Origin of the sequence: Frankia sp. Mgl5 (genome assembly GCF_023242985.1) — a bacterium.
GTDB classification, from domain to species: Bacteria; Actinomycetota; Actinomycetes; order Frankiales; family Frankiaceae; genus Parafrankia; species Parafrankia soli.
This window is the reverse complement of the sequence record NZ_JALKFY010000611.1, coordinates 1-57,671: the sequence shown is the minus strand read 5'-3', so window position 1 is coordinate 57,671 and position 57,671 is coordinate 1. Positions and strand designations below refer to the sequence as shown.

General features: G+C 73.9%; 44 protein-coding genes (1 of these 44 running past the window's edge). 21 read left to right on the top strand and 23 right to left on the bottom strand.

From position 1 onward, the window contains the following. The 6 genes from glgX to MXD62_RS13705 all read left to right on the top strand — a co-directional run. Positions 1 to 32 carry the 3' end of a glycogen debranching protein GlgX gene (glgX, locus tag MXD62_RS13730; RefSeq protein ID WP_248829666.1) on the top strand. It extends 2,176 nt beyond the left edge of the window, so the window shows 32 of its 2,208 coding nt (coding positions 2,177–2,208); its start codon lies off the left edge, out of view; it ends in the stop codon at positions 30 to 32. Beyond that, positions 22 to 2,598, top strand: a complete 2,577-nt coding sequence (gene treY, locus MXD62_RS13725; RefSeq protein WP_308301255.1) for a malto-oligosyltrehalose synthase — start codon at positions 22 to 24, stop codon at positions 2,596 to 2,598. Before glgX ends, treY begins: the two co-directional genes overlap by 11 nt. A gap of 102 nt (positions 2,599 to 2,700) precedes the next feature. Then, positions 2,701 to 4,533 carry a malto-oligosyltrehalose trehalohydrolase gene (treZ, locus tag MXD62_RS13720; protein WP_248829651.1) on the top strand — a complete coding sequence of 611 codons (1,833 nt, stop codon included), beginning with the start codon at positions 2,701 to 2,703 and terminating at the stop codon, positions 4,531 to 4,533. Between the two features lie 199 nt (positions 4,534 to 4,732). Continuing rightward, positions 4,733 to 5,545 carry a pyrimidine reductase family protein gene (locus MXD62_RS13715; protein ID WP_248829650.1) on the top strand — a complete coding sequence of 271 codons (813 nt, stop codon included), beginning with the start codon at positions 4,733 to 4,735 and terminating at the stop codon, positions 5,543 to 5,545. A gap of 243 nt (positions 5,546 to 5,788) precedes the next feature. Then, positions 5,789 to 6,124: a hypothetical protein gene (locus MXD62_RS13710; protein WP_248829649.1), complete on the top strand. Its 336-nt coding sequence runs from the start codon at positions 5,789 to 5,791 to the stop codon at positions 6,122 to 6,124. A 12-nt stretch (positions 6,125 to 6,136) separates the two neighbouring features. After that, entirely contained in the window at positions 6,137 to 8,248 is a 2,112-nt protein-coding gene (locus MXD62_RS13705; protein WP_248829648.1) for a hypothetical protein, read from the top strand. A gap of 65 nt (positions 8,249 to 8,313) precedes the next feature. Here MXD62_RS13705 and MXD62_RS13700 read toward each other — a convergent pair whose 3' ends face one another. Both MXD62_RS13700 and MXD62_RS13695 read right to left on the bottom strand, forming a co-directional pair. Then, positions 8,314 to 9,522, bottom strand: a complete 1,209-nt coding sequence (locus MXD62_RS13700) for an ATP-dependent DNA ligase (protein ID WP_248829647.1) — start codon at positions 9,520 to 9,522, stop codon at positions 8,314 to 8,316. Positions 9,523 to 9,572: 50 nt separating this feature from the next. Beyond that, the gene (locus MXD62_RS13695) at positions 9,573 to 10,466 is read right to left on the bottom strand and encodes a 3'(2'),5'-bisphosphate nucleotidase CysQ (protein WP_248829646.1); all 894 of its coding nucleotides are present in this window, start codon (positions 10,464 to 10,466) and stop codon (positions 9,573 to 9,575) included. A gap of 35 nt (positions 10,467 to 10,501) precedes the next feature. Between MXD62_RS13695 and cysC the strand changes: the two genes are divergently transcribed. Next, positions 10,502 to 12,322, top strand: coding sequence for an adenylyl-sulfate kinase (cysC, locus tag MXD62_RS13690; protein WP_248829645.1), 1,821 nt, complete (start codon positions 10,502 to 10,504; stop codon positions 12,320 to 12,322). Between the two features lie 49 nt (positions 12,323 to 12,371). Here the strand turns inward: cysC and MXD62_RS13685 are convergent, their stop codons facing one another. The 4 genes from MXD62_RS13685 to hemE form a co-directional block, all read right to left on the bottom strand. Beyond that, the gene (locus MXD62_RS13685) at positions 12,372 to 13,880 is read right to left on the bottom strand and encodes a sugar transferase (RefSeq protein WP_248829664.1); all 1,509 of its coding nucleotides are present in this window, start codon (positions 13,878 to 13,880) and stop codon (positions 12,372 to 12,374) included. Between the two features lie 1,363 nt (positions 13,881 to 15,243). After that, entirely contained in the window at positions 15,244 to 16,092 is an 849-nt protein-coding gene (hemQ, locus tag MXD62_RS13680) for a hydrogen peroxide-dependent heme synthase (protein WP_248829644.1), read from the bottom strand. Between the two features lie 125 nt (positions 16,093 to 16,217). After that, entirely contained in the window at positions 16,218 to 17,630 is a 1,413-nt protein-coding gene (gene hemG, locus MXD62_RS13675; protein ID WP_248829643.1) for a protoporphyrinogen oxidase, read from the bottom strand. Between the two features lie 225 nt (positions 17,631 to 17,855). Further along, complete coding sequence (hemE, locus tag MXD62_RS13670; RefSeq protein ID WP_020462647.1) at positions 17,856 to 18,938, bottom strand: uroporphyrinogen decarboxylase; 1,083 nt, start codon at positions 18,936 to 18,938, stop codon at positions 17,856 to 17,858. Between the two features lie 150 nt (positions 18,939 to 19,088). Here hemE and MXD62_RS13665 point away from each other — a divergent pair, with 150 nt between their 5' ends. From MXD62_RS13665 to MXD62_RS13635, 7 genes are all read left to right on the top strand, one after another. Then, positions 19,089 to 19,511 carry a DUF3817 domain-containing protein gene (locus tag MXD62_RS13665; RefSeq protein WP_248829642.1) on the top strand — a complete coding sequence of 141 codons (423 nt, stop codon included), beginning with the start codon at positions 19,089 to 19,091 and terminating at the stop codon, positions 19,509 to 19,511. 913 nt (positions 19,512 to 20,424) lie between these two features. Then, positions 20,425 to 21,087 (top strand): DUF3000 domain-containing protein, encoded by a 663-nt coding sequence (locus tag MXD62_RS13660; RefSeq protein ID WP_248829641.1) that lies wholly within the window; start codon positions 20,425 to 20,427, stop codon positions 21,085 to 21,087. Between the two features lie 111 nt (positions 21,088 to 21,198). Then, the gene (locus MXD62_RS13655; protein WP_248829663.1) at positions 21,199 to 22,692 is read left to right on the top strand and encodes a ribonuclease D; all 1,494 of its coding nucleotides are present in this window, start codon (positions 21,199 to 21,201) and stop codon (positions 22,690 to 22,692) included. A gap of 165 nt (positions 22,693 to 22,857) precedes the next feature. Continuing rightward, positions 22,858 to 24,075, top strand: a complete 1,218-nt coding sequence (locus tag MXD62_RS13650) for an acetyl-CoA C-acyltransferase (RefSeq protein WP_248829662.1) — start codon at positions 22,858 to 22,860, stop codon at positions 24,073 to 24,075. Continuing rightward, positions 24,072 to 26,240 carry a 3-hydroxyacyl-CoA dehydrogenase NAD-binding domain-containing protein gene (locus MXD62_RS13645; protein WP_248829640.1) on the top strand — a complete coding sequence of 723 codons (2,169 nt, stop codon included), beginning with the start codon at positions 24,072 to 24,074 and terminating at the stop codon, positions 26,238 to 26,240. The genes MXD62_RS13650 and MXD62_RS13645 overlap by 4 nt, the downstream gene beginning before the upstream one ends. A gap of 141 nt (positions 26,241 to 26,381) precedes the next feature. Continuing rightward, the gene (locus tag MXD62_RS13640) at positions 26,382 to 26,930 is read left to right on the top strand and encodes a TetR/AcrR family transcriptional regulator (RefSeq protein WP_241831397.1); all 549 of its coding nucleotides are present in this window, start codon (positions 26,382 to 26,384) and stop codon (positions 26,928 to 26,930) included. 211 nt (positions 26,931 to 27,141) lie between these two features. Continuing rightward, entirely contained in the window at positions 27,142 to 28,566 is a 1,425-nt protein-coding gene (locus MXD62_RS13635; RefSeq protein ID WP_251081648.1) for a DHA2 family efflux MFS transporter permease subunit, read from the top strand. A gap of 392 nt (positions 28,567 to 28,958) precedes the next feature. Here MXD62_RS13635 and MXD62_RS13630 read toward each other — a convergent pair whose 3' ends face one another. From MXD62_RS13630 to MXD62_RS13595, 8 genes are all read right to left on the bottom strand, one after another. Continuing rightward, a complete protein-coding gene (locus MXD62_RS13630; protein ID WP_248829661.1) occupies positions 28,959 to 30,041 on the bottom strand; it encodes a lysylphosphatidylglycerol synthase domain-containing protein in 1,083 nt (360 codons plus the stop codon). Positions 30,042 to 30,240: 199 nt separating this feature from the next. Continuing rightward, positions 30,241 to 32,193 (bottom strand): 1-deoxy-D-xylulose-5-phosphate synthase, encoded by a 1,953-nt coding sequence (dxs, locus tag MXD62_RS13625; RefSeq protein ID WP_248829638.1) that lies wholly within the window; start codon positions 32,191 to 32,193, stop codon positions 30,241 to 30,243. A gap of 429 nt (positions 32,194 to 32,622) precedes the next feature. Then, positions 32,623 to 33,915: a sugar ABC transporter permease gene (locus tag MXD62_RS13620; RefSeq protein ID WP_248829637.1), complete on the bottom strand. Its 1,293-nt coding sequence runs from the start codon at positions 33,913 to 33,915 to the stop codon at positions 32,623 to 32,625. Beyond that, positions 33,912 to 34,694: an ATP-binding cassette domain-containing protein gene (locus tag MXD62_RS13615; protein ID WP_248829636.1), complete on the bottom strand. Its 783-nt coding sequence runs from the start codon at positions 34,692 to 34,694 to the stop codon at positions 33,912 to 33,914. Before MXD62_RS13615 ends, MXD62_RS13620 begins: the two co-directional genes overlap by 4 nt. 96 nt (positions 34,695 to 34,790) lie before the next feature. Next, positions 34,791 to 35,948, bottom strand: a complete 1,158-nt coding sequence (locus tag MXD62_RS13610) for a sugar ABC transporter substrate-binding protein (RefSeq protein ID WP_248829635.1) — start codon at positions 35,946 to 35,948, stop codon at positions 34,791 to 34,793. Between the two features lie 304 nt (positions 35,949 to 36,252). Then, the gene (locus MXD62_RS13605) at positions 36,253 to 37,458 is read right to left on the bottom strand and encodes an ROK family transcriptional regulator (protein WP_248829634.1); all 1,206 of its coding nucleotides are present in this window, start codon (positions 37,456 to 37,458) and stop codon (positions 36,253 to 36,255) included. Then, positions 37,455 to 38,921, bottom strand: a complete 1,467-nt coding sequence (locus MXD62_RS13600; RefSeq protein WP_248829660.1) for a class I SAM-dependent RNA methyltransferase — start codon at positions 38,919 to 38,921, stop codon at positions 37,455 to 37,457. Before MXD62_RS13600 ends, MXD62_RS13605 begins: the two co-directional genes overlap by 4 nt. 185 nt (positions 38,922 to 39,106) lie before the next feature. Continuing rightward, positions 39,107 to 41,302: an APC family permease gene (locus MXD62_RS13595; protein WP_248829633.1), complete on the bottom strand. Its 2,196-nt coding sequence runs from the start codon at positions 41,300 to 41,302 to the stop codon at positions 39,107 to 39,109. Between the two features lie 155 nt (positions 41,303 to 41,457). Here MXD62_RS13595 and MXD62_RS13590 point away from each other — a divergent pair, with 155 nt between their 5' ends. Both MXD62_RS13590 and MXD62_RS13585 read left to right on the top strand, forming a co-directional pair. Continuing rightward, the gene (locus MXD62_RS13590; RefSeq protein WP_071061635.1) at positions 41,458 to 42,120 is read left to right on the top strand and encodes a TrkA family potassium uptake protein; all 663 of its coding nucleotides are present in this window, start codon (positions 41,458 to 41,460) and stop codon (positions 42,118 to 42,120) included. 58 nt (positions 42,121 to 42,178) lie between these two features. Further along, positions 42,179 to 42,958, top strand: a complete 780-nt coding sequence (locus tag MXD62_RS13585) for a TrkA family potassium uptake protein (RefSeq protein ID WP_020462664.1) — start codon at positions 42,179 to 42,181, stop codon at positions 42,956 to 42,958. 39 nt (positions 42,959 to 42,997) lie between these two features. Here MXD62_RS13585 and MXD62_RS13580 read toward each other — a convergent pair whose 3' ends face one another. The 4 genes from MXD62_RS13580 to dut all read right to left on the bottom strand — a co-directional run bounded on the left by MXD62_RS13580 (position 42,998) and on the right by dut (position 45,952). Beyond that, positions 42,998 to 43,813 carry a DUF3159 domain-containing protein gene (locus tag MXD62_RS13580; protein WP_248829632.1) on the bottom strand — a complete coding sequence of 272 codons (816 nt, stop codon included), beginning with the start codon at positions 43,811 to 43,813 and terminating at the stop codon, positions 42,998 to 43,000. A gap of 105 nt (positions 43,814 to 43,918) precedes the next feature. Continuing rightward, the gene (locus MXD62_RS13575; RefSeq protein WP_071061631.1) at positions 43,919 to 44,305 is read right to left on the bottom strand and encodes an OB-fold nucleic acid binding domain-containing protein; all 387 of its coding nucleotides are present in this window, start codon (positions 44,303 to 44,305) and stop codon (positions 43,919 to 43,921) included. 281 nt (positions 44,306 to 44,586) lie between these two features. Next, a complete protein-coding gene (locus MXD62_RS13570; protein WP_248829631.1) occupies positions 44,587 to 45,243 on the bottom strand; it encodes a DUF3710 domain-containing protein in 657 nt (218 codons plus the stop codon). 13 nt (positions 45,244 to 45,256) lie between these two features. Then, entirely contained in the window at positions 45,257 to 45,952 is a 696-nt protein-coding gene (dut, locus tag MXD62_RS13565; protein ID WP_248829630.1) for a dUTP diphosphatase, read from the bottom strand. Positions 45,953 to 46,156: 204 nt separating this feature from the next. Between dut and MXD62_RS13560 the strand changes: the two genes are divergently transcribed. Then, complete coding sequence (locus MXD62_RS13560) at positions 46,157 to 46,465, top strand: DUF4235 domain-containing protein (RefSeq protein ID WP_248829629.1); 309 nt, start codon at positions 46,157 to 46,159, stop codon at positions 46,463 to 46,465. A 105-nt stretch (positions 46,466 to 46,570) separates the two neighbouring features. Here MXD62_RS13560 and MXD62_RS13555 read toward each other — a convergent pair whose 3' ends face one another. From MXD62_RS13555 to valS, 3 genes are all read right to left on the bottom strand, one after another. Further along, positions 46,571 to 47,089, bottom strand: a complete 519-nt coding sequence (locus tag MXD62_RS13555) for a gamma carbonic anhydrase family protein (protein WP_157473579.1) — start codon at positions 47,087 to 47,089, stop codon at positions 46,571 to 46,573. A gap of 88 nt (positions 47,090 to 47,177) precedes the next feature. Further along, on the bottom strand, positions 47,178 to 48,239 hold the full coding sequence (locus MXD62_RS13550) for a sigma-70 family RNA polymerase sigma factor (protein ID WP_308301254.1): 1,062 nt from the start codon (positions 48,237 to 48,239) through the stop codon (positions 47,178 to 47,180). A 28-nt stretch (positions 48,240 to 48,267) separates the two neighbouring features. Next, positions 48,268 to 50,898 (bottom strand): valine--tRNA ligase, encoded by a 2,631-nt coding sequence (gene valS / locus MXD62_RS13545; protein ID WP_248829628.1) that lies wholly within the window; start codon positions 50,896 to 50,898, stop codon positions 48,268 to 48,270. A 96-nt stretch (positions 50,899 to 50,994) separates the two neighbouring features. Between valS and MXD62_RS13540 the strand changes: the two genes are divergently transcribed. Next, a complete protein-coding gene (locus tag MXD62_RS13540; protein ID WP_248829627.1) occupies positions 50,995 to 51,897 on the top strand; it encodes an inositol monophosphatase family protein in 903 nt (300 codons plus the stop codon). 111 nt (positions 51,898 to 52,008) lie between these two features. Here MXD62_RS13540 and wecB read toward each other — a convergent pair whose 3' ends face one another. Continuing rightward, complete coding sequence (wecB, locus tag MXD62_RS13535; protein ID WP_308301253.1) at positions 52,009 to 54,078, bottom strand: non-hydrolyzing UDP-N-acetylglucosamine 2-epimerase; 2,070 nt, start codon at positions 54,076 to 54,078, stop codon at positions 52,009 to 52,011. A 95-nt stretch (positions 54,079 to 54,173) separates the two neighbouring features. Further along, positions 54,174 to 54,560: a hypothetical protein gene (locus MXD62_RS13530; protein ID WP_248829626.1), complete on the bottom strand. Its 387-nt coding sequence runs from the start codon at positions 54,558 to 54,560 to the stop codon at positions 54,174 to 54,176. Positions 54,561 to 54,616: 56 nt separating this feature from the next. Here MXD62_RS13530 and MXD62_RS13525 point away from each other — a divergent pair, with 56 nt between their 5' ends. The 3 genes from MXD62_RS13525 to MXD62_RS13515 form a co-directional block, all read left to right on the top strand. Then, on the top strand, positions 54,617 to 54,790 hold the full coding sequence (locus tag MXD62_RS13525; RefSeq protein WP_248829625.1) for a hypothetical protein: 174 nt from the start codon (positions 54,617 to 54,619) through the stop codon (positions 54,788 to 54,790). A gap of 257 nt (positions 54,791 to 55,047) precedes the next feature. Continuing rightward, the gene (locus tag MXD62_RS13520) at positions 55,048 to 55,956 is read left to right on the top strand and encodes a class I SAM-dependent methyltransferase (RefSeq protein WP_248829624.1); all 909 of its coding nucleotides are present in this window, start codon (positions 55,048 to 55,050) and stop codon (positions 55,954 to 55,956) included. 236 nt (positions 55,957 to 56,192) lie between these two features. Continuing rightward, on the top strand, positions 56,193 to 57,671 hold a 1,479-nt coding region (locus MXD62_RS13515; protein WP_248829623.1), incomplete at its 3' end, for an LCP family protein.

The window sequence follows — 57,671 nt, the reverse complement described above, 5'->3', positions numbered from 1 at the left end:
GCGCCACGCTTGTGCTCCGCCGTGTCAACTGACCGGCCCGGCGGACCCGACCGGCACGGGCCCGCCGATCGGCACTCCGCGTCCGACCGCCGCCGCGAGGGCGCCGGAGCGCGGGAGAACCAGCGCGGGGAGGGCGAGGGCCGCGTCGTCCCGACCGGTACCTACCGGCTGCAACTGCACATGGAGTTCTCGTTCACCGACGCCGCGGTGATCATTCCTTATCTCGCCGGGCTCGGGGTCTCGCACCTGTACCTGTCACCGGTCCTGGAGGCCGCGCCGGGGTCGACCCACGGCTACGACGTGGTCGACCACAGCCAGATCAGCCCCGAGCTCGGCGGGCTCGGCGGGCTGCGCCGGCTGGTCGCCGCCGCGCGCCGCGCGGGGCTCGGCATCATCGCGGACGTCGTGCCCAACCACATGGCGGTGCTCACGCCCGGCACCACGAACACGGCGTGGTGGTCAGTGCTGCGCGAGGGCCCGGACTCCCCCTACGCCTCGTGGTTCGACATCGACTGGGACTCCCCCGACAACCCCGGCCGGGTCCTGCTGCCGCTGCTCGGCCAGTCGCTGGCGGACAGCCTCGCCGCCGACGAGATCGCCGTCGAGCAGGACGAGGACGGCGAGTGGATCGTCGTCTACTACGACCACGTGCTGCCGGTCGCCGCCGGCACCGCCGACCCCTCCGACGTCGCCGCCACCCTGGACGCCCAGTACTACCGCCTGTGCTGGTGGCGGGTCGGCGGGACGGAGCTGAACTACCGGCGCTTCTTCGACATCCCCTCGCTGGCCGGTCTGCGCCAGGAGGAGCCGGACGTCTTCGCCGCCACCCACCGGCTGCTGATCGAGCAGGTGCGCTCGGGCAACCTGGAGGGCCTGCGGATCGACCACCCCGACGGCCTGGCCGACCCCGAGGACTACCTGCGCCAGCTCGCCGAGGCCACCGGCGGGGTCTGGACGGTCGTCGAGAAGATCGTCGAGCGGGACGAGGCGCTGCCCGAGGGCTGGGCCTGCGACGGGACCACCGGGTACGAGACGCTCAACCGGCTCACCAGGCTGTTCCTCGACCCGGTGTCCGCGCGCGCGATGTCCACGCTGTACACGGAGATCACCGGGAGGTCACCGGACTTCGCGCCGGTGGCGCGCGAGGCGAAGATGGACGTGCTGACGTCCGTCCTGCGGCCGGAGGTCGACCGGCTCACCGGGCTCGCCCTGGCCGAGGCCCGCCGCGACCGCGCCGACCTCACCCGGGCCGGCCTGCGCGAGGCGCTGCGCGAGGTGCTCGCCGCGTTCGAGGTGTACCGCGCCTACATCCGCCCCGACGGCACGCCCAGCCTGGAGGCCCGCGGCCACATCGTGCGGGCCTGCGAGCAGGCGCGGCTGGCGCTGCCCGGCCGGGCCAGCGAGATCGACCTCATCGAGGACCTCGCGCTCGGCGGGCCGAGCGAGTTCGTGGTGCGCTTCCAGCAGACCTGCGGCCCGGTGATGGCCAAGGGGATCGAGGACACCGCCTTCTACCGGTACGTCCCGATGGTCGCGCTCAACGAGGTGGGTGGGGCGCCCGGGGATCTCCCGGCCTACCCGACGGGGCATCCGCGCAGCGCCGTCAACGAGTTCCACGAGGCGAACATCACCACGCAGCGGACGTGGCCGCTGACGATGACCACGCTCTCCACGCACGACACCAAGCGGTCCGAGGACGTCCGCGCCCGGCTCGCCGTGCTCTCGGAGGACCCCCGAGGCTGGGCCGACATCGTGCGGCGGCTGACCCGCCTCGGCGAGCGGCACGCCGACCCGGAGGCCGGCTGGCCCGATCCGGTGACGATGTACCTGCTGGTACAGACGCTCGTCGGCGCCTGGCCGATCTCGGCCGACCGGGTCACCCAGTACATGGTCAAGGCGGTGCGCGAGGCCAAGCTGTTCACGACGTGGACGGACACCGACCCGTCGTACGAGGCCGCGCTGACGAACTACGTCGAGGCCGCCCTCGAGGACGAGGAGTTCGTCGCCGCGCTGGACACCTACGTCTCCACCCTGGTCGAGCTCGGCCGGCAGAACAGCCTGGCGCAGAAGCTGCTCCAGCTCACGATGCCCGGCGTCCCGGACGTCTACCAGGGCCAGGAGCTGTGGGACCACTCGTTGGTGGACCCGGACAACCGCCGTCCGGTCAACTTCGGCGAGCGGACGAAGATGCTCACCGAGCTGGGCGTCGAACCGGGCTCGGAGCTCGCGGCGCCGCGGCGCCCGCCCGTGCTCGACGACTCCGGGGCGGCGAAGCTGCTGGTGGTGGCGCGCTCGCTGCGCATCCGCCGGGAGCACCCCGAGTGGTTCGGGGAGGAGGGGACGTACCGGCCGCTGTGGGCGTCGGGGTCCGCGGCGGAGCACGTGGTCGCGTTCAGCCGCTCCGAGTCGGTGGTGACCGTGGTCCCCCGCCTCGTGCTCGGGCTGCGCCGCGGGGGCGGGTGGCGCGACACCACCGTGACCCTGCCCGAGGGCCGCTGGGCGGACGTCCTCACCGGCCGGCGGCACGACGGTGGCACGGCCTACGTGCTGCGCCTGCTGCGCGACTTCCCGGTCAGCCTGCTGATCCGCACGCCCTGAAGTGCGGCCCGGCGCGGCCCGGGTCGCGCCGGATCCACGGCTCGGCGGATCCCGCCCCCCGGAACCGCCACCGAGGGGACGCCGGACCGGTAGACAGGACTCATGAGTTCCTTCCGGGTGTGGGCACCTGACGCGAAGACGGTCAGTCTGGTCATCGCGGACGGCGACGGCGCGGACGGCGACGCCGCGGCCGAGGCGGGCGGCACGAGCGGCGGCGCCGGCGGCCGGCGGGACACCGTGCACGAGATGTCCGGCGCCGCCGGCGGCTGGTGGACCGTCGACGTTCCCTCCGCCCACCACGGAGCGGACTACGCCTACCTCCTCGACGGCGGTGAGCAGGAACTGCCCGACCCGCGGTCGGCCTGGCAGCCGCACGGCGTGCACGGCCGCTCCAGGCTCGTCGACCACGCCCGCTTCCCGTGGACGGACGGCCACTGGCACGGGGTGCCGCTCTCCGGCAGCGTGGTCTACGAGCTTCATGTCGGCACGTTCACGCCGGGGGGCACCTTCGACGCGGCGATCGAGCGCCTCGACCACCTGGTGGACCTCGGCGTCGACCTCGTCGAACTGCTGCCCGTGAACGCGTTCCCCGGCCGGCACGGCTGGGGGTACGACGGCGTCGGGCTGTTCGCCGTGCACGAGCCGTACGGGGGGCCGGAGGGCCTCAAGCGCTTCGTCGACGCCGCGCACCACCGCGGGCTCGGCGTGATCATGGACGTGGTCTACAACCACCTGGGACCGGACGGGAACTACCTGAGCCGGTTCGGGCCCTACTTCACCGACCGCTACAGCACCCCGTGGGGCCCGGCGGTGAACCTGGACACCCCCGGCTCGGACGAGGTCCGCGCGTTCGTCATCGACAGCGCGCTGGCCTGGCTGCGGGACTACCACTGCGATGGTCTGCGCCTGGACGCCGTCCACGCGTTCGCCGACAACCGGGCGCGCCACCTGCTGGAGGAGATCGCCGACGAGGTGCACCGGCTCGGCACCCAGCAGCGCCGCCCACTGTTCGCGGTCGCCGAATCCGACCTGAACGACCCGCGGATGGTCGTTGCCCCCGAGGCGGGCGGGCACGGACTGGACGGCCAGTGGTGCGACGACGTCCACCACGCGCTCTGGGCCGCGCTGTCCGGCGAGCGGCAGGGCTACTACGGCGACTTCGGCTCGTTCGAGACGCTGGAGAAGGCGCTGGGCTCCGCCTTCGTGCACGACGGCGGCTACTCGGCGTTCCGCGGCCGCTCCCACGGGCGGCCGGTGCCGCCGCGGACGCCGGCCTACCGGTTCGTCACGTTCCTGCAGAACCATGACCAGATCGGCAACCGGGCGACCGGCGACCGGGCGTCGGCCACGCTCAGCGACGGCCGGCTGCGGATCGGGGCCGCGCTGCTGCTGACCGCCCCGTTCACGCCGATGCTGTTCATGGGCGAGGAATGGGGCGCCACCACGCCCTGGCAGTACTTCACCGACCACACCGACCCGCGGCTGGCGGACGCCGTCCGCGAGGGCCGCCGCGGTGAGTTCACCGCGCACGGCTGGGGCCCCGAGGAGGTCCCGGACCCGCAGGACCCGGCGACGTTCGAGCGCTCCCGGCTGGACTGGCGCGAGCCCGAACGCCCGGAGCACGCCGCCCTGCTCGACTGGCACCGCCGGCTGATCTCGCTGCGCCGCCGGCTGCCGCAGCTCAGTGACCCGTCGCTGGCGTCGGTGCGCTGCTCCTACGACGCCGCGGCGAACTGGTTCGTGCTGCGCCGGCTCTCCCGGGCGGGTGACGTGGCGGTCGTGTGCAACCTCTCGCCCGAGCGGCAGGCCGTCCCGGTCGAGGGGGTGCCGTTCGACGCGCCGGCCGCGTCCCGCCCCGGGTTCACCTACATGCCGGGCCGCGTCGAGCTCGCCGGCGAGTCGGTCGTCATCGTGCGGCTGCTGCCGGCTCGCTGACCGCCGGCTCGCGGGTCGGCGGCCCCCGGCCCGCTCACCGCCGGCGGGCCGCCGAGCGGGAGAGCGCGTAGTAGAGCAGGCCGAGCCCGGCCAGGCTCACGATCAGTACACCGATCAACAGGACCACGTACGTGTTCACGTTTCCATCCTGGCAGCAGCGGCACCACCGCTCGCGGCGGCGCCGGTTACAGTCGGGCCGATGCGCATTCTTCTGTCCGGTGGCGCCCCAGTTCCTCTCGACGGTGCGGCTCCCCAGGACGGCCCGGAGGCTGCGCGTGCCGCGGGCGAACCGGACGATGCCGACCACGACGTCGACGTCGATCTCGATCTCGCCTACGCGCTGCCGGAGCCGACTCCGGGAGTCCCGCACGTCCGCTCCAACTTCGTGGCATCCGCGGACGGCGCCATCGAGCTCGACGGGCGCTCCGCGGACCTGGGCGGTCCCGCCGACCTGCGGGTGTTCCGGACGCTGCGCTGGCTCAGCGACGTGGTCCTGGTCGGCGCCGGCACCGCACGGACCGAGGACTACGGCCCGGTCCTCGTGCCGGCCGAGCGGCGGGAGCGGCGGGCCGCCGCCGGGCTCGCGCCCGTCCCCCCCATCGCGGTCGTCAGCGGGCGGCTCGAGCTCGACCCGGACGCCCGCCTGTTCACCGCGGCCGTCCGGCCGCTGCTGCTGACCTGTGACGCCGCCCCACCGCAGCGGCGCCGTGCGCTCGAGCCTGTGGCGGAGATCGTGGTCTGCGGGGATGAGACCGTCGAGCCGCGAGCCGCGCTCGACGCGCTCGCCGCGCGCGGGCTGCTGCGCGTGCTGACCGAGGGCGGCCCGCGCCTGCACGCCCAGTTCGCCCAGGCCGGCCTGCTCGACGAGCTGTGCCTGACCCTCGCCCCGCTCCTCGCCGGGCCGGGGCGCCTCGGACTGATGCAGGGCCCGACGTGGCCGGCGCCCGTCGGGCTGCGGCTCGGCCAGGTCCTGGAGGAGGACGGGGCGCTGTTCCTGCGCTACCTCCGCTGACCGCCCTGTGCACGGTTTCGTCTCGTCCACAGCCTGGCTGACGCCGGGTGCGGCGGCGATCCGCGTGAATAGCGTCGACAGCGACCTCCGGTGCCGGCCTCCGACGGGAGACGGTGGGCCCGGCCGGCGGTCTCCTCGGCGGCTTCGGCGAACGGTGGCCTTCATGAGTTCCGAACGACCTGCTCCGGCGCATCGACGGGTGGTTGCGGCCCTGCCGTCCGCACCCGGGCGTGCGGACGGCCGATGACCGGGCCGGGCGCGCCCACCGGCGAGGCCGCACGCCCGAACCGCCACCGCGCGGCGGTCGAGGCCGCGCTCGCGGCGGCTGCCGACGGGCGGGTCAGGCTCGCCGACGCCTTCCACCGGCTGTTCGCCGTCGCGGACGAGGGCGGCTGGCAGGGCCGCGCGGCGAGCGACTGGCGGCGCCAGGCCGAGCAGGCGCGCACGGCGACCCTCGGCACCGTCGACGCGTTCGCCGACGCCTGCCGCCGGTCACTGGCCGGACAGCCCGAGTGGGTGCCCGCCGACGATCCCCGTGCCCGGCACCCCGGGCCGGCCCTGCCGGCCGGCGGCCGGTGACCGCGCCGAGCCATGCCCGCACCCGCCAACCGAGTCGTTGTCGATCCCCACTCGCTGCGGAGGCTGATCACCGCGATGGCCGACCTGCGGGAGACGGCGCAGACCCAGGCCCGGCTGCTGTCGGCCCACGTCGACGCCACCCGGATAGCCGGCGACACGCCGGCCAGGCTGCGGGCGGCCCGCGCCTGGGCCGATCAGGACATCACGATGCTGCGCAGGCGGCTGGCACTCGCCGAGGCCGCCGATCCCGGGACCACGGGCCCGCTGCCCCCGGCCGCCCTGCGCGGCGTTCCCGACCTGTACGACACCGCCGAACAGGCCCGGGCCGCGGGGCGCTCGCTCGCCGACCGCCTGCTCCGCCCGGATCCCGACCGCCGCGACCGGAGCAGGCTGGCCGACCTGGCGGCGGCGCTGTCCGGGCGGGCCGCGGACCCCGACTTCGTGACCGGCTTCTACGACCGCCTCGGCCCCTCCGCTCTGGCCGGTCTTCTGCACCAGGTCCTCGGGGCCCGGGAGCCGGGCGCCGCCCGGCACGGCGAGGAGATCATCGGTCGCACCCTGGCGAGCTACAGCCGGCTGCGCCGCCTCGACGCCTCCTGGCTCGGCCGGTTCAACAGCCGGCGCCGGGACGACCAGGTCGAGACCTCGCTGCTCGGGCCGCTGCTGCGGCACGGCCGCTTCGCCTCCGCGCTGCTGGCGCGCCTCGGCGAGCTGCTCTTCGGGACGGACGACGGCTCGCTGCGCGACGTCGGCCTCCAGGCGGGGCCGGGCGGGGCCGCCGCCAGGGGCGCGGCCGGTATCAGAGGCGCGGGCGGTGCCGGGGATGCGGGCGGTGACCGGCCAAGCCGGGAGGCGTTCGGCTCCGCGCTGCTGCGCGCGATAGCCGCCGACCCCGAGCTCGCGCCCATCTTCAGCACCAGGCACCTCCCCCAGCTCCTGCACGCCTCCAGGGCGCAGAGCGCCGACGTGCCGGCCGGCCTGCGCCCGGCCGGAGGCTGGCGCGCCCCGGAGCTCGAGACAGCGCGCACGGAGCTGGTCGCGGCGGCCGGCGGCGCGGAGGCTCGGCTGGCGCGCCCGGGCGCCGCCCGGCAGTTCGTCGCACAACTGGTGGACGTGGTGGCAGGGGCCGGCCCGAACGAGGTCTCCCCGCGGATGCGAGCGGCCTACGGCGAGATCCTGCACGCCTGGCGCGACGACCTCTACGCCGCGGTCGTCTCGCCGCTGCCGCCCGACCCCGCCGCGCTCGACGCGCCCGGGCTCGGGCGGGAGCCCCGGCAGTGGGCCGCGCTGCTGCGCGAGAGCCTGCGCGGCGGCGCCAGCGCCCCGCTGCTCGCGGCGGACGCGGTGGCCGTCGGGGCGGGCATCGATCAGCGGGCCTGGGAGCAGACCCGGGGCTACAACGGTCCCGGCGCGGCGCACTACCCGGCGAGCCCGCGGGCCCTGGCCTACCACCAGGCGAACGAGGTGACCACGTTCTTCGGGACGGCGTTGAGCGAGACGGCCGAGCGGGTGCTGCGCGAGCACGCCACGAGGCAGGAGGAGCACCGGCTGCGCACCGCAGTCATGATCGACATCCTGGCCGAGGTGGCGAAGTCCATCGACTTCACCAGCGCGGTCCGGACCCTCACCAACGCCGCCCGGGGCCTGACGGTCGAGATCGTCGAGGACCGGGTCCGCCGGGCCACCGCCAACCTGCCCACTGCGGGCTCCCAGGCCGTCCTGGCCGACCTGCGCGCCGGGTTACGGGCCATTCCGGGGTGGCAGTCCCGCTACCGCGCCTCGGTGGCGGACATGTGGCGGCACCGGGACGGCGACCCCCTGCGGCCGGTCGTCGTCCAGCTCCCCGGTGGCGGTACCCGCCGCTACACCGGCGACCCGCGCGCCGACGGGTTCGTCACCGGGCCGGCGAACGACTTCACCGGTCCGGGCGGCGAGCCGATGGACGTCGCCCGGATGAACCGGGAGCAGCGGACGGCGTACGCCGCCTGGCTGGCCAGCCCCGCGATCGTGGCGAACAACGACCGGCTGCCGGCGGTGCTCACGGCGCCATCCGCGGACGTGGTGCCCGGGTGGGCCCCGGGCTGGGCCCGGTCTGCGCCCGCGGGCAAGGTGCCGCCGGGATGACCCCCCACCGCACCCGCCGCCCGGGCACCGCCGCGGCCGCGCGCCCGAACCTGGGGTTGGGCCGGTCAGTCCGGCGGGATGCGCAGGACGTCGGCGATGTCGAACCGCACCGGGCGCTCGAGCTGGGCGTAGGTGCATCCGCCGGGGTCACGGTCGGGCCGGAAACGGACGAACTGCGTGGTGTGCCGGAAGCGCGGTCCCTCCATGTGGTCGTAGCGCACCTCGACGACCAGCTCGGGCCGCAGCGGGACGAACGAGAGGTCACGGCCACGGGCCCACCGGCTCTCCTCGGCGTCCCAGGGCGTGCGCGCCGGCTGCCCCGCGGCCGCTGCCGGTTCCTCGCCCGCGTCGCCGCCCGGCTGCGCGGCGTTCTCGGGGCCCTGGCGGGCCCAGGGGTGGGAGTCGATCGGCACCACGAGATGGGCCAGCTCGCGGACGAGCTCCCGCCGGCGCGCCATCGGGAAGGCCGAGGTGACCCCGACGGACAGCAGCGGGCTTTCCCGGGCCGGGTCCGTCGCGTCCGCGGGGTCGGCCTCGTCCGCGGGGTCGGCGTAGAGCCCGAGCAACAGCGACCCGACCGCCTCCGGATCGTTCTTGTGCGGCCGGTAGCCGGCCACGACACAGTCGGCGGTGCGGTCGTGTTTGATCTTGAACATTGCGCGCTTGTCCGGCTGGTACGCCCCGTCCGGCGGCTTGGCGACCAGCCCGTCGAGCCCCGCGCCTTCGTAGCGCTCGAACCACTGCCGGGCCATGTCGAGCTCGCCGGTCGAGGGCGTGAGGTAGACCCCGCTCGGGATCCGCCGGGCCGGTGCCGATCCGGGCGCGGCCGGGCCGGCGTGGCCGGCGAGAACCTCCTCGAGCACGGCGCGCCGTCGGGCGAACGGCTGATCCGTGAACGCCTCGTCACCGAGTGCCAGCAGGTCGAACGCGACGAACGAGACCGGAGTCTCCAGCGCGAGCTTCGCCACCCGGCTGGTCGCCGGATGCACCCGTTGCGAGAGCTCCTCGAAGTCCAGTCCGTCCGGGCCGACGACGACGATCTCGCCGTCAAGCACGCAGCGGTCGGGCAGTGCCGCGAGCAGCACCTCGACCAGCTCGGGGAAGTAGCGGGTCATCGGCCGGGTGCTGCGCGAGGTGATCTCCAGCTCGGCCCCGTCACGGAAGACCAGGGCGCGGAAGCCGTCCCACTTCGGCTCGTACAGCATGTCCGGGGGGATCTGCGGCGCCGCACGGGCGAGCATCGGCTTCACCGGCGGTGTCACAGGCAGGTCCACCCGCCGATCCTCGCGCATCGGGCCGGCGCACCGCGAGCACGGCAGGCGGGTCAGCGCGCGCGGGTCACGGCCAACACCTGCTCGGCGTGGGCGGGATCGCACACCACCAGGTCGGGCAACAACGGGTCGGGCTGGTTGTAGCGCAACTCCGACCCGTCGAGCCGGCTGGTGTGCAGGCCGGCCGCCCGCGCGACGGCCACCGGCGCCGCGGAGTCCCACTCGTACTGCCCGCCGTCGTGGACGTAGATGTCGGCGTCGCCGCGGATGACCGCGGCCACCTTGGCCCCGGCGGACCCCATCGGCAGCACGGTCGCGCCCAGCTTCTCGGCCACGTCGGTGACGACCCGCGGCGCCCGCGTCCGGCTCGCGACGATGCGCGGCACCGCGGCGTCGGCGCCCGCCGGGGCCACCGGGCCGGCCGGGATCCCCCTGTTCCCCGCGGGGCCCCCGGCCACCGCGCCGGCCCCGCGTGTTGCCGGGACCGCCCGGGCGGGGAGCGGGCCCTCGCTCGAGAGCGTCACGCCCAGCGCGGGCAGCGCCACCACCCCGACGGTCAGTTCGCCCCGTTCCCACAGCGCGACGTGCACGGCCCAGTCGGTCCGCCCCGGCTCGGCGAACTCACGGGTGCCGTCGAGCGGGTCGACGATCCACACCCGGTCCGCGCCCAGCCGCACCGGATCGTCCGCCGCCTCCTCCGAGAGCACCGCGTCGCCCGGCCGGTGACGGCCGAGGGCGCGGGCCAGCAGCCGGTGCGACCGGGCGTCGCCGGTCTCGCGCAGGGTCGCCGGTTCGGCGAATCCCAGTTCGGCCCTGATCCGCAGGAGCAGCTTGCCCGCGTCAGTGGCCAGCCGGACGGCCAGCGTGGCATCGCTGAGCTCATCCGTGGCGATGTCGACCGGAACCGTGGCGAACCCGTCCGGCCGGCGGATGTCGTCGGTGCTCATCGGGTGGGAGTCTTCCACCCGCTACCGTCGCGGGTGTGAGCGCCACCTCCGACACCGCCGTCGGCTCGTCCGCCCCGGATCCGCATGCCACAGCTGGTCCGCCCGACATACCGGGCGCTGGTGAGCAGCGCGGCGCGAACGGCGTCTGTCCGCTTGCCGTCGTCGCTGCCGACCGCGCCCGCGAGCTGCGGGCCGCCTCGGTGGCCTGGCCGTCGGTCGTGCTCGACACGCGCCAGCTCACCGACCTGGAGCTGATGCTGCTCGGCGCGTTCGGCCCGGCGCCGAGCTACCCGGGCCGGGCCCGCCAGCCCGCCGGGCCGCCGGTGCCGAGCCTGACCGTCCCCGGTGAGACAGCGGCCGCGCTGGGCCCGGGCATGGACGTCGCGCTGCGCGACCGCGAGGGCGTGATGATCGCGGCCCTGCACCTGCTCGGTCTGGAACCCACCGCGGACGACTCACCGACGCCCGCCACCGCGATGCCGGCGGAGGCCTCCGGAACGCCGGCGACTGCCACCGGGGCGGGCCCGGTGCGCCTGGTCGGCACGGTGGAGGGCCTGGAGCTGCCCAGCCATCCGGACTACCCGCGGCTACGGCTGACCCCGGAAGGGCTGCGCGCCGAGTTCGCCGCCCGGGGCTGGGCGACCGGCGCGGGCACGGCCCCGTGGGCGGTGTGGGCCGACGGCCTGCTGTACACCGCCGACGTCGGGCGCATCCGCGCGCTGACCCGACAGGGCAAGCACTGCGTGATCCTGGCCCCGGTCGGCGGGGCGGACCCGGCTGACGCCGCGCACCACCTGCGGGTGCGCTGCCTGCTCGCCGCGCTGGACGCGATCGACGAACCGCCCCGGCCGGCCGAGGCGACGCTGGCCCGCGAGCCGGTCGCCTCCGACGCGGTGTCGCGGGACGGCGGCCGAACGCATCCGGCCAGCCCGCCGGAGCCGGCCCACACCGCGGCGCTCGCGCCGGAGTCCCGCCGGCACCGCAGCATGCTCGTGCTGGTCCCGGTCGTCCCGTCGGAGCGGCTCGCCGCGCCCCGTGAGCCGGCGATGAGCGCGACCGCCCCGGGCGGCCTGGCCGACGAGGCGGCGAGCGAGCCGGCGTTGGACGAGATCGCCGAGCTCACCGCCCTGCGGGCCCATCTCGCCGAGGTCTACGGCTGTGCCGGCAGCCTGACCGGACCGGCGATCGGCGCGCCGGGCGCCGACGATCTCACGACCCTGCTCGACGCGGGTGTGCCGCTGCCCGCCGAGCTCACCCCGCCCGCGGTGGCGGCCGAGCTGACCCGCGCGGTTCCCCCGCGCCGCCAGCGCGGCCTGACGATCCTGTTCACCGGGCTGTCCGGCTCGGGCAAGTCGACCCTGGCGGGTCTGTTGGTGTGCCGGCTGCTCGAACGGGGCCGGCGGGTCACCCTGCTCGACGGCGACATCGTGCGGACGCATCTCTCCCAGGGCCTGGGCTTCTCCCGCGCCGACCGGGACACGAACGTGCGCCGCATCGGCTTCGTCGCCGCGGAGGTCGCGGGCGCCGGCGGGATCGCCGTGTGCGCGCCGATCGCGCCCTACGCTGATGTCCGCGCCCAGGTGCGAGCGATGACCACCGCCCGCGGCGGCGGCTTCGTGCTCGTGTACGTGTCGACCCCGCTGGAGGTGTGCGAGGCACGGGACCGCAAGGGCCTCTACGCCAAGGCCCGGGCGGGGGTGATCCCCGCTTTCACCGGCGTCTCCGACCCGTACGAGGAGCCGGCCGACGCCGACGTGGTGGTCGACACGGCGGGCCTGCCGACCGAGCAGGCCGTCGACCGGGTGCTCGCGCACCTGGTCGAGGCCGGCTGGGTCGAGGGCGCCCGCGGCCAGTAGGCCCCGGCGGGCACCCGCCAGCCCCGCTGGCAGCAGGAGGGACCCGCTGTCAGTAGGCGCCCTCGCGGCGCAGCACGGCGAACAGCGTGCGCCACAGGATGACGAAGTCCATGGCCAGCGACCAGTTCTCGACATAGCGCAGGTCGAGCCGGACGGACTCGTTCCACTCCAGGTCGCTGCGCCCGCTGATCTGCCACAGCCCGGTGAGGCCGGGCTTGACCATCAGCCTGCGGTAGACGTCGTCCTCGTAGCGCGCGACCTCCGAGGGCAGCGGCGGGCGCGGGCCGACCAGCGACATGCTGCCGTTGACCACGTTGAACAGCTGGGGCAGCTCGTCGAGCGACCACTTCCGGAGGAACTTGCCCACCTTGGTGATCCGAGGGTCGTCCCGCATCTTGAACAGCAGGCCCTCGGCGCGCTCGTTGCTCGACTCGAGCTCCGCCTTGCGCTGCTCGGCGTCTACATACATCGAACGGAACTTGTACATCCGGAACTCGCTGCCGCCGCGCCCGACCCGGGTCTGCTTGAAGATCGCCGGTCCGCGGCTGGTGAGCCGCACCGCCAGGCCGAGGCCGATCAGCAGGGGGGCGAACAGCAGGATCGCGGTGCCGGCGACGATCCGGTCGAAGGCCATCTTCATCAGCCGGCGGGTACCGGTGAGCTCGGGCTCCTCGATGTGGAGCAGCGGCAGGCCGGCCACCGGCCGGATCGAGATCCGCGGCCCGGTCACGTCCGTCAGCGCCGAGCTGACCAGGACGTCCACGTCGCTGCCCTCGAGGGCCCACAGGACCCGGCGCAGTGTCTCGCCGTCCATCTGCGGGCCGATCGCGACGGTTGTCGCGTGGGTCGCCTGGATGGCGGTGTGCAGGTTCTCCGAGGTGCCGACGATCGGCACGCCGAGCAGGTCGAACCCGCTGCGCTCGGGGCGGTCGTGGCTGTGCCGGCCGGGCAGGCGGTCCAGGCAGACACCGACGACGGACCAGCCGGTGGTCGGGTCGCGCTGGGCGAGCCGGACGAGGGTGGCCGCGGACTCGCCGGCCCCCACGACGAGGACACGGTGCAGGCAACGCCCCTGCCGCCGCATGCGGTGCAGGATGCCGCGCCCGGCGGAGCGGCCGGCCACCGACAGCAGCGTGGCGGCCGGGAAGGCGATGAGCACGTAGCTACGGGCGATCTCGGCCTTCGTCGCGTAGGAGGCGACGGCGAGCAGCGCGGTGAGCCGGGCGGCGGCGTTGACGACCCGCCGGAACTCCTCCGACCCGCCGCCGAGGAAGCGGGTCTCGTAGGCGCGGTTCAGCGACATCGCCAGCACCCAGGCCAGCGGCAGCAGGACCGTCATGATGATGTACGGCTTCGAGGAGGGCGGCTCGGTGTCGAAGTCGACGACATCCCCGAAGCGGACGAAGTAGGCCAGGCCCGCGGAGATCACACAGGCGATCGCGTCGAAGAGCACCAGCAGCCGGACGTAGCGCCGTTCCCAGCCGACCTGGGCCCGGTAGCTGGTCGCGTCGGGCGAGGTCTCGACGTGGGCGAAGTCGAACTGCGTGCCGGCGGGCACGCGGTGGTGCCGGCCGGCGGCCGGTTGCGCGGGCGGCCCCGGCCAGCCTGGCGCGGCCGGCGGCTCGGGCCAGCCGGTTCCCGCCGGCGGCTCCGACCAGTCAGCCTCCGCCGGCGGCTCCGGCTCCAGCCAGTCGGACTCCTCGGGCGGCCCCGGCCAGCCTGGCCGCACGGGCGGCCCCGGAGGGGTCTGCTGGCCCGGTTCGAAGTAGCCGCGGGCCTGCGGCACGACACCCGGGCCGCCGGCGGGCGGCCAGGATCCACCAGCCGGCCTCGTTCCACCCACTGACCTCGCCCCTCCCGCCGGCCTCGCCCCACCGGGCGGCATGGCTCCGCCGGACGAACGCGGGCCCGCGGACGAACGCGGGCCGCCGGGGGGCACCGCCCCCCCGGACGATCTCGCCCCCCCGAATGGTCTCGTTCCTCCGGACACAGTCTCCGTCACAGCAGGACCCCCCCAGGACCTCGGTACATCAGTTCCGATCGGCGAGCTGGACGGGTGGAGACCGCCCCCCGCGCATCTCCCCGCCGCAGCCATTGTCGATCAGAACCAACCGGCTCGTGGGGCAGATCGCCGACGCGGACACAAGGTCGGACCCGGGGCCCAGGCACGTTGACGCCTCGCACCGAGGCGTTCATCGCAGGTTCACTCCCCCGTGGCTTCATCGCTCGCGGCTTCACCGACTCCGACCTCCAGCGATCGTGTACGGACCCGGGCAGCCCCGAATCGGCCCGGGGAACACCTCCGCGCGGTGTGGGCAACCGACGCGACCCGGGACGCCGACGCGGACCGCCGCGGTCCGCCCAGGCCCCGACATGCGGCGCTCGATGGTCAGGCGGCAACGTTACCGGCACGACCACCGCCGCCGACCAGCGCCCCGCCCGGGGCCGAAGCCGTGTTTCCGACAGCTCCGCGTCGGGTATGGCCGCCCCACCGGTGACTAGGAGTAGCTAAAACAACCGAGGCCCTTCGGTTGCTCACCGTCACACAGAAACCGAATCAACCGAATTGAGGCGATTTGCGGTTACGTTCAGTGCGCTCTATTGTCGAGTAGCAGACAGAACCGAGCGGCGATGCTACTGTCAGTCATGGCCGGTCCGGGGAGCGCCCGGCCGCCGACCACCGAGCGCCCGGGTCCTGCGGACCAATGGACGCCGGTGGTCTCTGCCCGCCCGGGTCGACATCCGCCGCCCGGCCGTGAGGGCAGCAATGGGGCGGTCGGCGCCTGCCGGACGGGTGGGGGCGCCCGGGCAGGCGCCGACCTCCTTCTCGCGGAGGCGAGACCCGGGCTCGGCCCGCAGAGGCGAGACCGGGGCTCGGCCCGCCGGTGGCGGGGGCGGAACCGGAAGGCCGGGACCCGGGGTTACGGCAGGGCGGCGACGACGTCCGGCAGCGGCTTGCGGGCGCCGCTGTAGAACGGCGTCTCCAGCCGGGTGTGGCGGCGCGTGGCGCTCGCCCGCAGGTGGCGGATGCAGTCGACGATCCGGTGGAGCTCGTCGGCCTCGAACGCCAGGAGCCACTCGTAGTCACCCAGGCCGAACGCGGCCACGGTGTTGGCCCGCACGTCCTCGTACTCGCGGCCCATCATCCCGTGCTCGGCGAGCAGGCCGCGGCGCTCGTAGTCGGGCAGCAGGTACCACTCGAGCGACCGGTTGAACGGATACACGCAGATGTAGTCCCGCGGGTCCTCCCGGCGCACATAGGCCGGGATGTGGTTCCGATTGAACTCCGCCGGACGGTGCAGACCCACCGCGGACCACACCGGCTCCAGGCACCGCCCCAGGCCGGTCTGCCGGAAACGCTGGTAGGTCTGCTGCAGCAGGTCCGGGTTGGGTGAGGTCCACCAGATCATCACGTCGGCGTCGGCCCGGTAGCCGGAGACCTCGTAGATACCACGGGTGTAGACGTCCTTCGCCAGTGCGCCGTCAAGCAGCTCGCCGGCCTCCGCCGTGATGCCCGCGCGGTCGGCGGGCAGCGGCTGCCGGGCGGCGAACACGAACCAACCCGTGTAGAGCAGCTCGTCGTTCAGCTCACGGGCCGACTTGGTGGACTCCCCCTCGGCAGGCCCGGGAGCGCCGGAGGTGGGGGCACCTGTGGGGACGGTGGTGGTGGGGACGGTGGTGGGAGCGGCGGCCGCCGGCCGCCCGCCCGGAACGGAGGGCGCGGACGCCGAGGTGGCGCCGCTGCGCTGGACGTCATCGCCAGTTGACATGCCACCATTGTCCACCCCGGCCGCGGGTCGGCGAGCGAGCCAGGCCCACCGCCGCGGGGTGCGGGCCCGCCCACCACCGCGGCGCGCCCTCCGCCCCAGGCCCCCGCGCCCCGGGCACCCGCGGGTCAGGCACCCGCCGGCTCGGACTCCGCCGCCTGCGTCCCGTCCGGCCGCAGTTGGCCCACCACCGACGCCGCGGCCGCCTCGCCGGAACGGATGCACGCCGGGATGCCCACACCGTCGTAGCCGGCGCCGGCGAGCGCGATGCCCGCCGGCAGCGCGCGCCGGACGGCCGCGATCCGGCCCAGGTGCCCCGGCAGGTACTGCGGGAGCGCCCCGCCCCAGCGGCTGACCCGGTTGGCGATCGGACGGGCGCTGATCCCGGTGACCTGGGCGACCTCGGCGGCGACGACGCCGGCGAGCTCGACATCGCCGCGCCGCAGGTCGTCGTCGGCGCCGGCGCGGCCCACGCTGGCCCGCACGACCGTCAGGTCGCCGCCGCGGGCGATGTGCGGCCATTTCACCGACAGGTAGGTCACCGCCTTGATCGACAGGCCGGCCCGCGCGGGGACGAGTAGGCCGCTGCCGGGCGGCGGCACAGCTCCCCGGTAGAGCAGTGTGACCAGGCCCACCGACGCGTACGGCACCCCCGCGAGGGGCGCGGCCGCGTGCGGGGCGATCGGGGAGAGGAGATCACGCGCGGCGCCGGCGGGAACCGCGAGGATCACCGCGTCGGCGACCAGGGGCGGGGGCGCCTCGCCGCCGCCCACCGGGTCGCAGCGCACCTGCCAGCCACCCTCGACCCGGCGCAGCTCCCGGGCCATCAGCCCGGTCCGCACCGTGGCCCCGCTGGCGCTGGCCACCTTCTCCGCGAACGAGCCCAGGCCGCCGCGCAGCGAGGCGAACACGGGCGTCTGCGCCGGGGCCGGTCCGGTCCGGGCCCGGACGCGGTGCGCGCCGAGCAGCAGCGAGCGGTCCTCGGTCGCGATCGGGGTGAGCTGGGGGACGGTCGCCTGCAGCGAGAGCGCGTCGGCCCGCCCGGCGTAGACGCCGCCGAGCAGCGGGTCCACCAGCCGGTCCACGATCTCCCGCCCGACGCGGGCGCCGACGTACCCGCCGACCGTCGGGTCCGTCGGCAGGGTCGTGCGCGGGAGCACCAGGTCGGCCGCGGCGCGCAGCAGCCCGAAGGGCGAGAGCACCCGGGAGCGCACCAGGCCGAGCACGTCGGTGGGGACTCCCAGCATCGTGTTGGGCGGGATGGGACGGCGCCGCCCGCCCACCCACAGCGAGGCCTTGGTCGTCGTCGGATGCACGATGTCGTGCCCGAGCCCGATGTGCCGGGCCAGCCGGAGCGCCTCCGGCACGCGGACGAGGAAGGCCTCCGCGCCCTCCTCCACCGCCAACCCCTCGATCGGGGTGGTGCGCAGCTTGCCGCCGATGCGGTCACCGGCCTCGACCACGGTGACCTCGGCCCTGCCCGCCAGCGCGTTCGCGGCGGACAGCCCCGCGATACCCGCTCCAATGATCACAACCCGCACGTCTTCTCCCAGCCCCTTCACGCCGTCCCCGTGTGGCCGCCCCCGAATCGGGGCCCTGGGCCCACGGCGCCACCGACCTCACCGGCCGGACCGGCCCGAGTCCCGCGGCCGGCTCCAGTCTCGCCCGCGGCCGTGCCACGCCGGTGGCGGGCACCGCCGAGCGGCCCCGGACCGGCCTACGGCCCCGTGCGCGGGCCTGGCGAGTCGGTGGCTGCCGCCCCGCTGTCAGAACTGGTGGACGAGGTCCACGATGTGCGCCAGCACGCCCGGATCACTCTCCGGAAGCACGCCGTGCCCGAAGTTGAAGATGTGCCCGGGAGCGGCCGCACCCCGGCGGCAGACGTCGCGGACCTTCGCCGCGAGCACGTCGGACGGGGCGAAGACCGCGGCCGGGTCGAGGTTGCCCTGCACGGCACGGCCGGGGCCGACCCGGCGGGCGGCCTCGTCCAGCGGGACGCGCCAGTCGACCCCGACGACGTCCGCGCCGGCCGCGCCCATCGCGCCGAGCAGCTCCCCGGTGTTCACCCCGAAGTGGATGCGCGGGATGCCGTCGTCGGCGAACGCCGCGAGGACCCGGGTGCTGTGCGGAGCCACGTAGCGCAGGTAGTCGTCCTCGCTGAGCGCGCCCGCCCACGAGTCGAACAGCTGGATGGCGTCGGCGCCGGCGTCGACCTGCACCCGCAGGAAGGCGGCCGTGATGTCGGCGAGCCGGCCGAGCAGGTCGTGCCACAGCGCCGGCTCGGCGTACATGAGCGCCTTCGTGCGGGTGTGGTTGCGGCTCGGCCCGCCTTCGATCAGGTAGCTGGCCAGGGTGAACGGCGCGCCGGCGAAACCGATCAGCGGCGTCTGCCCGAGCTCGCGGACCAGGGAGGCCACCGCCTCGCTCACGTAGGGCACGTCACCGGGCTCCAGCGGGCGCAGCACGTCCAGGTCGGACGGCGCCCGGACGGGATGGGCCACCACGGGCCCGACCCCGGCGACGATGTCGACGTCCACCCCGACGGCCGCGAGCGGCAGGACGATGTCCGAGAAGAAGATCGCGGCGTCGGGCCGGAAACGGCGCACCGGCTGCAGGGTGATCTCGGTGACCATGTCGGCGTTGCGGCAGGAGTCGAGCATGGCGGTGGTGGCGCGCAGGGCGCGGTACTCGGGAAGCACCCGGCCGGCCTGCCGCATGAACCACACGGGCACGCTGTCGGGGCGGTCCCCGGCGGCGGCGCGCAGGAACGGCGAAGTCGCGGCGAGACCTGGACGTCGGGGCGAGACCCCGGGGCGAGGCGGCGCAACGGCGGTACTTCCGAGGGACATGGCCCGATCGTTGCACGCCCGGCGGACAGATGCCGCGCAGGGCACACGACTGTGTGCGATATCTTCTACCCGCAGTAGAAGTCAGGCTGGAGAACGCGTCCGGCGATGTCAGAGCACGGCGAGGCCGCAAGCGACGTCGAGGAGTGTCCGATGACCGACCCTTCCATCCGGGACGGTTCCCCCCGGAACGGCGCCACCCAGGACGGCGCGTGGCCGATGGGCGCCGCCCGCGCGGTGTCCCTGGCCGAGGCGACCTCCTTCCTCCTGCTCCTGATCGCGACGGCGGTCAAGCACGGGGCCGACCACGAGATCGGCGTGAAGATCCTCGGGCCGGTCCACGGTGGGCTGTTCATCGCGTACTGCCTGCTCATCCTGTACGTGGGGTCGCTGCGGCGGTGGCCGGTGAAGCGGACGCTGCTCGCGCTCGGGGCGTCCGTCCTGCCGGTGGCGCCGTTCTTCGTGGAGCGGCACTGGCTGCGGGAGCCGGCCCCGGCATCCGACGGCACGTCCGGGCACGGCACGTCCGGGCACGGCGGCTCCCCGGGGCGCGCCAGCTCCGCGCCCGCGAGCTGAGCTCGCCGGCGCTCTGAGCTAGCCGGCGCCCTGAGGCCGCCCGTACGCCGAGGTCACCCGCCCGGCGGCGACGAACCACCTCTTTCCACCCCCGAGGGAACGTCGGCCCCGCACCGCGCACAGCCGGCCGCACGCGACACGCCGGTGAGAATGCGCGGAGAACCGCCCTACCCGTGGCACCGTCAGACCGGTCGGAATAGGCGGCAACAATCCGCGATGTCCCGCGTTCAGCCTCCTGACCGACCGGCCAACGGCGGCTGGACGGCGCGCTGACGCGGCCCGCGGGGGGCTGCGCCGCGGTCAGGTTCACGCCACACCCGCCCGCAGGCTGACACCACGCGAACGACGCAGCTACGAACGACGCAGCTACCACGCGAACGACGCAGCCGTGCCCGGGGAGTGATACGCGAGTGGACCAGGTCCTGGTGAGCGCCGACGATCACATCCGCTACTGCGCGGGATGCGCGCGACAGCAACAGTTCGAGCAACCCCCGTGCGAGGACGGCCACAGCGCCGACTGCCCGGAACGTGCCTGTGTCGTGTGCGGCCACGCGATTCTCGTCGGCGCCGCGCCCGCCGCGGTGCCACCGGCGGGTGCCGGGGCCGACCGGCCCGTGACCGTCGTAACCGTTACCGCGCGCCGCGGCGCCGGCCGATCCGATTCCAGGGCCGTGGCGTGAGCCTGCACAGTCCCGCACCACATCCAGGCCTCCCGGGGGACCCGTTCGTCCCGGCCGGCCGGCCGGCGACGCTCGGCGGGACGCGCCCGGCGTCGGCGCAGCCGCCCGAGCAGGCCGCGCCGGCGCGGCTCGCCCCGCTGACCCGAAGCGCCCGTTCCCACCCGGAGGGCGCTAAGCGGCACTCTCCGACGTCCGGCCAGCGCGACCAAGGTGCACGCCCTAACGTTGCCGCCATGGGGGGCACGCGGGCACCGAGCGACGCTCCGGCGTTCTTCGTGGCCGCCACCGAGGCGCTGCGGGCGGCGTTGGAGGAGCTGCGGCCGGACGTCGCCGTCCGCGAGATCCCCGCGCCCGCCCGGATCGCTCCCTACGCGTTCGCGCTCGCCGGGGGCCTCACCGGTGACGACGAGGCGGCCTCCGGACGGTTCGTGCTGCTGTTCGACCCCGATGGGCAGGATGCCTGGGAGGGCACCACCCGGATCGTCTGCTATGCGCGCGCCTCGGTGGACCCGGAGGTCGCCGACGACCCGCTGCTGCCCGGGGTCGCCTGGTCGTGGCTACGGGAGTCGTTGCAGTCGCACGGCGCCGAGCTCGGCGCCCTCGGCGGGACGGTCACCACCACCTCGTCCCGGCGCTTCGGGGTGCTCGCCACCGACGGCGACAACTTCGACGTCGAGCTCCGGTGTTCCTGGTCACCACGCTGGGCAGGATCAGTGGAGGAGGCCGAGGACCCGACGGTGCCGGAGCCGCCGCACGGCGGGGCCGACGGGGCGGCGCCGTGGGATCCTGCGGACGCCGCCGCGCACCTGCACTCCTTCGCCGACCTGTTGGCCGCGATGGCGGGGCTGCCGCCGCGCCTCTCCGGGGTCGTACCGCTACCTGCTCGCCGCACCTGAGCGGACCCGGACCTCCCCGCCCGAACACTGCGCGCCGGGAATGTCAACGGAGCGCATCCGCAACGACTACCTTGGAGCCACCATCGAACACGAAGCGTATAATTAGTGCGATTGCTCGGCCGACTGGGCTGCCAGGCCGGTCATTCACACGTACCATCGCCGATCGTGACGTCGACGGTTCCTGACTCAACGCACCAGGTCAGTGAGGGTGTGGCGATCGATGCTGCCACCGCTGTCGAAGAGTCGGCAACCGTACCCATCCCGCTGCTGGAGCCGGCCGGTGGCGTCCCGCCCGTCCTCGACGACCCGCAGGACCTCACCCGCGCCGCCGAGCGGCTGGCCGCCGGCACCGGCCCGGTCGCCTTCGACGCCGAGCGCGCCTCCGGTTACCGGTACAGCCAGCGTGCCTACCTCGTCCAGATCAGGCGGGCCGGCGCGGGCACCCTGCTCATCGACCCGATAGCGCTACCCGACCTGAGCGGCGTGCAGGACGCCGTCGGCGACACGGAATGGGTGCTGCACGCCGCCAGCCAGGACCTGCCCTGCCTGGCCGAGCTGGGCCTGCGCCCGAAGACGCTGTTCGACACCGAGCTCGCCGGCCGTCTGCTGGGCTACGAGCGGGTGGGGCTGGGCGCCATGGTCGAGCGGGTGCTCGGCTTCGGGCTCGAGAAGGGGCACTCCGCCGCCGACTGGTCGACCCGCCCGCTGCCCGAGCCGTGGCTGCGCTACGCCGCCCTGGACGTGGAGCTGCTGGTGGAGCTGCGTGACCAGCTCGAGAGCGAGCTGATCGCGCAGGACAAGATGGCGTTCGCCCGGCAGGAGTTCGGCGCGATCGCCGCCGCTCCGCCGCGGGAGCCGCGGGCCGAGCCGTGGCGGCGCACGAGCGGGATCCACCGCGCGCGCAGCCGCCGCCAGCTCGCCGCCGTCCGGTCGATGTGGCAGGCCCGTGACCGGGTGGCCCGCGCCCGCGACATCGCGCCGGGCCGGGTGCTGCCCGACAGCGCCATCATGGACGCGGTGCTGAAGGCCCCCGAGGACGCCGCCGCGCTGACCCGGCTCCCGATCTTCTCCGGGATGAAGATGCGGCGCTCGGCGACCACCTGGATGGACGCCCTGCGCGCGGCCGCCGAGATGCCCGAGAACCAGCTGCCGAGCACCGCGGGACCGGGTGGGGACGGCCTCCCCCCGCAGAACCGCTGGGCCGAACGCGACCCCGTGGCGGCGGCGCGGCTGGCCCGCGTGCGCGCGGCGCTGAACGCGATCGCCGAGGACCAGGGCATGCCGGTGGAGAACCTGCTGGAGCCGGCACTCGCCCGCCGGGTCACCTGGACTCCCCCGGCCACGCGGGACACCGAGACGGTGACCGCCGCGCTGACCACGGGTGGCGCCCGCCCCTGGCAGGTCGAGCTGACGGCGGCGGCGGTGGCCGCGGCCCTGGTGGACCCGCCCGCGGCCACCGCCGCAGCGCCCGGAGCCACCGGCGGCGAGACCGCCGGCGGCGGAGCGGGCGGCACCGGTTCCACGGCGGGCGGCGGGTCCGCGCGGGCGAGAACGCGGCGGACCGGCGGCCGTCCGCCATCCGGTGGGGAACCCGCCGTGTCCTGATCCGGCCGCACGCGCGGTACGTACCGACCCTTACCTACCCATGGGTAACTCCTGCCGTAGGCTGTTCCCGTCGCGGTCCGGTGCCACTGCGGGCAGCCGGCCCGACACCGTCTGCCGCGGGCCGCGCACGTGCCGCCCACGGGTGAGGCGTCGAGGAGGCCGATGGTGTTCGTCAGCGCGCAGGGTTCGATCCGGGACGTGGTGTTCGTCGACGGTGTACGCACTCCCTTCGGCAAGGCCAAGGGCGTGTACGCCGAGACCCGGGCCGACGACCTGGTGGTCCGGGTCATCCGCGAGCTGATGCGGCGCAATCCCGCGCTGCCGCCCGAGCGGGTCGACGAGGTCGCGATCGCGGCGACGACCCAGATCGGCGATCAGGGCCTGACCATCGGCCGGGTCGCCGGAATCCTGGCCGGGCTGCCCGAGTCCGTGCCCGGCTACGCCATCGACCGGATGTGCGCGGGCGCGGTGACGGCGGTGACCACCACCGCGTCCGCGATCGCCGTCGGCGCCTACGACATCGCCATCGCCGGCGGCGTCGAGCACATGGGGCGCCATCCGATGGGCGAGGGCGTGGACCCGAACCCGAGGTTCGTCTCCGAGCGCCTCGTCGACCCCTCCGCGCTGGTCATGGGCATGACCGCGGAGAACGTGCACGACCGGTTCCCGGGGATCACCCGGGCCCGGGCGGACGCCTACGCCGCCGCGTCGCAGGCCAAGGCCGCCAAGGCGTACGCGGACGGGAAGATCCAGCCCGACCTCGTCCCCGTCGCCGCGCGGCACGTCGAGAGCGGCTGGGAGCTGGTCACCGCGGACGAGCCGCCCCGGCCCGGCACCACCGTCGAGGGCCTCGCCGGGCTGCGGACACCGTTCCGGCCGCACGGGCGGGTCACCGCGGGCAACGCCGCGGGCATCAACGACGGCGCCACCGGCTGCGTGCTCGCCGCCGCGGACATCGCCGCCGAGCTCGGCCTGACCCGGAAGATGTCGCTGGTCGGGTTCGGGTTCGTCGGTGTGGCGCCCGAGGTCATGGGGGTCGGGCCGATCCCGTCCACGGAGAAGGCGCTGGCCCGCACCGGCCTGAGCATCGACGACATCGGCCTGTTCGAGCTGAACGAGGCCTTCGCCGTGCAGGTGATCGCCTTCCTGGAACACTTCGGCCTCGCCGACGACGACCCGCGGGTCAACCCCTACGGCGGCGCCATCGCGTACGGGCACCCGCTCGCCTCCAGCGGAGTGCGGCTGATGACCCAGCTGGCCCGCCAGTTCGAGGAGCATCCCGAGGTCCGCTACGGGATGACCGCGATGTGCGTGGGCTTCGGCATGGGAGCGACGACGATCTGGGAGAACCCGCACTTCGGCCGAACGGGAGAAGGAGCATGAGCAGCGCCGCGATGACCCTGGAGCACCCGGACGAGGTCGTCACGCAGGCCCATGTCCGGTACGCACAACTGCGCGGCGTGAGCGGCCCGGTCGCGCTCATCACCCTGGACAACGGGCAGGACCACACCCGCCCGAGCACCTTCGGCCCGGGCGGGCTGCGGTCACTGCTCACCGCCGTCGAGGAGATCGAGGCCCACGACCCGCCGGTGGCGGCGGTGGCGGTGACCGGCAAGCCGTTCATCTTCTGCGCCGGCGCGGACCTCTCCTACCGGTCGTCGCTGACCGACCCGGCCGAGGTCCGGCCGAAGCTCACCGCGCTCGGCGAGCTTGGGCACACCGCGCTGCGCCGGGTCGGCGAGGGCCGGCTGGGCGATCGGCGGGTCCCCACCTTCGCGCTGGTCAACGGCGCCGCGATGGGCGGCGGCCTGGAGCTGGCGCTGCACTGCGACTACCGGGCGATCTCCGCCGGTGCCGCGCCGATCGCGCTGCCCGAGGTCTTCCTCGGCCTGGTGCCGGCCTGGGGCGGCACCCAGCTGCTGCCGAACCTGGTCGGCCCGGAGAACGCGGTCACCATCATGATCGACAACGCGCTCAGCCAGAACCGGACGCTGCGCGGTCCCAAGGCGTTCGCGCTCGGCCTCGGTGACGTCCTGCTGGATGCCGCGGACTTCCTCGAGGAGGCGCTGCACTGGGTCGGCCAGGTGCTGCGGGGCGAGGTGGACCCGGCCAAGGGCCGCCGTCCCGTCGAGCAGGGTGCCGCCTGGGCCGCGGCGCTGGAGCGCGGCCGCGTCCTCGCGGACGCCCGGCTGCACGGCGCGGCCCCGGCCGCCTACCGCGCGCTCGAGCTGATGGCCCTGGCGGAGACCGCGGACGCCGACACGGGGTACGCCGCCGAGACGGCGGCGCTGGCCGATCTCGGGTCCAGCGAGGAGCTCGTCGCCGGGCTCTACTCCTTCGACCTGGTGAACCGGCGCGCCAAGCGGCCGGTCGGCGGGCCCGACCGCTCGCTGGCCCGGGCGGTGACCAAGGTCGGCGTGGTCGGCGCGGGGCTGATGGCCAGCCAGCTCGGGCTGCTGTTCGCCCAGCGGCTGGAGGTGCCGGTCGTCCTCACCGACCTCGACCAGGCACGTCTCGACGCGGGAGTCGCACACGTCCACAGCGAGATCGACAACCTGCTGCTGCGCGGACGGATCTCCCACGACCGCGCGAACCGGCTCAAGGCCTCCGTGACCGGCTCACTGACCAAGGACGCGTTCGCCGACGCCGACCTGATCATCGAGGCCGTCTTCGAGGACATGTCGGTCAAGAAGGCGGTGCTCGCCGAGCTCGAGTCCGTGGTGAAGCCGGAGACGCTGCTGCTCACCAACACCTCGGCCCTCTCGGTGACGGAGATGGCCGCCGACCTGACCCATCCGGAGCGGGTCGCCGGACTGCACTTCTTCAACCCGGTGGCGGTACTACCCCTGGTCGAGGTCGTCCGCACCCCGCGGACCGACGACGCCGCGATCGCGACCACGCTGCAGGTCGCGAAGCAGCTGAAGAAGAACGCGGTGCTGGTCGCGGACGCGCCGGCCTTCGTGGTGAACCGCCTCCTCACCCGGTTCATGGGCGAGGTGCTCGCGGCCACCGAGACCGGAACCCCGATCGAGCAGGCCGACGGCGCGCTCGACCCACTCGGACTGCCGATGTCGCCGCTGGTCCTGCTCTCGCTGGTCGGCCCGCCGGTCGCACTGCACGTGGCCCGGACCCTGCACCAGGCCATGCCCGACCGGTTCCGCACGCCGGACGGCCTGGCGCGGGTCGTGGCCGCCGGGAAGAGCAGCTTCTACACGGCCGGACCGGGCGGCGAGCAGATCGTCGACCCGGAGGTCGCCGATCTCGTCCGGAGCATGGGCGACGGCACCGCGCCGACCGCTCGGGAGGGCGCGGCGATGACGCCCGAGCAGGTCCGCGAGGCGGCGCTCTCGGCGCTGGCCCAGGAGATAAGGCTCCTGCTGGACGAGGGCGTCGTGGCCGAGGCGGCGGACGTCGACCTGTGCATGATCCTCGGCGCCGGCTGGCCCTTCCACCTCGGCGGCATCACCCCGTACCTGGACCGCACCGGCATCAGCGAACGCGTGACCGGTCGCCGTTTCAACCCTCCGGGCGTCGCCACCGTCGCCTGAGCGGATGAGAACTCCGGGCGGGCGGACGCCGGTACTGCCCGCCCGCCCGGAGTGCCCGTCCGAGGCCGCCGCTCGGATCCGCCGCGCTCCGGGCCGATATTCTCCTTGACTTGGTTATTGAGTGACCACTACCTTTAGGTCGTGGCCCCAAGGACGACCGGTGGCACCGGCACCCGGATGAGCGCGGAGCAACGACGCGCGGTGGTGCTCGCGGCGGCCGTCGAGGAGTTCGCCCTGGGCGGCCTGACCGGCACGTCCACCGAGGCGATCGCCAGCCGTGCCGGCATCTCCCAGCCCTATCTGTTCCGGCTCTTCCCCACCAAGAAGGAACTGTTCCTGGCGGCCGTCCGGGCCACCTTCACCCTGACCCGCGAACGCTTCGAGACCGCGGCGGGCGACCTGGTCGGAGCCGACGCCCTGACGGCGATCGGGTCCGCCTACGACGAGCTGCTCACCGACCGCACCTACCTGCTCATGCAGATGCAGAGCTACGCCTCCTGCGGCGACCCGGACATCCAGGAGGTCACCCGGCAGGGTTTCCGGGACCTGTGGCAGACCGTCGAACGTGTCAGCGGATGCGACGACGAGGAACTGCGCACGTTCTTCGGGCACGGCATGCTGCTCAACGTCGTGGCCGCGATGAACCTGCAGGAGATCGGCGACCGCTGGGCCCGGGAGATCTGCAGCTAGACCGGCCCGGGTCGGCCCACGCCGTTCCAGACCCGCCTTCGCCTCCCTCACACCCGTTCCTCCTGTCCGCACCCCTCGCCCGCACCACGAATCTAGTGACCAATCACTATCCGACGAAGGTAGTGAGCACTCAAGACCTTGGAGGGAACTCGTGACCGACAAGCGATCCGCCACTGTCTGGACGTTCGTCGTGACGTCCATAACGGCGTTCATGGTGGCCCTGGACAACCTGGTGGTCACCACCGCGCTCCCCCAGATCCGCGACGATCTAGGGGCGGGCCTGGAGGGCCTGGAATGGGTGGTGAACGCCTACACGCTGCCGTTCGCGGTGTTGTTGCTGACCGGCGCCGCTCTCGGCGACCGGCTCGGGCGGCGTGCCGTGTTCGCCACCGGGCTCGGGGTGTTCACCCTGGGCAGCCTCGGCGCGGCGCTCGCGCCGTCCATCGAGGCGCTCATCGCCGCCCGGGCCATGCAGGGCGTCGGCGCGGCGCTGGTCCTGCCACTGAGCCTGACGCTGCTGTCGGCGGCGGTCCCACCCGAGCGCCGGGGCGCCGCGCTCGGCGTGTGGGGGGCGATGTCCGGGCTTGCCGTGGCCGTCGGCCCCCTGGTCGGTGGCGCGATCACCGACGGGGCGAGCTGGCAGTGGATCTTCTGGCTGAACGTGCCGATCGGCCTGGTGACGGTCCCGCTCGCGCTGCGCAGGCTCACCGAGTCCCGCGGGCCGGCCGGCCGGCTGGACCTGCCGGGTGTCGTGATCATCTCCGCCGGGCTGCTCGGCGTCACGCTCGGGCTGGTCCGCGGTGAGAGCCACGGGTGGACGAGCCCGGCCGTCCTGACGTCACTGCTGGCCGGCGCGGCCGGGGTCGGCGCCTTCATCGCCTGGGAACGGCGCGTGGCCCGGCGCGGCGGGAGCCCCATGCTGCCGATGTCACTGTTCCGCCGCCGCGGGTTCGCGGCGGTGAACGCCGTGTCACTGCTGTTCTCGGTCGGCATGTTCGGGTCGATCTTCCTGTTGGCGCAGGCCCTGCAGAACGTCTTCGACTACTCGCCCCTCGAGGCCGGCATCCGCACGCTGCCCTGGACGGCGATGCCCCTGCTGATCGCCCCGATCGCCGGACCGCTCTCGGATCGGATCGGCGGGCGCCCGCTGATCGTGGCCGGTATGGCGATCGAGGCCGTGAGCCTGGCCTGGCTCGCGACGATCCTGGACACCGGGGCCGACTACGCCGGGGTCGTCCCGCCCTTCGTCCTGGCCGGTGTGGGCATGGCGCTGTTCTTCGTTCCGGTCGCGTCGGTGGCCCTCGGTTCGGTCCCGGCGGAGCAGGAGGGTCTCGCCTCCGGCACGAACAACGCGATGCGCGAGCTCGGCGGTGTCCTGGGCGTCGCGGTGCTGGCCTCGGTCTTCGCCGCGAACGGCGGCTACGCGAGCCCCGGGGCGTTCGTGGACGGCACCCGGCCCGCGCTGTGGGTGGGGGCGGCCGTCCTGCTCACCGCCGCGGCAGTGGCCACGCTGCTGCCGTCGCCCGCGAGGACGGCAGCGCCCGCGACGCCCCCGGCACCCGCAATGTCTCCGGCGCCCGCGACGCCCGCGGTCTCCCAGGCCCTGCCTGTGGTCGGCAGGCCGTCGTCCACCTGAAGCGGGTCCGGGCACGGATCACCGAACACGGTGATCCGTGCCCGGACGTCGTTGCACCCGCGGAATGAAAATCGATACTCACCGATGCGATCAGCAGATGAATCCGACCGATTCGCGCCGGTTCACGGCATCAGCCGGAACAGGACACCGACGATGAGTCCCCCGCCGCATCGGCCGCCGACGCCCCCACGGAGGAAAAGCATCACCCGCCGCTTTACCGCCGAGCATCACATCCTGCGAAAAGCTGGGCCGCCACGGTTTCCGGACTCCACCCGAAAGGACACCCGACCGATGATCCGAATACGGAGGACATCGCTCTGGGCACCCCACCGGTCACGCTCCCGGTCATTGACGGTGTGCGGAACGGCGGTATTTCCTCGCCGGTGCGCGGATCAGCGGTTACTCGGCGCCGGCTGGGCGACGGCCGCGGCACCCCCGGCCCGTGGGCCGGTCTGGCCCGACGCGGCGAGGTCCTCCGGCCTACTGGCGACCGCCTCGCCACGCGGGCGCAGCGCCACCCCGACCAGCGCCCAGACGATGTCGGCGACCGTGGCGAGCAGGCGCGCGACAAGAGCGATCAGCGTCGACGGGCCACTCGGCAGCGCCGGGGCCAGGGCAAGCACCAGTACGGCCTCACGCACGCCCGCGCCCGCGGGCAGGACGAGCACCAGGAAGCCCGCGGTCCAGGCCAGGGCGTAGGCGCCGACGCACAGCGCCACCAGCCGGGCGCCGCCGACCTCCGGCTGGAGGTCACGGACCAGCAGCCAGGTCCCCAGGCCGTAGCAGGCGAAGCTGCCCAGCAGCCAGCCAGCGCCCACGGCGATGGGGCGGGCGGTCAGCGGCTCGGTCAGCGGCGGGCGGCGCAGCAGCCGGAACGCGACCGTCAGCAGTCTGGCGAGCACCGGAGGGTAGAGCACCACCGCGAAGACGGGCACCACCGCCAGCGCCCACCAGTAGTCGGCGAGCGCGTCGCGGGAGGAGAAGGGCAGGGTGACGGCCGCGGCCAGACCGCCGCAGGGCACCGCCAGCGCGAGCACGACAAGACTCGCCAGGGCCGACTTCGGCCGGGAGACCCCGTAGTCGCGGGAGAGCTCCATCTGGGCGAGGACGGGCCACACACTGCCCGGAATGTACTTACCGATCTGGCCGACGCAGAAGATCCGGACGGCGGCGCGCAGCGGCAGCAGCGCACCGAGCCCGGCGAGCACGGCACGCCAGGACAGGACGGTGGCGCCGACCGCGAGCGTCGTCGCCACGCCGGAGCCGACGACACCGAGAACGGTCAGGTCGCCCAGCGAGTCCCGGACGTCGTTCCACTGGCCGACCAGCGCCACGACCAGAAGCGCGGCGGCGAGCACCAGGGCTGCGCGGACCACCCACCACCGCACGCCCCGACGGGCGGCGGGGGCAGCCGGTTCCTCCGCCGGGCGGGCCTCGTCGGGGCCCGCCGCCGGTGCGGCGGCGGGCCCACGCACGACGTCCCCGCCAGCCACGGCGGACGGGGATTCGCGGTGCGCGGGACGCCGACTCACCGGGTCAGCCTAAGGCGTCCACCGGACGGCACCCGCGCCGGGCCGCGCACGGGCGCGACCCGGCCGTGCCGGTCAGGCCTGGCCGGTCAGGCCCGGCGGGGCGTGCCCGGCGGGGCGGGCCCTGTCGGTCAGGCCCGGCCGGTCAGGCCTGGCCGCCGCCGGCGGGGGTCTGGTTGGACTCGTCCGCGCCGACCTCGTCGCCCATGAGGGCGTGCTGGCGCTTGGCGACCGCCTCGATCACCTTGCGGGCCAGGTCCTGCGGGGCGAGGCCGACCTCGGCCAGCACGTCGTCGCGCTTGCCGTGGTCGAGGAAGCGCTGGGCGACCCCGAACTCGCGCACCGGGACGTCGACGTCGGCGTCCCGCAGCAGCTGCGCGACGCAGGCACCGACGCCGCCGACCCGCCCGTTGTCCTCGACGGTGACGACGAGGTCGTGGTCACGGGCGAGGTCGACCAGCGCCGGGTCGAGCGGCTTGACCCACCGCGGGTCGACCACGGTGATGCCGATGCCCTGGCTGGCGACACGCTCGGCGACGTCCAGACAGGTCGGGGCCATCGCGCCGATCGAGACGAGCAGCACCTCGCGGTGCCGCGCGGCCGCCGGCGCCCGGTAGAGGACGTCGACCCCGCCGACCTGGTCGATCGCGGGCGAGTCCGCGGCGACCTTGCCCTTGGGGTAACGCACGACCGTCGGGCCGTCGGTGTTGGAGACCGCCTCGTCGAGCTCGGCGCGCAGGGTCGCGGCGTCACGCGGGGCGGCGATCGCCAGGCCCGGCACGACCTGCAGGAAGGACATGTCCCACATGCCGTTGTGGGACGCGCCGTCCTCGCCGGTGATCCCGGCACGGTCGAGCACGAAGGTCACCGGCTGGCGGTGCATGGCGACGTCCATGAGGACCTGGTCGAAGGCGCGGTTCAGGAACGTCGCGTAGATGCACACGACGGGCTTGAGACCGCCCATGGCCAGGCCGGCGGCCGAGGTGACCGCGTGCTGCTCGGCGATGCCGACGTCGAAGACCCGGTCCGGGAAGGCCTTGGCGAACGACTTCAGGCCGACCGGCTGGAGCATCGCCGCGGTCATGGTGACCACGTCGGGGCGCTCGGCGCCGATCCGGACGATCTCCTCGGAGAAGATCGAGGTCCAGGTGGCGCCCTTGGCCGCCGACTTCGGCTTGCCGGTCAGCGGGTCGATGACGCCGACGGCGTGGAAGTTGTCGGCGTCGTCCTGCTCGGCCGCCGGGTACCCGAAGCCCTTGCGGGTCATGGCGTGGACGATCACCGGGCCGCCGAAGTCCTTGGCCCGGCGCAGCGCCGACTCCATGGCGACCACGTCGTGGCCGTCGACCGGGCCGACGTACTTCAGCCCGAGGTCCTCGAACATGCCCTGCGGGGTGACGACGTCCTTGATGCCCTTCTTGATGCCGTGCAGGGCGTCGAACAGCGGTGCGCCGACGAGCGGGGTGCGGCCCAGCACCTGCTTGACGACGTCCAGGACCTGCTCGTACTCGGGCGCCAGGCGCAGCGACGCGAGGTGGTCGGCGAGGCCGCCGATGGTGGGTGAGTAGGACCGGCCGTTGTCGTTGACGACGATGACGACCTGCCGGTCGCTGGCGGCGATGTTGTTCAGCGCCTCCCAGCACATTCCGCCGGTCAGCGCCCCGTCACCGACGACCGCGACGACGGCCCGGTTCTCCCCGCGCAGCTCGTAGGCGCGGGACAACCCGTCGGCGTACGACAGCGCCGTGGAGGCGTGCGAGTTCTCGATGATGTCGTGCTCGGACTCGGCCTGGCTCGGGTAGCCGGAGAGCCCGCCGCGCTGACGGAGGCGGTCGAACTGCTCCCGGCGGCCGGTCAGAATCTTGTGAACATAGGACTGGTGGCCCGTGTCCCAGAGGACACGGTCGAATGGTGAATCGAACACTCGGTGGATTGCGAGAGTGAGTTCTACAGCGCCCAGATTCGGCCCTAGGTGGCCGCCTGTGCGGGCAACCGCGTGGATGAGGAAATCACGGATCTCAGCCGCGAGCGTCACCAGCTCCTCATGGTCGAGGCGCTTGACGTCCTGCGGGCTGTCGATCGTCGACAGAAGCGACACGGCGTGCTCTCCCTCCCCCGAAAGGGGATCGGTCCGGGTCCGGCAAAGTCTACGCAGGGCACCCCGGGCTCCGCAGACAGGCTCCCGACATGTGAGCTGCCCGAAGAGCGTCAGATATTTTGCCGGGTCGCGGTAAAATCCACCTCCCCGTTGTCGGTAATGTGCGACGAGTAGTCGGTGAAGAGGGCCCGGGAACCAGGCATGACGCGTCGGAGGGCCTGGCGTGCGGCCCCGCGCCGGGCCGCTCCAGACACCACGAGGGCCCGCCGGCGGGGCTTTTTTCCCGGGCCGGCGGGCCCTTCGCACGAACGCCGCTGGGTCTGTCATCTTGTTGTCACGTCGCCGTCACATGTGAACGGCCGTTATGGGCACCCCCGATCGGATCGCTCGCGATTACACACGGTCAGCGCCGTTGGGGACTCGGGTGGCTCACCCGCGGCCGCTCGCCTGCCTCCCCCGGCGCGCGGCCGCGTCCAGAAGCACCGCGCCGAGCAGGACCGACCCGGTGATGATGAACTTGACCGACTGGTCGAGACCGAGCAGGTCCATCCCGTTGGCGATCGAACCGATCACCAGGATGCCGAGCAGCGCCGACCAGGCCCGGCCGCGCCCACCGAACAGGCTCGTCCCGCCGATCACCGCCGCGGCGATCGCGTTGAGCAGCGTGTCGCTGCCACCGGAGGCCTGCGTGACGCTCGTCAGCCGCGCGGCGGCGAGGACACCGCCGACGCCGGCCAGGCAGGACGCGGCGGCGAACGCCGAGACGCGCAGCGCGCGCACGTTGATACCGGCCCGGCGCGCCGCCTCGACGTTGCCGCCGACGGCGTACAGGTGGCGGCCGTAGCTTGTGCGCCGCGAAACCAGGTCCACCAGCAGCACCAGGCAGCCGAAGATCAGCAGCGCCAGCGGCAGCCCGCGGTCGTCGTTGAGGATCGCCACCGCCGCGATGAGCGCGCCGCCCACGACGACCACCCGCACCGCGACCTCCGCGATCGGGCGGGGCCGCAGCCCGGCCCGCCGGCGGCCGCGGACCTCGGCGAGCTGGGCACCGGCATACCCGGCCACGGCGATCCCGGCGATCACCCATCCGGTGGCGTCGGTGAAGAAGGTGGACGTCAGCTTCGTGATCTCGCTGTCCGGCAGGTTGAGCGATCCGTCCCGGCCGAGCACCTTGAGCTGCACGCCCTGCCAGGCGATGAAGCCCGCCAGCGTCACGACGAAGGACGGGACGCCGAACACGGCGAACAGGCTGCCCTGCAGGGCGCCTACGGCGGCGCCGACGACCAGCGCGGCCACGATCGCCAGAACCGGCGCCCACCCGTGGCGCACCGACAGCACCGCCATGACCGACGCGCACAGCCCACTGACCCAGCCGACCGACAGGTCGATCTCGCCGAGCAGCAGGACGAGGAAGACGCCGGTGGCGATCGTCCCGGTCGCGGCGACCTGCAGTGCGAGGTTCGTGAGGTTGTAGGAGGTGAGGAAGTTCGAGTTCTGGAACTGGAAGATCGTCCAGATCACGACGAGCCCGACGATGACCGGTAGCGATCCGAGCTCGCCCGCGCGCACGTGGCGCAGCGCCGAGCCCGCTAGGCCGCGCAGGCCCGGGCCGGCGAAGAGCAGTCGCGGGTCGACCGCCGCGTCACCCCGACCGGCCGCGACTGCGCCGACCGGCCTCGCGGCGGAATTCGGTGGGGCGGGGCTGGCTGTGGGCTCGCTCATCGTGGCCGAACCTCCTCCGCGCCCGTTCCGGGCGCCGTGTCCGCACCGGTGATCGCGGCCACGATGTCCTCCCGGGAGGCGGAGCCGATGTCGAACGTGCCGGCGTTACGGCCGAGCCGGAGCACCGCGACGCGGTCGCACACGGCGAAGACGTCCGCGAGGTTGTGGCTGATCACGAGCACGGCCAGGCCGCGCTCGCGCAGCCGGACGATGAGGTCGAGCACCTGCTCGGTCTGCGCCACCCCCAGCGCGGCGGTCGGCTCGTCGAGCAGGACCACCGCCGGATCGCCGAGCAGCGAGCGCGCGATCGCGACGGACTGCCGCTGGCCGCCGGACAGCGACGCGACCGGGATGCGCACGCTCGGGATGCTCACCGCCAGGGTGCGCAGGAGGTCCAGCGCGCTGCGTTCCATGCCGATCTCGTCGAGCGCGCCGGCGAACCGGCCCACCCGCCGGCGGCGCTCGCGGCCGAGGAAGAGGTTGTTGACGACGTCGAGGTTGTCGCAGAGCGCGAGATCCTGGTAGACGGTCGCGATCCCGAGAGCCACCGCGTCCTGCGGGCGCTCGAGGCGTGCCGGGCGGCCGGCGAACCAGATCTCCCCGCCGGTCGGCGGCGAGACGCCGGAGATGCACTTGACCAGCGTGGACTTGCCGGCGCCGTTGTCGCCGACGAGGGCGAGCGCCTCCCCGGCGCGCAGATCCAGGTCGACGTCGGTGAGCGCCTGCACCGCGCCGAAACGCTTGGAGATCCCACGTAGGGACAACACCAGATCGGACATTACGGGCCCGTGCCTTCCAGGAGCAGCCACGAGGGGATCCGCGGTGAGCCGCCGGCGGAGCAGCTCACCGCGGATCTCAGGGACGGGGGCGCGAGGTCAGGAGATGCCGGCGGACGCGCAGGCCGCCGCGTACGTGCCGGCGCACAGGTCGGCCTTGGCGAGGAAGCCGTCCTTCACCACCGTCTCGGCGACGGTGTCCCGGGTGACCGCGACCGGTTCCAGCAGGACGGCGGGAACCTGACCGTTGCCGTTGTCGACGCGCCCGGTCGCGATCGTGTCGACGGGCTCACCGCGCAGCAGCGCGAGCGCCAGGTCGGCCGCCTGCTCCGCCTCCGGGCGGATGGCCTTGTAGACGGTCATGTGCTGATCTCCGGCGAGTACGCGCTGTACCCCGGCGAGTTCGGCGTCCTGGCCGGTGACGGGCGGCAGTGGGTTCACGTTCGCCCGGCGCAGCGCGGCGACCACGGCGCCGGCGATGCCGTCGTTCGCGGCGTAGACCCCGACGATGTTCTCCCGGCCGACGGTGGTGATCGCCTGGTCCATCTCCCGACCGGCGGTGTCGGGAGACCAGTCGGGGGTGAACGTGTCGAAGCCGATCGTCACCTTGCCCTCCAGGACCGACAGCGCGCCGTCCTTGAACTGCTGGGCGTTCGGGTCGTCCTGCGAGCCGTTGATCATGATGACCTTGCCGGCGCCGGCCCGGTCGCCGATCGCGTCGAGGAGCGCCTGGCCCTGCAACTGGCCGACCTTCTCGTTGTCGAAGGAGATGTAGGCGTCGACGGGCGCCTTCTGGATGAGCCGGTCGTAGGAGACCACGCGCACGCCACGGTCCCGCGCGTTGCGGGCGATCACCGCCGCGGCCTCGCCGTCCACCGGGTCCAGGACGAGGACCTTGGCGCCGTTGGTCATGGCCTGCTCGGCCTGGTTCTGCTGGGCGGCCGAGTCCTGGTCGGCGTTCGAGTACAGCACCTTGCAGTCGGGGCAGATCTTCGCCATCCGCGCCTCGAAGTAGGGGCGGTCGGCCGATTCGTAGCGGGTCGTCTGGGTCTCGGGTAACAGGAGCGCGATGGTTCCGCTCTCGGATCCTCCCTGGGGCGCCTCGTCATCGGACGAGTCCGACGTGCATCCCACCGCGGCCAGCACGACCATGACCGCCACCGACGCGGCCGCGAAAAGGCGACCTCGCCGTCTCCCCGCATGGCCGCGCATCCGACCGCGCCGAGGTACCCCGTCGTCGAGCGAGTTGTCTGCCACGCGCCCCTCCCGAGTTCGCTGCTGCGTGCCGGAGCGAACCGGTCACGCTCTGGTGGCAGTCTGCGGAGAGGACGACTTTGCCGTCAAGACTTGAATACAAGGATTAGGTCCGCAAAGTTTCCCGTTCATGTTCCGATGGCATCACGACTCGACGGCACAGATCGGCGACCCAGGGTCGTGATGGTGGGGCCGGAACACGCCCTGAGCTGGTACTCCGGAGCTGGGCCTGCGCGGACGCGCCCGTCAGGCCGGAGGGGTCGGCGCGGCGCCGCTCAGGATGGCGCCCGGTCAGGATGGCGCCCGGTCAGCGCGGGATCGGCTCGCCCTCGCGCAGCACCAGCGCGAGGGCGCCGAGGACCTCCGCACGCTCGCCGAGCACGCCGGCCACGATTGTCGGGACGGCCGCCGGAACCGCGAAGCGGTGCACCACCTGGCGCATCGGTTCCAACAGGGTCTCCCCCGCCGCCGCGAGGTCGCCGCCCACGACGATCATCTGGGGGTTCAGCAGGTTGCACAGGTTCGCGGCCGCGTTCCCGATGGCCCGGCCGGCGTCCGAGACCACGCGGGCGCATCCCGCGTCACCGGCGACCGCCCGGTCGATCATCCCGCGCACGGTGAGGTCCGGCCCGTGGCTCGTGCGCAGCGACTCGAGCAGCACCGACGTTCCGACGATCGTCTCCAGGCAGCCGCGGTTTCCACAGCGGCAGACCGAGCCGTTCTCGTCCAGCGTGGTGTGCCCGATCTCGCCGGCGGTTCCCGCTCCGCCGCGGTGGACGCGCCCGTCGATGACCAGGCCGGAGCCGACGCCGGTGGAGGCCTTGAGGTAGGCGAGGTCGCGGACGCCCTGGCCGGCGCCCCAGTGCAGTTCGGCGAGGGCACCGAGGTTGGCGTCGTTGTCGACCCGGACGGGCAGCCCGAGCCGCTCCGACATCTGCGCGGCGGCGGGCACGCCGACCCAGCCGGGCAGGATCGCCGAGGATCCGACGGCGCCGGTGACCGCGTCGATCGGGCCGGGCAGGCCCATGCCCACGCCGACCACGTCCGCCCGGTCGACGGCGAGCCGCCCGAGCAGGTCGTCGACCAGCCGGCCGGCCGTCGCGATGCCCTCCTGGGCCTGGTGATCGACGTCGATGTCGACGACGTCCTCGGCCAGCACCTCGTGCGCGAGGTCGCCGACGGCGACCCGCAGGTGGCGGTGGCCGAAGTCGAGCCCGATCACGACTCCGGACCGCCGTGACAGCGACACCCGGACCGCCCGCCGCCCGCCGCTCACCGCGGGGCGCACGTCGACGTCCCCGCTCTCGCGCAGCTCACCGACGATGTTGGAGACGGTCGCCGGGGACAGCCCGGTCAGCCGCGCGATCTCCGCCTGGGCGAGGCTGCCCTCCCGCCGCAGCACGCCCAGGACCCGGTCCCGGTTGGCGGCGCGCAGCGACGACTGGGAGCCGGGCGGCGTTCGGGGCATGAACACAAAGCCTTGCGGCGCGGCCACGTGGCCGTCAACGGTCATCGCGGTAGCGCCGTGCTGCCCGTGCCTGGCCGGGCCGGCTCCGCGGAGCCGGTCGCGTCCTCGGAGCCAGTCGCGCCCGCGGCACCGGTCGCGCCCGCGGCACCGGTCGCGCCCGCGGGCTCCAAGGTCGCCACGCACTCCACGTGCGAGGTCATCGGGAACAGGTCGAACGCGCGGAGCTCGGTGAGCCGATACCCCTCGCCCGCCGCGACCGCCACGTCCCGCGCGAGCGCGGCGGGGTCGCAGGCCACGTAGACGACCCGGCGCGGCCGGTGCGCGAGAAGCTCGGTCATGACCTCACGACCCGCGCCGGTCCGCGGCGGGTCGAGCACCGCGACGTCCACCGCCCGCCGGGCCGGGCCGGGCGTGGCGCCGCCGGCCGGGAGGCCGTCGGCGGGCGCGGCCGGCTGGTCCGCCGCGCCGACGAGGCCGCGGACCGTCGCCGGGGTCACCCGCAGGGAACGCAGCGACACCCAGGGCAGGTCCGCCAGGCTCCGCGCGGCGGAGCGGACGGCGGCCTCGTCGGATTCCAGCGCGATGACCCGCCCGGTCGGTCCGACCGCCTCGGCGAGGAACGCGGCGAACAGCCCCGCCCCGCAGTACAGGTCGAGGGCCGTGTCCCCCGCCGCGGCCGCGGCCGCCTCGCGCACCGCGGCGCCCAGCGTCGCCGCGGCGGCCGGGTGGACCTGCCAGAAGACCCCCGGCTCCAGCCGGAACTCGCGGCCCTCGACCGTCTCGACCACCTCGACCGGCGCCGGCTCGCCGCGGTCAGGACCGGGGCCCTCGGCGTCGGCGGTGGGGCCGGTCTCGGTGACGCGCCACCCGCCGGACCGCGTCGAGTACGCCACGGCGTCGCCGGGCATCGCCACGAGCTCCACCGCCTGGCCGGTCACCTCGGGCGAGCCGTCGCCGGTCAGGAAGACCGGGTCGGCGATCACCCGGGCGAGCAGCGGATGAGCGATCTTGCAGTCGGGAGTGGGCACCACCTCGTGGGAGCGGTGCGCGCGCAGCCCGACGCCGCCGTCGGGCGTCCGCGAGAAGCGCATCCTGGTGCGCCAGCCCAGCCCTTCGGGCCCCTCCGACGGCAACGCCTCGACCAGCACGGCACGGTCGAGGCCGGCCAGCCGCCGCAGCGCGTCCTCGACCACCCGCGCCTTGAGCCGGCGCTGCGCGGCGGGCGTGGCGTGCTGCCAGTCGCACCCTCCGCACCCGCCGGGACGCGCGTGCGGGCAGGGGGCCGCCACCCGGTCCGGGGAGGCGACGAGGATCTCGACGGCGTCGGCGCGCCAGTAACGGTCGTGGGAGACGTCGGTGATCCGGACCCGGACCCGCTCGCCGGGCAGCGCGTGACGCACGAACACGACCCGACCGCCGGCGCGGGCGACACAGAGCCCACGGTGCGCGACCGGGCCGACGTCAAGCTCCACCAGTTCGCCGGGCGGGACGGGGACGGGGCGCGTCACCCCGCCCGCCCTGTCGGTCCGGTCCCGATCGGCCCGCTCCGGCCGGTCCCGGCTGGTATCGCCGGCGCGGTCCCGGGCGGCGTCGCCGGCACGGTGCCGGACCGGCCGTCCGGTCCGCTCCGCCGTGCCGTCCGGTGTCGCGGTGTGTCGTCTGGTCCCGCTGGGCGGCCGCGCCGGGCGCCCGCTCACGGGGCATCCCCGGGCGGCGCCGCGTTTGAACTGGCCGGCGGGTTCGCGGTCACGGCGGCGTCACCGTCACCAGCGCTCCCCGGCCCCGGACCCCGGTGCCCGGGCCGGAAGTGCCCGGGCGGGGCCGCGCTGCCCCGCCTGACCGCGCCCGCGCCGACCGACTCCTGCCTGGTCTGCGCGTGCGAGCTGGACGCGAGCTGCCACGGGACACTGATCATCATCACCCCGGGCTGGAAGAGCAGCCGGGCCTTGAGCCGCAGCGCGCTCTGGTTGTGTAGCAGGTGCTCCCACCAGCGCCCGACGACGTACTCCGGGACGAACACGGCGGTCACGTCGCGCGGGCTCTCCCGCCGGATGCGGGCGACGTAGTCGAGGACCGGGCGGGTCACCTCCCGGTACGGCGACGCCAGTACAACGAGGTCGATCTTGATACCGCGTTCCTCCCAGGCCTGGCGCAGCCGTTCCGTCTCGGCCGGGTCGACGGCCACGGTGACGGCGACCAGCGTGTGCGGCTTCGTGGCCTTCGCGTAGGCCAGCGCGCGCAGGGTCGGCGCGTGGATCTTGCTGACCAGGACCACCCCGTGCACCCGGGACGGCAGGGTCGGCGGCCCGGGCTCGGGCGTCAGCTCGGTGGCGACCCGGTCGTAGTGCCGGCGGATGGCCTGCATACCCAGGTAGATCACCGGGATCGCGATGCAGACGATCCAGGCCCCGCGGGTGAACTTGGTGAGCAGCACGAGGATGAGCACGGCCCCGGTCAGGCACGCCCCGAGGAAGCTGATGGCCTGGTAGCGGCGGATCCTGCGGCGCATGCTCGCGTCCAGCGGCACGCCGCCGGCCAGCGGGTCACCACTCCGCTCGCCACCGCGCTCGGCGCTCCGCTCGCCGCCCGCCACCAGCGGGGCGGAGCCCTCGGGGGCGACCGGGTCGGATTCGCGCAGCAGGCGCGCCCAGTGCCGGACCATCCCGGTCTGGCTGAGGGTGAACGAGATGAACACACCGAGGATGTAGAGCTGGATCAGCGCCGTGACCTGCGCGTCGAACACGACGATGAGCAGGATCGCGAACCCGGCCAGCAGCACGATCCCGTTGGAGTAGGCGAGCCGGTCGCCGCGGGTGTGCAGCTGGCGGGGCAGGTAGCCGTCGCGCGCGAGGATCGAGCCGAGCACCGGGAAGCCGTTGAAGGCGGTGTTGGCCGCCAGGATCAGGATGAGCGTGGTCACCGCGGCCACGTAGATGAAGCCCACCGAGCCGTCCCCGAACACCGCGGCCGCGATCTGGGCGACGACGGTCCGCTGCTCGCCGTGCGCCCCGATGAGATCCGCCGGGTTCTCGGCGATGTGGACGTCCGAGATGAGGGCCAGCGCCGTCACACCGACGAACATGGTGACGGCGATGACGCCCATCATCAGCAGCGTGGTGGCGGCGTTGCGGCTCTTCGGCCGGCGGAACGCGGGCACGCCGTTGCTGATCGCCTCGACACCCGTCAGCGCCGTGCAGCCCGACGCGAAGGCGCGCAGAACCAGGAAGAGCAGGGCCAGGCCGGCGAAGTTCTGTTCCGGGTGGACCTCGTACCCGGCGCTTTCGGCCCGCGGGGCGTGACCGAGGGCGGTCTTCACCAGCCCCGTCACGATCATCACGAGGATGCCGAGGATGAACGCGTAGGACGGCACGGCGAACGCCGACCCGGACTCACGCACACCGCGCAGGTTGACCAGCGTGAGCAGCACGACCAGGAGGCTGGCGATGAGCACCTTGTGCTCGGCGAGCCCCGTCGCCGCCGATGTCAGGTTCGCGACACCCGCGGACACCGACACGGCGACGGTGAGCACGTAGTCCACCAGCAGGGCGCTGCCGACCATCAGGCCGGCGCGGGGGCCCAGGTTGACCGAGGCCACCTCGTAGTCGCCGCCGCCGCTGGGGTAGGCGTGCACGTTCTGCCGGTACGACGCCACCACGGTCAGCATGAGGATCACGACCGCGGCCGCGATCCACGGCGTGTAGTGCAGCAGCGTGAGTCCGCCGAGCGCGAGGACGAGAAGGATCTCCTCCGACGCGTAGGAGACCGATGAGAGCGCGTCGCTGGCGAAAACGGGGAGCGCGACCCGCTTGGGCAGCAATGTCTCACCGAGTCGGTCCGAGCCGATGGGGCGACCGACGAATCCGCGCTTCAGTCGGTCTGTGAGCGCCACGCGGCGATGCTACCGACCCCGGTCCCACCTCCCCAGTGTGTGTGACGTGGCGCACTCCAACCCGGCCATAGCGACACACCTGCCTGATGAGCTGCCCGGACGGGTGGCCGACAGACATCGACCGGGCAACCCCGATCGGACTACGCTCACCTCCCGTGCACGTCGTGATCCTCGGCTGCGGCCGGGTCGGCTCATCCCTGGCTGGTGCCGTCGAGCGGCTCGGCCACTCGGTGGCCGTCATCGACCAGAACCCGGCCGCGTTCAATCGCCTGTCGGCCGGCTTCGGCGGACGGGCGGTGACCGGCATGGGCTTCGACCGGGACACCCTCGTCGAGGCCGGCATCGCCGGGGCGGCCGCGTTCGCCGCGGTCTCCAGCGGGGACAACTCGAACATCATCTCCGCCCGGGTCGCCCGGGAGATGTTCGGCGTGGAGCGGGTGGTGGCCCGCATCTACGACCCCCGGCGGGCCGAGGTCTACGAACGCCTCGGCATCCCCACCGTCGCCACGGTGCGCTGGACGCGCGACCAGATCCTCGGTCGTCTCGTCCCGGACGCCGTCACCCCCGAGTGGACGGACACGTCCGGCTCGGTGCTGCTCACGGCGGTCACGCCGGCGCGCGGCTGGGTGGGACGGCGGCTCGCCGAGCTGGAGTCCCGGGCCGAGGTCAGGGTGGCGTGCGTGACCCGGTTCGGCGACGGCCTGCTCCCCGACGGGCGGACCATGGTGCAGGACGGCGACGTCCTGCACATCGCGGTCGCCAAGGCGCGGGCCACCGAGGCGGACGCGATCATCCGCACCGGCCCCGACCACGACTGACGACGCGGGCACCACTGGCGACGCCGGCACGACTGACGACGAGAGACGAGGACCTGCGATGACCGCGGATCCGGACGCGCGTACCGGGGGCACCGAACAGGACGGGGCCGCCGAGCGGAGCGGGGTGGCGAACCGGCGGGTGGCGATCGCGGGCGCCGGCAAGGTCGGCCGCTCGATCGCCGCGGAGCTGCTGGAGAACGGCTCCGAGGTGCTCATCATCGAGCGCGACCCGAACAAGATCCGCCGGGACGCGCTGCCCGCGGCGGACTGGCTGCTCGCCGACGCCTGCGAGCTGTCCTCCCTCGACGGCGCCGGCCTGGACTGCTGCGCGGTGATGGTCGCCGCCACCGGCGACGACAAGGTCAACCTCGTGGTCTCGCTGTTGGCGAAGACCGAGTTCGGCGTGCCCAGGGTGGTCGCGCGGGTCAACCATCCCAAGAACGAGTGGCTGTTCACCGAGTCCTGGGGCGTCGACGTGGCGGTGTCCGCGCCGCGCATGCTGACCGCGCTGGTCGAGGAGGCGGTGAGCGTCGGTGACCTGGTGCGCCTGATGAAGTTCCGCCAGGGCGACGCCTCCCTCGTCGAGCTCACTCTGACCGCGGACGCGCCCGTCGTGGGCCGGCGGCTGGGCGACGTCGACCTCCCGCCGGACTCCGCCGTCGTCGTGATCCTGCGGGACGGCAACGCGGTGGTCCCGTCACCGGACAGCACGCTCGAGCCGGGCGACGAGGTGCTGGCCGTCGCGACCACGAGCGAGGCCGAGGAGAGCCTCGCGGCGCTGCTCGGCGCCGTCCCCGCCGACGCCAGCCGGAACCAGCGCGTCTCCGGGGTGCTCTAGCCGATCCCGGTCGTCGCGCCGGGGGCGCGGCGCGGTCTGTCAGTCGTTCGGGATGCCCGTGGCGAGCTGGCCGGGTTCGCCGGTCTGACCGTCCTCCTCGGACGGCTCGTCCTCCGCCAGCGGGGCGAGGCGCCGGACGATCGCGAAGGTGGCCAGCACGGCCGTGCCGAACAGCGGCAGACCCAGCACGATGTTCGCCGCCGCGAGCCAGCCGGACTCCCCCGCGAGGTAGAGCACGCCCTGGATCGCGAACCGTGCCGCGAACACCGCGATCCAGACGAAGGTGGCCCAGACCGCCGCCCGCCGGACGGACGGTGTCTCCCGCCAGTCGGAGTACCGCTGGTCGAAGCCGGCCATCACGTAGCCGCCGACGGGACGCCCGACGAGGACCGAACCGAGGCCGACGACGGCGCAGACGGCGTTCTTCGCTATCGAAGGCAGGAAGAAGCCCTCGGCGCTGCCCGTCCGGGAGGCGATGAAGGCGGCGAACCCGACCGCGAAGAGCCCGGAGAACGCCTGCTGGACGGGCTCGTGCCGCACCACCCGCAGGACCACGAGCCCGACCGCCGCCGCGATCGCGACGACGATCCCCGCCGTCAGGCCGGCCTCGGCGTTGACGGTGACGAACGCCACCGTCGGAATGGCACTGTCAATGATCCCGCGCGGGCCGCCCACCGCCTCTGCCAGCGTGACCGGTGACTCACCAGCGGTGCCGCGGCCACCGGACCCACCGGACCCACCGGACCGGCCACCGAACCGGCTGGCGATCCCACCGGCCCGGCTGGCGGCGGCGTCGCGCCCGGCCGGGAGGCCAGGGCCCGCCCCCGGTACCGCGACGCCGTCGACCGGGGTCACGGCCGCTCCGCCGGGGTCGCCCGGACCCGTCGCCGGGTTCGGCACTGACGGATCCTGCGGAGACGCTGGTGGCATGGGCGGTGTAGTCCTGTCGCCGGGCGCCACTCAGGCGCTGGTCGAGGAGGCTGGCAGCAACTCGTAGCGGGGATTGAACATCGTGGTCCGCTCGTCGCGCACGACGACCCGACCGGATGCCTTGACCGATCGACCGGCCTCTATGCCCGCGATGTGCTTGCGGCCGAGGAACACGAGAGTCACGGTGCCGCTTCCATCATAGAGGTCGACCTCCAGACTCGGCGCCCCCGAACGCGCCCGGACGGTTACCGAACGTATGGATCCGGCGACGCACGCCTCCTCGCGGTCCCGACAGGCGTGCATCGGGTCCGCGCCGACGGCGACCGACGCCTGCCGCAGCTCCTCGTCCTCAAGTTCCTGGTTGTCCGCTGTCAGCCGGTGGAACCGTCGTCCCAACCAGCCGCGCCCCTCGCCCACGGCTCCTCCGATCATCGAACCGCTCCCGAAGCCGGGCGACGGAATCCGAAACCTGGGACGTCACCGGACCGGCGGGTGGGAATCCCACCACGAGCCCACGCATCGGCGCCCTGAACCGGGATTATGAGGTGGACGGACCACCCGCCACCACCGATCGCGCCCATGATGGGACAGCCGGCGAAGGGCCGCCGCGCGCCACGGACTCGTTCCCGTACTGTTTCGGCGCCGTTCCGCCTCCGGTCACCGGCCTCGGCGCGGCGGCCCGACGGGCCGGGAAAGGGTCAGCGGGTCTCGCTGACCCGAACGCCGGGAACCGGGATCGCGGGCCTGGAATCCGAGCGCTGCTCGGCTTCCGCGCCGGGGCCGTCCGGATGCTCGGAGATCTCCTTCGGCAGCCGCAGCGGCAGCGGATCCCGCACGGGCATCGCCGAGTCGCCGCGGACCACGATGATCCCACCGAGCGTCTCGTCGAGCAGCGGCCCGGCCGACGGGTCCTGCCCCGCCGCGCCGGTCACGACGGCCCGCAGGAACCAGCGGGGCCCGTCGACGCCGATCATCCGCCCGGGCACGGTCTCCCCCGGCTGGCTCGTGGGCAGCCGCAGCCTCAGCTCCAGCCCGTACGGGCCCTCGACCTCGCTGCCGCCGGTGTCCCGCACGGTCTCCAGGATCTCCGTGCGGACGTCGTCCCACAGCGGGCTGGTCTTCGGCGCGGCGAACACCGCGAGCTCCATGGCGCTGCGCCCGTCCGTCACGACGACGGTGAGCGGCTTGCCGGTCGACTCCTCCACCTGGAACTGCACCTGGACGCCGCTCAGCGCCGGCACCCGCAGCGCCCCGAGGTCGAGCCTGTGCACGTCGTCGTCGGGTGCCTCCTCGAGGTCGAAGGGGCCGACCAGATCGACGTCGTCCGGCTCCTCCACCCTCGGGTCGGCCGCCATGACGGCCGACGACCTACGACCCCGACCGAACACCGTGGTCCTCCCTTCGCGGTCCGCCGTCGGAGGACCGCCCGAAACCGCCCGTCGACCCGAAGCCGCCCGCACCCCGGACGGAATCCGGGAGCAGGTCGACCTCGCGGAAGACCGCGTGCTCCACCCGCTGGACCACGAGCTGAGCCACCCGATCCCCACGACGGAGAGCGATGACTTCACTTCGATCGGTGTTTATAAGTATCACCTTGACTTCTCCACGGTAACCGGCATCGACGGTTCCGGGGGCGTTGACCACGGACAGACCGTGTCGCGCGGCCAGTCCGCTGCGGGGATGCACGAAAGCCGCATAACCCTCGGGCAGCGCGACGGAGAGGCCGGTTCCGACGACGGCCCGTTCACCGGGCGCCAGCGTGATGTCCTGCGCGGTCACCAGGTCGGCGCCGGCGTCCGAGGGCTGGGCGTAGGCGGGCAGCGGGAGACCCGGGTCCAGACGGCGGACCAGCACCTCCAGCGTGCCCATGCCGGCGGCCGGCTTGCCGGTCGGCGGCACCGAATCACCGGTCGGCTGGCGGGTCGGCGGCTCGGGGCGCTGCGCGCCGGGGACGATGTCGCCGGCCACGCCATCACCGGGCACGGCGTCGGCTGGTGGGGCGTCGGCGCGCAGGGCGCCGACAGGAAGCGGGGCGCCGGGTGGCGTGGGGGTGGTCGCGGTCATGATTCTCCTGGGTCGTCCTCACCCGGGCGGGCTGTCCGCGACACTAACGACTCCCCGTGACGAGACGGCCGGCACATGCCGGCGACACGAGGACGACCCGACCTCCGGCGGTCGCGAGGGGGAAACCGCGCGCCGCGGGGTAGGGCAGAAGAGCGATACCAGCTGCGCCCCGGCGAGTCGGGGCGGACGGACGAGAGGTGTGGGGTGGCCGGACCGGCTTCGAAGATGGGATGGAAAGTCGTGGGCGGCGCGGCGACCGCGCTCGCCGGCACCGCGGCGAGCAGGGGCGTCACCGCGGCCTACCGGAAGATACGCAAGTCCGACCCGCCGGTGAACCCGGCGGACCCGGAGACCGCCTGGGCGGAGGCGATCGCCTGGGCCGCGCTCTCCGGCCTGGCCATCGGTCTCGGCCGGCTGGCCGCCGAGCGGGTCGCCGCGCGCGGCTGGGTCCGGGCGACGGGCTCCCCGCCCCCCGGCATGCTGCGCCCGGAGATCTCGGCCTCGGAGAACTAGGCCGACGGCGGCACCGCTGCGCACAACTGTGGCGGTTGAGTGACATCCACGACTCGCTCAACCGCCACGGATCACCGAACGTCGGGCTGCGGCCGCGGGACCCGGTCAGTCCAGGCGGCGTAGGTCCTTGCGGAAGCGGCGTCCGTTCTCGACGTAGTGGGCGGCCGCCATGGTGATGAGTTCCTGCGAGGCGGCGCCCTCGCGGATCTTCGCCGGGATGCCCAACGCCATCGCCCGCTCGGGAACCACCATCCGGTTGCCGACCACGGCGCCGGCGGCGACCAGGGCGCCGCGTGCCACCCGGGCCTGGTGCAGGACGATCGACCCGGAGCCGACCAGGGAGCCGTCCTCGACCACGCAGCCCTCGAGGTGCACGATGTGCCCGATCACGCAGTCGTCCCCGACGATCGTGGGGAACTGCGCGGTCGTGTGGATCACCGTGCCGTCCTGGATGGACGTCCGCGCGCCGATCACGATGCGCCCCTGGTCGCCGCGGAGCACGACGCCGGGCCAGACCGTCGACTCCGGGCCGATCGTGACGTTCCCGATCACCGTCGCGTCGGGATGAACGTACGCGGACGGATCGATCGAGGGTTCGAGGTCCCCCAACGCGTAGATGGCCACGTTTCCATCCTGCCGCATCGTGCCGCCACCCGCGGCACTCACGGTTTCCGCTGGTCGCGGCGCCCGTCCGGGCGGGGTGGCGACGTACTCAGCCGCCGTGTGGCGGTTGCGTGAGGCCGTGTGGCGGTTGCGTGAGATGGCGCAGCTTCGCCGGGTTGACCACGACGTCGATCTCCGTGACCAACCCGCGCCACACCGTGAGCGCGACGACGTTCGCCAGCCGCGGACCGACGTACGTGGCGATACCCGCTCCCCCGTTGACCTCGACCGGGACGAAGCGCACCGCGGCCCCGTACTGCCGGCGGCCCTTCTCGATCAGGCCGTGCAGGAACCGCGCCACCTTGTCCGCCCCGTCGATCGGGCGCAGCGCGGCGCGCACCACACCGCCGCCGTCCGAACGCAGGACGACGTCCGGGTCGAGGACGCGCAGCAGCGCGGCCAGGTCACCGCCCGCCGCGGCCGCCAGGAACGCATCGGCGACACCGCGCCGCTGGGCCGGGTCGGGATCGAAGCGGACGGCCCGCTCCCGCACGTGCCGCCGGGCGCGGCTGGCGAGCTGCCGGCTGGCGGCCGGGCTGCGGCCGGTCACCTCGGCGACCTCCTCGAAGCCGTAGCCGAAGACGTCGTGCAGGATCAGCGCGGTCCGCTCGGCCGGGCTCAGTGACTCCAGGACGACCAGCATGGCCATGCTGACCGACTCGGCGAGGGTGACCCGGTCCGCCGGATCGGCCCGCTCGGCGGCCACGGCCGTGACCTCGCCGACCGGGCCGGTCGCGCCGCCCCCGCCGGCCGGCCCCGACCGACCCCGGCCGGTGTGGGCCACGACGCCGGCCACCGCCGACCCGCCCGGACCGGACGGGCCGACCAGCGGCTCGGGCAGCCACGGCCCGACGTAGGTCTCCCGCCGGACCCGAGCCGAGCGGAGATGGTCGAGGCAGAGCCGGCCGACGACCACGGTCAGCCATCCGCGCAGGTCCTCGATGGCGGCCGGGTCGGTCCGGGCGAGGCGCAGCCAGGCGTCCTGGACGATGTCCTCGGCGTCGGTGACCGAGCCGAGGATGCGATAGGCCACGGAGCGCAGGTACCCGCGCTCCGCCTCGAACGCCTCGGCCAGCGCACCGGGGCCGCCCGCGTCGGGCCTGTCGGTCACACCGCACCCCCGTCGCGGGCGGTGACGATCAGCCGGCCGGCGGGACGAGCACCACGTCGACAGCCAGCTCGCCGCCGGTGCCGACCAGGCTCAGCTCCCAGATCCCGCCGGCGCTGCGCAGGTCCACGGCGGCCTGCCCGACCAGCGCGACGACGTCGGCGTCACCGCTGACCCGGGCGGTGGCGACCTCGGCCTTCATCGACACCTTCGCCTCGGACTTGGCCCGGCGCACCGCGGAGAGCGCGGCGCCGACCGCGTCCAGCAGCTCGGGACGGCCGTCCCCGGCGGCCTCGCGGACCTCGGCGGCCTCCGGCCAGCGGGCCCGGTGCACCGAGCCCGCCCGCCACCAGGACCAGACCTCCTCGGTGACGAACGGCAGGAACGGCGCGAACAGGGTGAGCAGCGTCGACAGCGCGATCGCCAGCGTCGCCCGCGCGGAGGCGGCGCCGGCCTCCCCGTGCCCGCCGTACGCCCGGCCCTTGACCAGCTCGACGTAGTCGTCGCAGAACCGCCAGAAGAAGGTCTCGGTGACCTCGAGCGCCCGGGTGTAGTCGTAGCCCTCGAACGCGCCGGTGGCCGTGTCGACGACCCGGGCGAGCTCGGCGAGCAGCGCCCTGTCCAGCGGTTCGGTGATCGCGGCCGGGCCGGGTGCGGCGTCGGCCGCGGGGGCCACGTCGCCCTCGAAGACCTCGCCCTCGCCCGCCTCGGCGAGGCCGAGCACGAACCGGCTCGCGTTGAGGATCTTGATGGCGAGCCGGCGGCCGGTCTTCATCTGGCCGACGTCGAAGGCCGTGTCGGTGCCCGGACGGCCCGAGGCCGCCCAGTAGCGGACGGCGTCCGAGCCGTGCTGCTCGAGCAGGCCCATGGGCGTGACCACGTTGCCCTTGGACTTCGACATCTTCTTGCGGTCCGGGTCGAGAATCCAACCCGAGATCGCCGCGTCCGTCCAGGGCAGCGTGCCGAACTCGTCGTGGCTGCGCAGCACGGTCGAGAACAGCCAGGTCCGGATGATCTCGTGCGCCTGGGGGCGCAGGTTCATCGGGAACACCTGCGCGAACAGCGCCGGGTCGCTCTCCCAGCCACTGGCGATCAGCGGCGTCAGCGAGGAGGTGGCCCAGGTGTCCATGACGTCGGGGTCGGCCATGAAGCCGCCGGGCACGCCCCGCTGCTCGGCCGTGTAGCCCGGGGGGACGTCACTGGACGGGTCCACGGGCAGGGTGGCCTCGGCCGCGACGATCGGGGCGTCGTGGCGGGGCTGGCCGTCCGCGTCGAGCGGGTACCAGACCGGGAAGGGCACACCGAAGAAACGCTGCCGGCTGATCAGCCAGTCGCCGTTGAGGCCGTCCACCCAGTTCTCGTAGCGCACCCGCATGTACTCGGGGTGCCAGCGCAGCTCGCTGCCACGCTGGCGCAGCTGCTCACGCAACTGCTCGTCCCGGCCGCCGTTGCGGATGTACCACTGGCGGGTGGTGACGATCTCGAGCGGCCGGTCGCCCTTCTCGTAGAACTTGACCGGGTGGTTGATCGCCCGCGGCTCGCCGAGCAGCGCGCCGGACTCCTGCAGGGCCGCCACGATCGCCGTCCTGGCGGCGGCGATGGTCTTCCCGCCGAGCTGGGCGTAGTGCTCCCGGCCGGCCGGCGACGAGATCGCCTCGGGGGCCTCGGCGATCAGGCGGCCGTCCCGGCCGATGACCGCGCGGGCGGGCAACCGCAGCTCACGCCACCAGATGACGTCGGTGAGGTCACCGAAGGTGCAGATCATGGCGATGCCGGAGCCCTTCTCCGGATCAGCCAGCCGGTGCGCCACCACCGGCACCTCGACGTCGAACAGCGGCGTGCGCACCGTCTGCCCGAACAGCGGCTGGTAGCGCGCGTCATCGGGATGCGCCACGAGTGCCACGCAGGCCGGCAGCAGCTCCGGACGGGTCGTCTCGATCACCACCGGGTCGCCGCCGGGCCGCCCGAACGCGAGCGTGTGGTACGCGCCGGGGCGCTCCCTGTCCTCCAGCTCGGCCTGGGCGACCGCGGTGCGGAACGTGACGTCCCACAGCGTCGGGGCCTCGGCCAGGTAGGCCTGGCCGCGGGCGAGGTTACGCAGGAAGGCCCGCTGCGCCACCGCGCGGGACCGGGTGTCGATGGTCGCGTAGGTGTGCGACCAGTCGACGGAGAGACCGAGGCGGCGCCAGAGCTCCTCGAAGCCCTTCTCGTCCTCGATCGTCAGCGTCTCGCAGAGCTCGACGAAGTTGCGCCGGGAGATCGGGAGCTGGTCCTTGCCCGGCTTCTCCGGCGGGGTGAAATCCGGGTCGTAGGGCAGCGACGGGTCGCACCGCACGCCGTAGTAGTTCTGCACCCGACGCTCGGTCGGCAGCCCGTTGTCGTCGAACCCCATGGGGTAGAAGACCTCGCGCCCGCGCATCCGCTGGAAGCGGGCGATCAGGTCTGTGTGGGTGTACGAGAACACGTGGCCTACGTGCAGCGAGCCACTCACGGTCGGTGGCGGGGTGTCGACCGAGTAGACCCGCTCCCGCGGCGCCGACCGGTCGAACTCATAGGTCCCGCACTCGTGCCACTGCTCGGACCAGCGGGTCTCGATCCCGTCCAAGCTCGGCTTGGCGGGCACCGCGCGGGTCGGCCGTTCCGTACTGTCCGTTGCCACCACGCGCACAATCCTACGGGGCACGCGATCGTCGCCATCGCGGCGGGAGTGCGGGCCGCGGGCCCCTCGCCACTCCCGCCGCCGGCCGGCCTTGGCAGGATGAGCACCGTGGACGCGCCCCCCAGCACCCTCCGCCCGGCCCCGGCCGCCCTGCTCGACCTCGGCCTGGACGTCGCTCGCGAGGCCGGGACCCTGCTCGTCACCGGCCGCGCCGGCACGGTCGCCGCCGAGGCGACGAAATCCTCGCCGACCGACGTCGTCACCGCGCTGGACCGCGCGTCGGAGGCCCTCGTCGCCCGCCGCCTGCGCGAAGCCCGCCCGGACGACGGCCTGCTCGGTGAGGAGGGCTCCGACACCGCGGGCACCAGCGGCGTCCGCTGGATCGTCGACCCCCTCGACGGGACGGTCAACTTCCTCTACCGCCTGCCCAACTGGGCGGTGTCGATCGCGGCCGAGTTGGACGGCGAGATCGTGGCGGGCGTGGTGCACGCGCCCGCGATGGGAGTCACATACACCGCTGTCCGCGGCGGCGGCGCCTTCCGCTGGGAGACACCGGTGGGCACGGATCGCGGGGGCGGCCTGGGCGCGGGCGCGTCGCCCGGGCCGACGGCCGGGGAGCCGACGAAGCTGACCGGTTCGGCGGTGACCGAGCTGGGCGGCGCACTCGTCGCCACCGGCTTCGGATACACCGAGCGCCGCCGGACGACCCAGGCCGCGGTGCTGACCCGGGTCGTGCCCAGGGTCCGCGACATCCGCCGGATGGGCGCGGCCTCCCTCGACCTCTGCGCCGCCGCGGCGGGCATCGTCGACGCCTACTACGAACGTGGACTACACCCCTGGGACCACGCGGCGGGCGCACTGATCGCCGCCGAGGCGGGCCTGCGGGTCGGCGGCCTGGACGGCCGGGAAGCCGGCGAGGACCTCGTCATAGCCGCTCCCCCCTCCCTGTTCGCCGACCTCACCGCCCTGCTGGCCGAACACCCCCGCGCCGACACCGACTAGCGGCCACCACCAGCCCGGCGGTCCGGCCCCGCTTCCGGGCTCCGCGATGCGGCCCTGGCCCGCCTGACCCCGGCCCCGCCGGGCCAGGGCCGGGCCAGGGGCTGGGCTGGGCTACGGGCGGGTCAGGGAGGTGCCTCCGGGCGTCGGTTCGCTGGTCCCGGCTGGTGGGCGCTCGAACCAGACTGTGCGGCGGATGTAGTCGATGTGGCTGACGATGATCCGTACGACGCGGCGGGAGACGTCGTCCACGTCGTAATCGGGGACGATCCGCGGTGCCCGGTCCCCCTGCGCCGCGCCGACGACCAGGTCGACCGCGGCGAGGACCCGGTCCGGCCGGGGCAGGCAGGAGACCGCCACTCCGTGGTCGACGCCCTCGGGGCGCTCGTGCGCCTCCCGGATCATCACCGCGGGGAACCCGAGCAGCGAGGCCTCCTCGGTCAGCGAGCCGCTGTCCGAGATCACGCACTGCGCCGCCCGCTGCAACGCGATGTAGTCCGCGAACCCGAAGGGCCGGCAGAAACGGACGAGGCCGTCGGTCGCCGGGGCGCGGCCGGACGCCTCAAGGGCGTCGAGACGATGCCGGGTACGCGGGTGGGTGGAGACGATGATCGGCACCCGGTAGCGGGCGGCCAGCGCGTTGAGTGTCTCCAGCAGGCCGATGAGCAGCTCCGGCGCGTCGATGTTCTCCTCCCGGTGCGCGCTGAACACCAGGAAGTGGCCCGCGGTGACACCGAGGTTCGTGAGCACCGGTGAGGCGTCGACGAGCGGCGCGTAGTGGTCGAGGACCTCCTTCATCGGCGAGCCCGTGACGAAGATCCGCTGCGCCGGCAGACCCTCGGCCAGCAGGTGGCGCCGCGCGTGCTCGGTGAGCGGGAGGTTGATGTCGCTGAGGTGGTCGACCAGCCGGCGGTTGATCTCCTCCGGGACCCGGTCGTCGAAACAGCGGTTCCCGGCCTCCAGGTGGAACACCGGGATGTGCCGCCGCCGGGCCGCAATGACCGCGAGCGTGGTGTTCGTGTCCCCGTAGAGCAGCAGCGCGTCCGGGGACTCGTCGACGAACACCGCGTCGGAGCGGGCGATCACCCGGCCGATGGTCTCGGCGGCGCTCGCGCCGACGGCGTCGAGGAAGTGGTCCGGTTTGCGGATACCGAGCTCGTCGAAGAACACCTGGTTCAGCTCGTAGTCATAGTGCTGGCCCGAGTGGACCAGGCAGACGTCCACGGCCCGCTCGAGCGCCGCGATGATTCGGCTCAGCTTCACGATCTCCGGACGGGTGCCGAGCAGGATCATGACCCGCGCCCGGTGCTCGGCCGGCCCGGGTCGGCCGCGCGGCACCGGCGCGGGAACTCCCATGATCTCCGTGCGCGGCACCCGGTCGGGCATGGTCATCCGGCCGGCCGCGCCCTGGCGGTCCGGGGGGAGGCGCCGGTTCGGGACCGTGGGAACGGTCGGCCCGGTAGGGGCGATCGGCGTGGACGGTGCGGTCGGCACAGAGGGACCTGTTCGTGCGGTCGTTCCCGCGGTCCCGGTCATTGCGGTCATTCCTCCTCGTTCCGCCGGCCCCCGCCCGGCGGTGCTCTCTCCCGCGGCGCCCTGGTCCGCGACGCTCTGTTCCTCGGTGCCCTGACCACCGACGTTCTGACCACCGACGCCCTGGGCCCCGACACCCGGCCCGCCGGCACCCTGACCTGGGACGCCCGGCCCGTCGGCGCCCTGGCCGGGAATGCTCTGGCCCCTGGTGCCCTGGCCGGGCACGGTCTGACCGCCGGCACCGCCGCCGTCCAGCCCGGTCGTGTTGGGAGTCGTGTTGGGAGAGGTCGCGGTGTGGCCGGCCTGTGGCCTGGGCCTGGGCCTGGCCGCCGGTATCCGGTGGGACACCCCCATGTCGGGCTCCCCGGCGACACCCGGATCACGCCGGACGTCCGCATCACGCAGGGCATCCGGGTCACGCCGGACGTCGGAATCACGCCGGACGTCCCCGCCGTGTCGGTCCACCGTGCCGTCCTGGGCGTCCTGGGCGTCCTGGGCGTCCGAGCCGCGCTGGGACTCCGGACCTCGCTGGCGGTGGGATCCCCCGCCGGAGAACCAGCTCCGGAAGAAGCCCGTCCGCGTGAGCTCGGCGTCGTCCCCGTGTTGCCGGGCGCCGGTGTGGTCGTCTCTGTCGCCTCTCGTTCTCGACACGCCGCTGTCCCTTCTACCGGAGCGGATCGACCGGCTCGGCCGACCAGGGCTGATGCGGCGACCGTTTCCCGGAGCCGTGTTCGTCGAGGTTCCTGTCAGGCATCGGCGTGCACTCCGTTCGGGGAGGTGAGGGCGGCGCGGGGGCTTCCGATCGCGTCGGGACGAGGCGCCGGGGGGAGCCGGGGAGGAGCCTTCGAGTCACGCCGTTCCATCGCGGTCGCCAACTCGTCGACCATCGCCGGCCACCCGGGCGGCCGGTAGCCGGTTACCGGCCACAGCCGGCGTGCGGACAGCGCCCGGTTGCGCACCTCGCCGAGCAGCCTGGTCATCCCGTGGACGTCCACCGGGTCGGGCACGTCCTCCTCACGTCCCTCCGCGCGCCGCCCGACCAGGCCGACGGCGTTCACGACGGCGTCCGGTCGCACCGCGGCGAACGCGTCGACCATGGTGTCGCGGCGGCGGACGTCCACGCCGGTGAGCACCCGGTCGGCGGTGGCGGGCAGGACGGTGCGGTGGCCCTGACGGTGGCGGTGACGTCATGGTCGCGGACGAGCCGGCGGACCAGCTCACCGCCGAGCATGCCGTCGCCGCCGAGGACCAGTACACGCATCTAGCGCTCCTTCGAGACCGGGGTCCGGTCGGGGTGGGCCGTCCGCTCGTGATGCCCGGACTCGTGGTGCTCGGGTGTCCGGCGCCTGGCCGCTACCCCTGAAGCAAGTATGACTCTCTGTATTGAAATGATCGCTACCTGAAGCGATGACGCGCCGGACGGCGGCGACGCGGACGGAGATCGCACCACAGCGGGAACACCCGGGGACGCGCCGAGCAGAGATGCCGGACATCAGCCCGGGTCGCTCTACTCTCTGTGCCTAAGTGACAACCAAACGGCGCACTCAGGCCTCGAACGGGTCACCGACGGCCGGTCGGAGGCGCGGGCGCCGGGACGGATCGCCCACGGGCAACGGACGAATGAGGCACGAGACGGGGATGACGCACCGGACGGCACGGCTCCCGGCGCCACCAGGCCGGGCACGGCGCCTGCGGTACCACCGCAACAGCCGGGGCGAGCTGTGGGTGAACGTCACCTCGTCCCACCTGGTCCTGCCGGACTACGTCAACCTCGACCCCGCGTTCTCCCCCGGCCTCGTCGCCGCCTACCCCGCGCTGCGGCGGACGTCCGACCTCACCCGGCTGCTGCGGGCGTCCCGCACGCTGCGCCTGCTGCGCAGGGGGTGCGCGGCCGGCTGGCGATCGGCGCGCCGGCCGCGGCTGGCCACGGTCGTCGCCCGGCTCGCCCCCCGCCCCCGCCCACGTCCGCGTCCGCGTCCGCGCTGGCGCGACCTACCGGCGGGTCCGCGGGACGGGCAGGGCTGGACGATCCGCGAACAGTGGGAGGCCCGGGAGGTGGCCGTCGTCGCGCGGCACGACCCGCGGGCCGCGCTGCCACTGGACGACGACTCGGTCGATCACCTTCTCTGCGCGCACGTCCTGCAGGAGCTGCCGCCGCCGGCGATGCGGCGGGCGCTGGACGAGTACGCCCGCGTCCTGCGCCCGGGCGGGACGCTGCACGTCGTGCTGCCTGACCTGCGGTACGCGGTCGACCGGTACGTCCGCGGCGAGATCGACGCCGACGAGCTGGTGGCGTGGCAGCGCCTGCGCTCGCCCGGGGAGGAGCGGGGCTCGGGGCGCCTCGGCCTGCCCCGGCGCGGGAACGCGCGACACCCGACCAGTCCGGTGAACCGGTGGCACTACGACGCGCACACGGCCGAGCGCCGGCTCGTCGGCGCCGGCTTCAAGATCGCCTCTGGGACGTCCCCGAGCTCTCCGGTGTACCGGGAGGACCCCGGCTCGTTGCACCTGGTGGCCGTCCGCGCCTGACCGTCCGCGCCCCGACCGGCCGGGCGGGGCACGTTCGGGCCGTCCGGCGGCGTCCGCGCGACAGCAGCACCCTAATCCGACGGATGATGTGGTGTGCCCCGATTCGTCCCGCGTCGGTTGTCACATCCGACTTGCGGGCCCGCAACATCACGATTAGCTGACTTATCTTTCGTTGACTTACCTTTGTTTTTGCCGGCAGGCACGCGCCGGTATGAGGCGCGGCGGGGGGCGGCGGCATGCGGGACGCGCGCGCACGGCAGTCGTGCGACGCCCCCGAAGTGACGCCGGCAGAGACCGTGGACGGTGAGCACGACACCCGCGAACGCGACATCGACGGCGAGACCGAAGGCGGCAGCGAGGCCGGCCCGCCGGGTGACGGGAGCGGCGCGGCGGCCGGCGCCGCGCGGCGCGGCCCGGTACGCCGGGTTCTGCTCGTCCTGACCGCCCTGCTGTCGGTCGCCGTGGTGGTGGTGACCACCACGGGCTGGTTCGTCATCACCTTCTACGACCGCAGGATCGATCGCGAGACCATCGCGCCGCCTGCCGACATCACGGTGACCCGCCCACCGCCCGCGCCGGTCGGCACCGAGACCTGGCTGCTCGTCGGCTCCGACGTGCGCACCGGCTCGGACGCCGCGGCGGTCAGCGGCGCGCGATCCGACACTATGATGATCGCCCACCTGGCCTCGGACGGGCGGACGAACATCGTGTCGGTCCCCCGTGACCTGAGGGTGCCCATCCCGGCCTGGACCGACGACGGCGGCACCCACCACCGGGCCCGCCGAGACAAGATCAACGCAGCGTTCAGCAGCGGTGGCCCCGCGCTCCTGGTCGCCACCCTCGAGCAGGTGGCGGGACTGCGCATCAACCACTACGCCGAACTCGACTTCAACGGCTTCCAGCAGATGACGTCCGCGATCGGTGGCATCGACGTGTGTCTGCAGGCATCGAGCTACGTCGAGCCGCACACACTGGAGAACGGCCGGCGGGTGCGGTCGATGAACCTGAACGACCCCAGCTCCGGTTTCCTCGGGCAGCCGGGAAACAATCATCTGATCGGCGGCAATGCGCTTGCCTTTGTTCGGCAACGACATGGTTTCGCTGACGGTGACCTCTCCCGGATCCGGCGCCAGCAGGCGTTTCTCGCGGCGATGTTCCGAAAGGTCAGCAGCAGCGACGTCCTCCTGCGCCCGACCAAGCTCGCCGCGTTTCTGGGCGCGGTGACGCGGTCGGTGGTGCTGGACAACGAGACCGGCTTCACCGAGCTGCGCGCGCTGGCCGAGCGGATGCGCGGGATGACGACCGGCGCCGTCACGTTCTCCACCGTCCCGATCACGGGCCAGATCGCCGAACCGGCCTTCTACTTCCTGTACGACCCCGACCAGATGCGGCAGTTCTTCCGGAACATCACCGGCGGCGAGTCCCTGCCCGAGCCCACCGGCTCCGGAGACCCCGTCCCGCTCGGCGGCGCCTTCACCCCGGAACCCTCGATCGGCGCACCGACCGCCCCCACCGCGGCAGTCGCCCTCCCACCCACCGAGAGCGTCACCCCCACGGTGACACCTCAGGTACCCGAGGCGGCATCGACGCCCGCCTCCCCGGCCGAACAGCCAACAGTCACCCCCACACCCCCGCCCACGGCGATGCCCACGACCACGGCGCCGACCGGTGTGGGGGGGGCGGCCCGCCCCCCCCCCCCCCCCCCCCCCCCCCCC

Excerpts from the sequence above, each read along its gene's own strand:
- dut (WP_248829630.1), bottom strand. The coding sequence starts at position 45,952 with ATGACCGCGACCACCCCCACGCCACCCGGCGCCCCGCTTCCTGTCGGC.
- MXD62_RS13665 (WP_248829642.1), top strand. The coding sequence starts at position 19,089 with ATGACCGACCCTTCCATCCGGGACGGTTCCCCCCGGAACGGCGCCACC.
- MXD62_RS13615 (WP_248829636.1), bottom strand. The coding sequence starts at position 34,694 with ATGTCCGATCTGGTGTTGTCCCTACGTGGGATCTCCAAGCGTTTCGGC.
- treZ (WP_248829651.1), top strand. The coding sequence starts at position 2,701 with ATGAGTTCCTTCCGGGTGTGGGCACCTGACGCGAAGACGGTCAGTCTG.
- MXD62_RS13710 (WP_248829649.1), top strand. The coding sequence starts at position 5,789 with ATGACCGGGCCGGGCGCGCCCACCGGCGAGGCCGCACGCCCGAACCGC.
- MXD62_RS13540 (WP_248829627.1), top strand. The coding sequence starts at position 50,995 with ATGAGCACCGTGGACGCGCCCCCCAGCACCCTCCGCCCGGCCCCGGCC.
- MXD62_RS13635 (WP_251081648.1), top strand. The coding sequence starts at position 27,142 with ATGGTGGCCCTGGACAACCTGGTGGTCACCACCGCGCTCCCCCAGATC.
- hemQ (WP_248829644.1), bottom strand. The coding sequence starts at position 16,092 with ATGTCAACTGGCGATGACGTCCAGCGCAGCGGCGCCACCTCGGCGTCC.
- MXD62_RS13520 (WP_248829624.1), top strand. The coding sequence starts at position 55,048 with ATGAGGCACGAGACGGGGATGACGCACCGGACGGCACGGCTCCCGGCG.
- MXD62_RS13570 (WP_248829631.1), bottom strand. The coding sequence starts at position 45,243 with ATGGCGGCCGACCCGAGGGTGGAGGAGCCGGACGACGTCGATCTGGTC.
- MXD62_RS13695 (WP_248829646.1), bottom strand. The coding sequence starts at position 10,466 with ATGAGCACCGACGACATCCGCCGGCCGGACGGGTTCGCCACGGTTCCG.
- hemE (WP_020462647.1), bottom strand. The coding sequence starts at position 18,938 with ATGTCCCTCGGAAGTACCGCCGTTGCGCCGCCTCGCCCCGGGGTCTCG.
- MXD62_RS13525 (WP_248829625.1), top strand. The coding sequence starts at position 54,617 with ATGGTCGCGGACGAGCCGGCGGACCAGCTCACCGCCGAGCATGCCGTC.
- MXD62_RS13705 (WP_248829648.1), top strand. The coding sequence starts at position 6,137 with ATGCCCGCACCCGCCAACCGAGTCGTTGTCGATCCCCACTCGCTGCGG.
- MXD62_RS13605 (WP_248829634.1), bottom strand. The coding sequence starts at position 37,458 with ATGACCGTTGACGGCCACGTGGCCGCGCCGCAAGGCTTTGTGTTCATG.
- MXD62_RS13715 (WP_248829650.1), top strand. The coding sequence starts at position 4,733 with ATGCGCATTCTTCTGTCCGGTGGCGCCCCAGTTCCTCTCGACGGTGCG.
- MXD62_RS13645 (WP_248829640.1), top strand. The coding sequence starts at position 24,072 with ATGAGCAGCGCCGCGATGACCCTGGAGCACCCGGACGAGGTCGTCACG.
- MXD62_RS13620 (WP_248829637.1), bottom strand. The coding sequence starts at position 33,915 with ATGAGCGAGCCCACAGCCAGCCCCGCCCCACCGAATTCCGCCGCGAGG.
- MXD62_RS13660 (WP_248829641.1), top strand. The coding sequence starts at position 20,425 with ATGGGGGGCACGCGGGCACCGAGCGACGCTCCGGCGTTCTTCGTGGCC.
- MXD62_RS13585 (WP_020462664.1), top strand. The coding sequence starts at position 42,179 with ATGACCGCGGATCCGGACGCGCGTACCGGGGGCACCGAACAGGACGGG.